This window comes from Thermodesulfobacteriota bacterium (genome assembly GCA_040753795.1).
In the GTDB taxonomy this organism is placed as follows: domain Bacteria; phylum Desulfobacterota; class Desulfobacteria; order Desulfobacterales; family Desulfosudaceae; genus JBFMDX01.
In genome coordinates this window covers 1-57,671 of the sequence record JBFMDX010000019.1, presented here as the reverse complement: position 1 = coordinate 57,671, position 57,671 = coordinate 1, and the positions used below count along the sequence as shown (strand labels likewise).

Genomic DNA, 57,671 nt, shown 5'->3' with positions numbered 1-57,671 from the left:
AATCGTAATGTTGTCAAAGTTGATGTTCCACACCTGGGAACTGGCCACGGTCAGGTTGATGCTCAGCTGGGTCACGTCATTAAAAGCGCTGAAGTTCATGCCCATGGTGGTCAGGGAGGTCGCTGCCGTTAAACTGTAATTTGAGACCGTCTGGCTGACGGGGCCGCCGGCTTTCAGGTTGGCGTTCACGGTAATGGATACGGTATAGCTTCCGCCGTAAGGGCTGATGGTCATGTTGCCCAGGTCAAAGGAAGACAGGTTGGTCCCGTCGGGTTTGATGATCATGCCGTTGACGGTTGAATTGACGCTGTCATTGTAGTACATGCTGGTGCCGTCATTGGTAAAAGTCTCCGAAACCAGAAACCGGTTGCCCTGGGGCTTAAAACCACCGCTGGCCGCGCCGAGGCTGGCAAAATCGTATGTCGCCGCCTGGGCGGGGACGGAGAGGATAACCATTAAAAAGAAAAAGGATACGACCGGCCAACGAAAAAAATGGGTTTTCATGTGATTGACTTCCTTATTTTTTTGCTAAACATCGTGAAAACATCAGTGATGGCCTGGATAACCGTAATGAAATACTGAGTTGATTAAACTTTTATATTATACCTTAAATCGAACTGCTTTGAAAGCAAATAGGGACATCGGACGCCTATGCCATGGATGTCACCCAACGCCTCTTCCCGACGCTCTATCAGAAGATCATCCCGGCGGTTTTGAAATGGCAGACTCGCGGGCGGCGGCTTCCAGGACCGGCAGGAAAATGAAGAACAGGGTCTCTTTGACCCATTCCAGGTATGCCTTGCCGGGACCCCGGAAACCGACCATGAGCGACTCGATGGAGCCGGCCCCGAGATAATGCAGGATCAGGGCGTTGAGGCTGCTCAGGAAGCGACCGACATCGCCTTTGACAAACAGGCCCGGAAAGGTGGCCTCAAAATCCCGGCGGGTGTCGGCCAGCATGGTCGCCAGATGACGGAAGCCCGGCAGGTTGGCCGGATCGTCGTGGGTAAAATTCCTGATGATGATCCGGAACACGTCGGGCTGTTTGCGGAAAAATTCGATAAATCTGTCCAGATAAGTCGACAGCGCCTTTTCCGGCGAAAAGGTGGCGATCTCCAGCAGCCATTGTTTATTGGCCTCATAAAGAGAACGACAGGCGTCTTCCACCACCGCTTCGAATATCCCGGCCTTGCTGGGAAAATGGTAGCGGATAAGGCCGTGGTAAAAGTCACCCCGGGCGGCGATCATGCGGACGCTGGCGGCGTTGTATGAATGAGCCGCAAAGACCTGACGGGCGGCCGCCAGGATCATGCCGCGGGTCTCGGCCCCCCGGTTGACGACGGGTATGTTTGCTGGTTTGCCTCTCTTGCCGGTTGTTGCCTTTTCTTTCATGGGCTGAATCTTCCATTATGGATGGTCGCGTAAAAATTAGACGACTGTGTAATTTTTTGCTTGACATCATCCGGTATTTCTCCGATTCTATTTACACGATCGTGTAAAGTCAACCTTTTATCCAACTGGAGAGGTCACCATCATGAACATGGAAGAAACCATACGCGATTTTCTGACCGCGCGCGGGGCGCTGCGGGTCGGGTTCTGCACCCGGGAAACACTGGCCGGCGGCCCGCCCAGCGCCGACATCACCTATGTCCTGCCCACGGCCCGCTCGGCCGTTAGCTTTGCGTTGCCGCTGGACCGCGACATCATGCGCCAGTGCCTGTCCAAAAAGAGCCAGTTCGCCTTCGAACAGCACAACATCGAGGTCAACCGCCAGGCCGGCCGGTTGGCCAAGGAACTGGCCCTGTGGCTGGAGGAGAAAGGGTACCGGTCGGTGCGGCTCCATGCCAACAACGTCTACCGCAAGGATGTGCCCAACTGGCAGCTGGCCATGCGGCCGGACGTGTCCCACCGCTACCTGGCGGTGCGCTCCGGAGTGGGCTCCTTCGGCTGGTCGGGCAACGTCGGCCTTAAAGGATACGGCAACGCCGTCATCCTGGGCAGCGTGGTGACGGAGGCAGACCTGGCGCCCACGCCGCCCCTGCCGGCCGAAGAGGGATTCTGCGACCGCTGCAAGCTCTGCGTGGCCTCCTGCCCCTCGGGCATGTTCCACGAATCCCGGGAAACATCCATCACCCTGGGCGGTGAGACGTTTTCGCACAGCCAGCGCATCAGCTACCTGCCCTGCCAGCTGGTCTGCGGCGGGTTCACCGGCCTGTCGAAAAACGGAAAATGGTCGACCTGGTCACCGGGCCGGTACGCCATCCCCGCGCCCTCCGACGAAAACGCCCTGCTGGAAACCCTGATGCGGGCCATCGGCAACTATACCAAGTGGCCGCGGCGAAGCGACGGCGAAGGCGGCTTTGAAACCGGTGCCTTCGGCGGGCTGAATCTCCGCCTGACCTGCGGCAACTGCCAGATCATCTGCTGGGGCAACCGCCAAGAGACAAAGGAGAACTACCGCCTTCTGACCACCTCCGGATGCGTCATCCAGCGGGAGGACGGCACTATCGCGGTACTCCCGGCCGACGAGGCGGCCGCGGAGTTCGCGCGCATGGACCCTGAGCACACCAACCTTTACCGATAAAGGAGAAACCATGAACCTGACCGATCTTCACCGGATGGGCAAGGAGTTGTACGAGAAGCTTCATCTTCCCACCTACCCCGTAGCCGTCACCTACATCAAGTCCGAAGACGAAATCCCCGCCGGGACAACGCGGCCCTCGGCCATGGGACAGAAAATGTGCATCTGCCAGACCTTTACCTATGCCAGGGCCTGGGGCGCCCGGGTGGCCATCACGGCCGATGAAAACTTCTGCGTACCGTCATCGGCCGGTCACAAGTGGGTGGACGTCACGGACGAAGAATTCATCCAGAGCCAGGTCACCCAGGGCTGGCACAAGAGCCGGGAAGCGGAAGTCAACCGCATCGCTTTATATAACAGCCTGTTTTCCGGCCCCGGGGGGGAAGCCGTGCTGGAAAAAGCCAGAAGCCGCGTCGGCCTGGTCTGCGCGCCGGTTCACACCGCCGAACTGGAGCCGGACACGATCCTGGTCTTCGGCAACGGCATTCACATCACCCACATCATTCACGCGCTCTGCTACGACTACACCTTTCCGCTTTTCTCCTCCTTTGAGGGGTTCGGCGAATCCTGCATCAAGGGCGGACTGTTACCGTATCTGACGGGAAGGCCCCAGGTGGTCATCCCCGGCATGGGCGACCGGGCCTTTGCCGGCATCGGCCCGGATGAAATCGGCGTCGGCCTGCCCGCGGCCCTGCTGCCGACGGTCATGGACAACCTGTTTAAGACCGGCGGCCCCATGAACATGGGCCTGCCCTTTAAAACCATGGTGCCCACCGGCCTGACCGAATCTGTCACGCCGGGCTTTGCCTGGCTGAAAAGAGTTGTCGATGATAAACGCAAAACAACCGCATAGAAAGCGTATTTCAATGAACGGTCTGGAAGGAAAAATAAAGGCCTTTGTAAGGGACCAAGGCGTTGACGTGGTCGGCCTGGCCGGCCCGGACCGACTGGACGGGCCGCCATCGCTGGATCCAACCTACACCATGCGCGGCGCCCGGTCGATCGTTTCCCTGGCCGTTCCCATGGACGTTCCCGCCATCTATGATTTTCTGTCCAAGAAGTGCCAGACGGGCCACAACGTGGATCAACTGGTCTGGAACCAGAAACTGCACCATATCGGCGCGCGGGTGGCCGGGTATATTGAATCTCTGGGATTTCGGGCCAAGGCCGTACCTTCCAACAACACCTACCGCCGCTCGCCGGATATTTTCGCCACCCACCCCAGCTTTTCCCACCGCTTTGGGGCCATTGCCGCCGGCATCGGCGCCCAGGGATTTTCCGGCAATGTCATGACCAAAGAATACGGGGCCGCCGTTTACCTGGGCACAGTGGTCACCGAGGCCGTGCTCAAGAGCGACCCGGCCCTGCCCCCGCGATATTTTATCGACAACTACTGCGGCAAGTGCCGGGCCTGTTCCAAGGCCTGCGTGGCCCGGATGTTCATCGACGAGGAAGAGGAATACCTTCTGCTCAACGGCGAGCTGCACCCGCGCGGCAAGCGACGGGACATCAATTTCTGCAATGCCTCCTGTTTCGGCCTGCACAATCTTTCCGAAGACCGGCAGTGGTCGAGCTGGGGGCGGCACTGGATCGAAGAGTGGGTGAAAGAACCGCCCGATCCGGAAAAGCGCAGCATCCGCAACGACCTCTTAAAAAAGGGCTCCTCCGTGGGCGACTCCACCGTCCGCTACCGGCTGATCAGATCACTCGGCGCCAGGCTGTATCCGGAAGAAATTCTGGCCCCGGACAAACTGGGACGCCCGGTCAGTGACATGCCGAAAGATGAACTGGAACGGCGGCGGTTCCAGGCGGATCAGATTAAAAAGCATATCGGCATCACCATCGACAACCCGGACGTGCTGACCTGCGGCCAGTGCGCCCTGGTCTGCGGACCGGAAGTGCCCGAATCCATGAAGCGGCTGAAGATGCTGCGGGAAGGCGGCATCGTTGTGTCAGGAGATAACGGCCGCACCGTCATCGCGAGAAGTTATGACGAGGCGTTACGGATTCGGAACCAGTACCCCGTCCGGGTGCCCTGGCACAAAAAAGCCGTTGACGTCACCCTGTCCACGCTCATGTGGATCGGTCTGTACGGCGGATTCGAGCCCCGGTCCGTGTTCGGCAACCTGGCTTACCAGCGCCGCCTGAAAAAAGCCGTGGCCGACCGGATCTCCGGTCACCGGGAGTCCTGACGGCGACCGCCGGATAGAATTGACAGGCCATGCCGGCCTTGCTATATCTTTTCCCGATCAGCGTTTTCCTCGTCAACTGTTCAGGTCAGAAAATTCGTTCAGGGAGATATCCTAATGGGTCAGGGCTATCAGCACAGCATGGGTGTGTTTCTGAATAAAGACAACATCCGTATTTTCTACAGAAGCTGGGCCGCGGAAAATCCTGCGGGGCTGGTCTTTCTATGCCACGGACTGGGAGAGCATTCGGGACGGTACAGCCACCTGATCCAGAAATTACGGGACCGGCGAATATCGTTCTATGCCCTGGATCACAAGGGCCACGGGAAATCAGGCGGCAAAAGGGGGCACACCGAACGCTTTACCGATTACTGCCAGGATATCCATCAATACATCACCACCCTGATCCGGCCCGAAGCACCGGGCCTGCCGCTGATTCTGCTGGGCCATAGCATGGGCGGACTGATCGCGGCCCTTCATGCGCGAATGTTCCCGGAAGATATCGACGGCCTGATTCTTTCCTCCCCGGCCTTTATGCCCTCAACGCCGCTTTCCCCTCTCCAGCGGTCGGGCGCGAAGATTCTGGCCAGGCTGACGCCCCGGCTCTCCCGAAGCAACAAGCTCAGCCCCGAAGATCTGTCCTCCAGCAGGGAGACGGTGGCGGCATACAGCAAAGATCCCCTGGTACACAACCGGATAACGTTTCAGTGGCTCGTCGAATTTCTGGCCGCCACGCGTCAGTGCCTGGACCGGGGACAGGAAACCAGCCTGCCCCTGCTCATATTTCACGGAGGCGCCGACGCGATTGTCTCCGCCGAGGGAAGCCGGTGTTATTATGAACGGGCGAAAGGGCCGGATAAAACCCTGAAAATTTTCGACGGGCTGCGCCACGAAACCATGAACGAAAGCCCGGGAAAAAGAGAGCCGGTACTGAACATCGTCGCCGACTGGATAGTAGCTCACGCAAAAAAGTAGCGGCGCTCCCTATTTTTCAAGCGGCGTCAGCCCTTCCCGTACGGCGAACTTGGTCAGCTCGGCGACGCTGTACAGGTTGAGTTTCTGCATGATGCTGGCGCGGTAGGTCTCGACCGTTTTAACGCTGACATGAAGCTCTTCCGCGATATCCCGGGTCTTGACCCCTTCCGCCATCCGCTGCAGCACCTGCCTTTCCCGTTCGGTCAATTCCTCCGATACCGTCATCGGGGTTTCCTCGATGCTGTCCAGCAGCGCCTTGCGGACGGTGTCCGCTATTTTGGGGCTCAGGTAAGTGCCTCCGCGGTGCACGACGGAAATGGCCTCGGCCAGTTCCTGAAAAGCGCAGTCCTTGATCAGGTATCCGGACACGCCGGCCTTCAGCATGCCCAGGACGTAACGCTTTTCGGCATACATGGATAGGGCGATGATCCTGACCCCGGGAACTTCGGCCCCGATCTGGCGGGCGGCTTCAAAACCGTTTAATTCAGGCATGCTGATATCCATGATGACAACATCCGGCCTCAGCTTTATGGCAAGCTCCAGCGCTTTACGACCGTTCTCGGCCCGCCCCACAACCTTCAGGCCGGAAATGGTTCCCAGCAGGCTGCAAATACCGTCAAGAATGATGGCATGGTCATCGGCGACAAGAACCGTAATCATTTCATTTCCTTTCACCAGATCGTCCGGCCGCGGGCCTGATTGGCGTTAACTTTCGTTCAAAGCCCCTCCGGACGGGGTGTTTCACCGGCGGCCGCCAGGGGGATAATAATGTCGATACGCGTGCCCCTGTTCTCGCCCGTGTCGATTTCCATTTGCCCGCCCACCAGTCGTAACCGCTCATGAATACTGAACAGGCCAAACCCGCCGCCGGTCGTGGACCCGCTTGACGGCTGCCGCGATTGATCGAAACCGATACCGTCATCCTGTATGGTCAGGCGCAACCGGTCTTTCCCCATGCGCAGCGCTACGTTAATGTGACCGGCCCGGGCGTGTTTTACGGCGTTAAACAGCAATTCCCGCAATATCTGGAAGCAGAGCACTTCCGTTTTCTGTTCGATGGCGGCGTCACGGGCCATGTCGGTAAAGGTTATCGCCACACCATGTTTTTGCTGGGTTTCTTCGCATAGCCAGTCCAGGGCCGCGCCCAGGCCCAGGTGATAGAGAATCGGCGGGCTGATTTCAAACGTAAGGGTTCGGGTGTCGGCAATGGATTGTTCGATGGTTTGCAGAATGTCGTTCAACCGCTGGCGGTGGTCGGCGCCGGGTGCCTGGGCCATTGCCTCCAGTCCGATTTTCGTGCCGGCCAGGGCGTGGCCGATACGATCATGAAGCTCGGTGGCAATGCGTCGCCGTTCCCGCTCCTCGGTCAGCATCAGTTCCGAATACAGGTTTCGCAACTTTTCGGACAACTGCTTGAGGTCCTGCTCGTTTTTCATGACATGTTCGTAAAGGGTCGCGTTCTCAAAGGAAATGGCGGCCTGGGAGGCGATCAGCTTGAGCAGTTCCAGCCGGTCTTCGGTGAATATTCCGCCGGTCAGGGTGTTTTCCAGATAAAGAATACCGACCAGCCGTTCGCTGCGGGACATGGGCATGCACACCAGCGATCGGGGAGGATTGATGGCGTCTCCGATCCGCTGAAACGGCGCCGGCGCTTTTTTCATGTCATTGATGACCACCAGCTGCTGCGTCCGTTTGACATAATAAACGACCGAAGCCATCAGCGTTTTTTTCTGATCCAGCAGTGGTTCGGTTTTCAGCAGCGTTCGACCGGCTTCGTCCCCGCGGCCTTCCACTTCCACAAAAAGCTGATTGTTTTTGCTGGAAATAAAAGCGGCACGATTGGCGCCGGTGGCCGCCATGGTGATTTCCATCAGCCGGGTCAGCAGTTTGCGCACCACGATCTCCTGGGAAACGGCCTGCAGCGCTTCGACCACGGCGTTGTAGTCCATTCTTTCCAGGACGGATGGCGTTCGTTCCGGCATGACGGAAAGAACGGCGGCATACTGTTTCTCCATATCCCTGACTTTAGCCGTGGCTCCCCAGGTTTCATAAGTCCTTTTGGCCTCAACCAGGTATGCCCGGGAAGCGATCTTGTCGCCATGGCCCGCCAGGAAAATCCCGGCGGACTCGCAGGCTATGGCGGCCAGATGGGTGAATCCGCCGGCTACGGCCGACGACACGGCCTGCCGGTACAGCCGCAGGACCTTTGAAGGGCGACCGCCCGCCCGGGCTTGCTCGGCTTCCATCAGGCGCAACATGGGCTCGAAGTTATCCGGCCGTAATCGGCGCCACTGCTTCATTTTTTTCATGGAAAGGGCCGCCTGCTGCCGGCATCGCCGGACCTGCTGCCGGTCCGTGCAGGTGGAAACTACCGCCATGGCGCTTAAAAAAGCATAAAAATAATATTCTGTCAGGACCAGGGTGCCGGCCGGCAGGTAGTTCCTGGCCCGGATCCGGTCGGCCACGGCCATGGCTTTATCCCATTGGCGGAAAATCACGAGAAGCTTGAGTTGAAACAGCAGGAAAAAAAACTGCAGCATCAGGTTGCCACCTTCCACGGCCGCCGCGAATTCGACTTCCTCGTCATAGCCGGGTTCACTCAGGCTGAAAGGGGAAGCGGTCTGTCCCTTGAGGCTCCGATAGAACTGCTGGATGGCCATATAAGTGGCCACCACGAACGGGGAACGTGAGTTCTGGACAAAGGCCTGATAACGCTTATGGTCGGCGTAAATGGTGTCCAGGTTGTCTCCCAGAAAGAAATGAACCATGAACATGGAGTTGATGCTGTGGCCGGCATAGCTGATGTCGCCGGATTTCATGGCGTGACGGTAGGCCCGTTTGAAGTAGTTGATGTTCTTCCGCGCGGGCTGGTACCAGTGCCGGTTGAAAAAAGCGGACACGAAATAGGCGATGGCCTGATGGGGACCCGGCGACTGCCTCTCCAGCAGCCGCATACCGATCTTGGCGTAAGAACGTCCCATGCCGATAAAACCGAACATGGACCCCAGAAAAGCCCCCAGCGTGATCAGGCCCAGAGAAGCGTGCTGCAGGGGAACGCCTTTTCCGGGATCACGAATGCCCAGCAGAATTCCGGTGGCGGTAAGCCACAGGCACAGCAACGGGTCAACATAAAAAGCGGGCAGGCCGATGTTGGTCAGCAGCGTTTCCTGAATATTCAGAAGCTCGTCTTTGTTTTCCGGGATATCCATAATCGTGGACAGCCGGCGAAACCCCCAGACGAAGCGCAGCTTGGACAGGAGCAGCAGCACCTTCAGGCGGCTGGGATGGCGGGGCAGCAGGATGCCGAGCATCTCAAGCCCGCGGCGGCCCAGCATCAACGCCTTGTCAATGTTTCCGGCGGCGGTATGGAGTTCGATCATGGCGTTGTAGGCTCTGGCCCGATCCGGCAGGGAGGGGGCTTTCTGCAGCAGCAGACCGAAAAGGCGCTCCGAGGCGTCAAAGGCGCCCAGCACAAATTCACACTTGGCCAGGCTGGCGTGGATCGCGGCGCACAGGTCGTAGTCCGTTTCCCAGGCGGTTGGCGGAAGCAGGTCGCAGGCATGACGGAGGTATGGGGCCGCGGCGCCGAAAGAGACTGATTCCATTGCGTTCCGACCCGCCATGAGGTTAAGACGGGCTATTTCCGTTGTTTCCGGCGGTGACAGGTCCGGGGGCATGCCGAGCCGAAGCTGGTATACGATATCAAAAATTTTATTGCCGGCACCCTCGGTCGGCTCCCTGGCCAGCATCGCTTTTCCGACAGCCCAGTGGAGATCCCGGGCGGCGGCCTCAGGGAGGGTGCGGTAAACGGCCTGCAGAATATGGTCGTGGGCAAACTCCCAGATATGCGCGGCTTCTTTCCCGGACGCCTGCCGGGACGGGGAAGGATCGACATAGACCCGAAGCAGGCCGGCCTTCAGCGCCGTCCGCGCCTGATCGACGATATCGGACAAATCGCGGGACAGGACCCGGGCCAGCAGATCCGGATCGATTCTATTGCCGACGCAGGCGGCGGCCTGAAGCACGGACAGGGTCTCCACGGGAAGCTTGTCAATGGCCGTGGAGAGCAACCGGGCCACATTGTCGGTGATATCGGCGGCGGCAATGCGATCCGCGTCCCAGGACCAGTTGCCCCGGCGCATGTCGTAGCAGATCAACCCGCCGGCGTGCAGCGAACTCATAAACTGCCGGATGAAAAAAGGGTTACCGCCGGTTTTTTTAAAAACGATGCGGGCCAGGGGGGCGACCACCTCATCGGTTTGACAAAGGATATCCGCCACCATGGCCGCCGTCTGGCCTTCGTCCAGGTGCTCCAGTCGAAATATTTCGACCGGTATGCTGGTTCGTTTCAGTTTGCTCAAGTACCGCGTCAGCGGATGGTCCTCGTCGACCTCGTTGTCTCGATAGGTGCCCAGCACCATGCAGTAACGCCGTTGCCGGGCCAGTAAGAAGGCGATGCCGTGGGACAGGCTGCCCTTGTCGGCCCATTGCATATCGTCGAGGAAAAAGACAACCGGGTGGTCTTTTTCCAGAAAGAGGGAGCCGAATTTTTCCATAACCAGCCCCACCCGCATAATGGCCTCCATGGGGGGCAGCTCGCAGACCGGCGGCTGCTTGCCGATCACCAGTTCCATTTCCGGAATGATGTCCACCAGGATTTGCCCGTTGGGCGAAACGGCCGACAGGATTTTTTCACGCCATATCTGGATCTTCTCCGGGCTCTGGCTCAGCAACCACCTGGCCGCGCTGTCCATTGCGGTCTTTGGCGCCCTGATGGGAACGGCCTGCTGATGCTGGTCAAATTTACCGGCCAGAAAAATGCCGCCCGCCTCGCGGACATAAGCCCCCAGCCGGCGGACCACTTCGGTTTTACCGACACCGGTGTCGCCGGCGATCATGACCACGCAGGTATCGCCCGCGCAGATCCGGTCAAAGCATTTTTGCAGACAGGAGAGTGTCTGTTCGCGTCCATAAAGCCGGTCAGGCAGCGTAAAGACCGGGGAAACATCGTTGCGTCCCAGATTGAAATCCGGGACACGGGCCGCGGCGTCAAACCGGCACGCCAGACCGGCCAGATCGGCCAGGAGCCCGGCGGCACTCTGGTAACGATCGTCAGGATGTTTGGCCAGCAGCTTGAGTACCAGGCGCGAAAGCACGACGTCCACTGCCGGGTTCACTTCTGAAGGCGGAATGGGCGTAAGGGCGGTGTGACCATATAATACGCCGGTAGCGTCGCTGGCGGAAAAAGGAGTGACGCCCGTCATCATTTCATAAAACAACACGCCCAGGGAATAGAGATTGGCGCGGAAATCGACGGTATGGCTCATGCGACCGGCCTGTTCCGGCGAGATATAGGGAAGTACCGCCTCGGAAGTTACCGGTGAAAGACCGGCGCTTTCAGGCGCCCGGGCAAGGCCGTCGAGTTTGAGGCTCCGCGTGGCAGGGTCAAACAGGAAACTGTCAGGGGTGACGGCCTGGTGAATCACGCCGGCGCCGTGCAACGCCTGCAGGGCCTCGGCCATCTGGGCCGCGAAAAAACAGAAACCCCGGTTCAGGCGGCCTTCCTCGGCAATCATGGCGCGAAACGACGGCAGCATGGCGCTCAATGGTTCGCCGGCAGGAGCCTCCTGGATCACCAGGAGACCGACGGTGCCGTTGGCGCGCACTTCCTGATGATCAAGTAGTTTGAGAACCCGATCGGAGGAAAGGCGGGCGAGCCGCGCCACGTACTCCGTAAGCGCCTCCCCGATATCCGGGGAATGCCCGTTGATGCCGAACAGCCGCGCCGTAACCGGCCGGCCGGTCCGGCGGTCCACTGCCGCGAAGGTGGCCACCCGCCCGTCTGTCTCCGTTTCCACTATCCGGTCGTGACGATCAGCCAGCCATTGCCGCGCCGCAGCGCTGAGGGAAAGCCCTTGCACCATACGCCGTTATCAGTTTCTTGATTGCGGGTAAGGAAGTGCCGTCAATTTTTCTATACCCGCAGAGATACCATGGCGCACAATCAATGTTCAATCATAAATTAAGCCGCCCTTTCCCCTCGTGATACCAAATGCCTTGAGAAACGGCTCGTTCCCCGCCGGGCCTCCTGCCCTTCCGCCCTTTAATAACGGCCATTCCCGCTCGTTTGTCAGACGATGACGGTAACATCCGGGGGCCTTTTCATATGCCAAATTCAGGGTTTTGGAGGCAATAAATCAGGGTTTCCCCGATTGTTCCGGCCTCGGATGTGGGCTATTTGTTATCACCAATTTCAGACGGGCGGGGGGGCTCGCGATTTTCAGTCCCCTCTCCTGATTGTCCCGCCGGAATAACCTTTTTGCATATGGACGAATATGAAACATGTAAAAGCGGCGATTGAAGATCTTTTTGAGCGCTGGGCCCGCGGCCTTTACCGGCATCCGCGCGCAGCCCTCCTGGTATTGGCGGCAGCAACCGGGTTCTTCCTTTTACAGATGCCCCGTCTGACCTTTGACACATCCTCGGAATCCCTTTTGCACGCAAACGATCCCTACCGCCTGGAATATGACCGCTTCCGGCAGACCTTCGGGCAGGATCGCAATATTATTCTCGGCATTTCCACCCCGGATATATTTACCACCGGGTTTATGACAAAACTCAAGTCGCTGCACCGGGAGATCGAGGCCGCCGTTCCCCACATCAGGCGCGTCAACAGCCTTGTCTCGGCCCGCCGGATCAGCGGGGAAAACGACACCCTTCATGTGGGTGAACTTCTGGAATCATGGCCCGAAGAACCGCTGGATATGGGCCAGCTGCGAGAGCAGGTCCTGAACAACCCCTTTTATCTCAACTACCTGGTTTCAGAAGATGCCACCATGGCGGCCATCGTCATTGAAACCGACGCCGTTATCAACGTGGCTCCGGTATCCGATGCCGAAGCGATAGCCGAATTTTCCGACTCGCCCGGCGACAAGGCCGCTGCCGTCCCGACCGATAATCCGGCTCGTTTTATCTCGGCGGCCGAAATCCGCCAGATCGTCGACGCCATTACGCGCCTGCTGCCCCGCTACCAGGCGCCTGATTTTCGGATCGGGTTTTCCGGCTCCCCGGTGGTGGTCGATATTTTCAACCGGGCCGTGGCCGCGGACATGACGCGTTGTTCGCTGCTTGCCCTGGCTGTGATCGCTCTCTCCATAGGGGCTCTGTTCCGGCGGACATCGGGCGTATGCCTTCCCCTGCTGGTGGTGACGGCCGCGGTGATTTCCGCCCTGGGGCTGATGGCTCTGATGCAGGTGGAGATCAAAATCATGTCGGTAATTCTGCCGATCATCATTCTGTGCGGCGGGGTGGCCGACTCGGTTCATGTGCTGACCATCTTCTTCCGGGAATATCGCCCGGGCACATCCAAAGAGGAAGCCGTCGTCAGGGCGATGAAACAATCCGGCCTGCCCGTTCTTTTAACCAGCCTGACCACCGTGGCCGGCCTGCTCTCCTTTGCCTTTGCCGAGATATCGGCCATCGGAGAAATGGGCGTTTTTTCCGCCCTGGGCGTAACCATGGCCCTGGTGTATACGATCAGCATGCTTCCGCCCCTGCTGGCCCTGTTGCCGATCAGGCCCGGGAGCCCCGTCGATCAGCATTCCCTGGTCATGGACCGGATACTGTCGGGAATTGCCGACTTCTGCGCCGCTCATCCCAGAAGAATTGTCGCCGGAGCAGTCGTCATCCTGATTCTGTCGGCGGGCTTTCTGCCCCGGTTACGGTACGTGGACCACATGCTCAACTATTTCTCCGATCACATGACGGTCAAGCAGGACATGATCCGCATCGATAAAGCGCTGGGAGGAATTATTTCTTTTGAAGCGGTTATCGACACCGGCCGGGAGAACGGCCTGCATGATCCGGCCATGCTCGGCCGGATCGACATCGCTGCCGAACGAGTGAAGGCTGAATCGGCGGGCATGGGACCGTCATATGCCATCACCAAGGTCTATTCCATCACGGACGTGGTCAGGGAGATCAACCAGGCCCTGCATAACGACGATCCCGCTTTCTACACCATCCCCGGAGACGGCGATCTCGTGGCCCAGGAACTCTTCCTTTTTGAAAACAGCGGCAGCGACGAACTGGAGTCGGTAGTTAATACGGACTTTTCCAAAACACGGGTTTCCGTAAAAGTACCGTGGCTCGACTCTTCCGGTCTTTACAGGTTGAGCGAGCTCATCGGCCGGGTATTTAATGAGACCTTTGCCGGTCATGCCCGTGTTACCCTGACCGGCATGTCGCTCATCCTGGCCCGGACCCTTCCGGCCACCCTGTCGAGCATGAACCAGAGCTATCTGCTGGCGGCCGTGATCATCTCCGTTTTGATGATTTTCCTGGCCGGCAACGTGAGAATCGGGTTGCTGGCCATGTTACCCAACCTGCTCCCCATCGTGATGGTCATGGGGGGCCTGGCCGCCATGAAAATCCCCCTGGACATGACGGCCCTCATGATCGGCAGCATCGCCATCGGCCTGGTAGTGGACGACACCACCCACTTCATGCATCACTTCCGCCACCATTTCGACCTTACCGGCGACCCGCGGGAAGCGGTCCGCCGCACGCTCCTGGGCACCGGACGCGCCATGCTGATCACAACACTGGTGCTGTCCGGCGGTTTTCTGGCCTTGACCGCCGCGGCCATGCCCCATCTGTCGCGGTTCGGGATTCTGCTGGCCCTGGCACTGATGCTGGCCCTGCTGGCCGATTTTATCGTGACGCCGGTCCTGATGATCCTGGTGGCCGGGCCGTCGTCGGCCCTTTACCGAAAAGCCGAGGCCCCCCTGGGGCACGGCGGAATGATGTCGCCGGAGTTAAAGACGGGAACCGACGGTTAATGCTTCGTGGGCCTGGCCGTTTTCAGGCTGTGGAATAACCCCTTCAACAAAAGGAGATTAAACATGCTGTTCAAACCCGGAAAAATCAAATCAGCGTTTGTGCCGGTCAGGGATATCCCCGAGGAAACGGTTCGGGAGATGCACAGCCTCTTTCTTGATTATTATGAAAACGCCGATTATGAAACCTTCAAACAGGACCTGAACGCCAAAACCGGTTCCTTCCTGTGGCGGGAACGGAAGACCGGACAGCTTATCGCCTTTGCCAATATCAGAATCATGAAACTGCCGTATCAGAAACGGAAGGCGCATGTTTTTTTCTGCGGCGACACGGTCTGTCATCGTGATTACTGGCAGCGCAACTCATCGGGAAACAGCCCCATGGCCGGGACGGTTTTCGCGTTTCTCGTCCGCTTCTTCCTGCGCCACCCTTTCAGCACTTACTGGTTCATGATTTCCATGAGCTATCGTACCTACCTGGTGATCGCCAACAACCTGGTCCATCACTATCCCCACTATCAGCGGCATGACGCCAAAACCGACAAGCTCAGGGGAATATGCCGACTGGTAGCGGAACACATGTTCGGCGACAAGTATAACCCGGTAACCGGGCTGGTGGATTTCGGCCGGGCGGAGGAGAACCAGACCATCAAAAGCGACGTGGCGCCGGTCACCCCGGAGATGCTGAACAGATACCCCAAGATCCGGTTTTACGAGGAGCTGAACCCGGACAGCCGGAAGGGCATTGAACTGGCCTGTATCGGCGCGGTGGATCTGGCCTCCATCACGGCTTATTTTAAGAAGTTCACCGGCCGCACCTTCAACAGTCTGTTCAAGGGTAACAAAGTGACGATCCTGCCGACCACGCCTTCCGCGGGCGAACGTAAACATATCGCCAAAAAGAAAGCCGCCTGACAAAGGAGACCGGCGCAATGGAGCTTTTCACAACGTCAGCGCACCGGGCGGCCATGGTTGTTTCGCGGAAGGGATACCGGGCATACCTGGCGGGACTGGCCGATATCCGGCCCCATCAGCAGCGCAACCTCGGTTCGATTCTCAAAACCGTCCGGGGCGCGATGTCGGGCCGTAACTATGGACTGACCGGGGATGAGTCCGTCGACAGGTTTCGTGCGAAAGTGCCCCTGACCGAGTACAGCCACTGGGAAAAAATGATTGAGCAGCAGCGGCGGACCGGTGAACCAATCCTCAGCACCAGCGCCTGCGACCGGTACCAGCCCACCAGCGGGTCCACCTCAAAAATAAAATGGATCCCCTATACACGGCAGTTTCTCGCCCAGGTGGACGCCTTCATTTCCCCGATGATCTACCGCATGTACCGGCAATACCCCGGCATTCGGAAAGGTGTCCATTACTGGTCGCTTTCCTGGATTCCAACGGAACTGCGCGGCAATATCAGCCCGAATATCAATGACGACCTGAAGCTGCTGCCCTGGTGGAAGCGGATGTTCATGTCGCAAACCATGGCCGTTCCCGATGATGTGGCTCACGCGCCCACTTCGGATGCGTCCATGTTCGCCACCGCCTGCTACCTGTGCGCCGCCCGGGACCTTTCCCTGGTCTCCGTGTGGAGCCCGACCTTTTTATTGAACCTGCTCGACCTGATCCACAGCCACCGGGAAGAGATCGCCCTGGTGCTGGCTTCGGGGAAATGGGGGGAGTCCAGACAATCCCTGGCCTACCTGCCGTGCCCGCGGTCGCGCCAGGGGGCCGACACGCTCGCCGGCTGGGAAACGACGCTGTCGCCGGAAAATCTTTCCCGTCTGTGGCCGGGCTTAAGCGTGATCAGCGCCTGGGACACCTGGACCTCGGCGACCTGGGCCAGAGAGATAAAACGCCTGTTCCCTTTTGCCGCGCTGGACGGCAAAGGACTGCTGGCCACCGAGGGCATTGTTTCCATGCCTTTTGACAACCGGTACCCGTTGACCTATCAGTGCCATTTCTATGAATTCGCGGACTGGCATTCCAGCGACATTTTGAGCGCCTGGGAACTGAAAAAAGGGCAGGTGGTTCAGCCGGTGCTGACAACGGGCTCCGGCCTGCTGCGGTACCTTTTGCATGACAAACTGGAGGTAACCGGTTTTCTCGGAAGCTGCCCCTGCTTTCTGTTCCTGGGGCGTTCCGATGGCGTCGACCTGGTCGGAGAAAAACTGAGTCCGGAAGCCGCCCAGCACTTGCTGGGCCTGCTGGCGGAAAACCACGGGATCAAACCGGTCAGCCTGCTGGCCGTGCCCAGGGTCTATTCCGGCACCACTGACGGTTATGTGCTGTTGTGCGAAGGCAGCGACCCGGCCCTGGCCGGGAAAATTGCCGAGCGGGCTGAAAAGGAACTGCGCAAGATTTATCATTACAACCTGGCCCGGGATCTCAGACAACTGACGTCTGTAAAATGCGTCATGTCGCCAACGGCAACAGCGATCTACCAGTCACGGGCCGCCTCCCGCGGGATGGTGGCGGGAAACCTGAAAATCGAACCGGTGGTCCTGTGGAACTGTGAACTTCCCGAACCGTTACGATCCGCATTTGCCGAAGCGCCGTCGACCGCGGATCGTAGCGGCATATATGAACGGCCATAAGACGGAATAAGGAGGCTTGCCCCGATGAAGCTCAACGATTTTGCCGCAAAATTTGATTCCATCGTCATGACACCGGAAGACAACCCCGAAATTCAAACACTCTATAACCGTATCGCCATGACCAGCGAAAATTTCAGCGTCCATACAAAAAAATCCCCCGATTACTTCCGGTTCCTGACCTACGCCGCGGAAAACCACCATGTCTTCGGGTTCCCCAACCCCCGGGGAGAACTCGAAGGCCTGGCGGCGCTGATTATCCGGCCCTGTTACATCGACGGCCGGCCTGACCGGGTGGGCCACTTCCTCGACCTTCGATTTAAAAGAAGACGGGATCGCACCGGAACCGGCGACTGGAAAAGTATGGCCCTGGGCTTTACCCGCGTCGGCCGGGAGATAGACGAGCTGGAGCGGTGTCGTGTCTTCCACGGCTCCTACATCACCACCAACATCTATGCCACCGCGGCCATCGGCAAGGAGAAGAAGGGCGCCCTGCCGAAAACCGAGCCGCGCCCGGAAACGGCAAAAAGCGTCGACGCCAAACCCGCGGAGGCCTTTCTGGTCAGCAATCTGGCCAGCTATCAGTCGGTCAACATTTATGCCCGCAAACCGCAGAAAGCCATCGGACTCGGCGCCTTTAAAAATTCGGGCAAAAAATTCACCGTCGCCGCCGGTGAAGAAAAAGACCGGGACGAATTGAAAAATTTTCTGGACGCGCAGAACCGGATCAAAACCTTTGGCTATATCTATTCGGGAGAAAATGGAGAACTGGAACGCCGATTTAAATACTGGGACGGGTTTTCCATGGCCTCGTTTTTTATCGCCCGGGACAGTGCCGGAACCATCATCGGGGCCTTCGGCGCGTTCGACCCCGGGAAAGGCCGTCAGATCTACATTGACGCCCTTCCTCCAGACAAGGAACTCATCGCGAAACTGGGAGCCCTGGTCGGTCTCAAGGTTCCCCGGCCCAATGAAAATATTGACATCCTCTACCTGACATCACTCGAACTGGCCCACGGACTCTCCGCCGCTGAACGGTTGGATGTGTTTGACGGGCTGCTGACCGCGCTCTACAAAAGCGGTCTGCCCAAGGCATATCACATCGTCTCGTTCTGTGATTACAATAAACAGAGCCTGCTGGAGGTCGTCGCCCGCGGCTACATGTACGACGCCACACCGGTTCTGCTCTATCAGCTTCACGCACCCGAAGCGGTTGAAATCTATCGTGAATCAGGCATGGCCCATCCGCCCGGCCATGAAATGGTGCTGATGTGAAAGCCGGGCGGAAAATCACCAACGGCCCCCGCGTCTATATGGCCGGCGACACGGTGAATGAGGCGTTCCGGCATCCGGTAATCATTGAAGTGGTAGTCGAAGGGGTCGGCGCCATCGATGTCGACGCCTTGAGACAGGCTGTGGCCGCGGCTTCCCGGGCCAACCCCGGCACCCGGTTGATCGCCAGGGGAAATCTTCACGCCACGCGGCTGGTGGATACGGGAATCACCCCGCCGATTCGACAAATCGACGGTTCCCGCTGGTCGGGTAAAAGCGCGGAAGGGCTTTCGTTCTATCGATTCCCGCTGCCCATACGCAGCGGTCCGACCTGCGACGTGATTCTGATGACCGGCCCCGTAACGCGAATCATGTTCCGGGGTCACCATACGGTCATTGACGGCCAGGGTTTGATGATGTGGATCGAGGACGTCTTTCGCGTCCTTCGCGGCGAGACGCCGGCCGGATCAACCTGGACCGAATCGATCGATCAGTTTCGCCGCGTCACACCCGTCAATGAGCCCAAATGGACCGGCGGCCAGTGCGTGGCGCCCACCGGCATGCCCCGGGGGGAAACCAACCGGGCAGCCTTTTCCCGGCTGGAACTGCCCGGTCCGGTGTCGAATCTGATGCCCCGGCTGATGATGCTGACGGCTCAGGCGGCCCGGCAGCACCACCCTGATGGCCGCGTCGTCTTCGGTATCCCGATTTCCCTGCGGCACCGGCAGGCGGCTGTTCGCTCATCGTCCAATCTCTCCCGGGCGATTTACGTGGACGTTGCCCCGGACACGACCGTCGCCGACATTGACCAGTCGATTCATCACCACCGGCAAACGGACGGCCGGCTGTCATTCAGCGAAACCCTCATCCCCTTTCTACCCCTGTGGGTTATTCGCAAATTCCTTGAAACCGATTGTCGCAAAGGAATACATACCGGGCGCTACTGGGTATCGGGCTTTATCTCCAACCTCGGCCGTTTTGAAACCAAACAGTTCTCAACGCGCGAATTTGCCGCGCGATCCGTCTTCCTTCTACCCCCTTGCTCCTGTTCGATCCCGGTCTTCTTCATTCTGCTGGGGGTCGACCGGACCATTTCCATCAATGTCTCCATGCCGGAAAATCTGGCTGACGGAAACCGTCTTGACGATTTTATGGCTTATCTCCGCCGGGGTTTGAGCCCGTGTCCGGTTCAACCGGACGCATCCCATCTGAAATATGCGGTCGAAAATCACCTGACGCCGCACCTGTCTCCGGAAGGCAAAAGTTTACCTTCCGCCGGCCCGGAAATAGACTGCAACCTTCGATGACTCCAACCAGAAAGAATATTATGAATATAAGCGACATGATTTCCGGCCGGATGCTGCTGATTTGCGGCCTGTTATTCATTATCCCCCTGACTGTTCAGGCCGACACCGCTGCCGAAACCGCCAATCCGCCGCCGACGGCGGCGGCGCTGACTTCGGAGATACAGAGCGTCCTTTCCGGATTTGAAGAAACCGGTGATACCCCTGTTTATCAGGCGGCATCCGGTGCCGAACCATCCGAACGGGCCTGGGATCTTTCCGGTGAGATCACCCTGGCGGCCGTCTGCAACATCAGCCATGAAGCCCCGGACGCCGGTCAGACCGACTACCGGGGCCTCTCCCGTCTGCGACCCGAACTGGTTTTAAATCTTGATGTCGACCTCTCCGATGAATGGCGCTGCAGGGCGGGGGGACGGGGGTTCCGGGATTTTGCCTATGCCATTCAGGGAAGGGACGAATTTCCCCACCAGGTCCTGGACGAATATGAGAGTGAGGTCGAGTTGACGGAAGCCTATATCGAGGGGCCGATCCTGCCCGCGCTTGACCTGAAGGCAGGACGTCAGATCGTTGTCTGGGGAAATACCGAAAATTTCCGGGTGACCGACATGTTAAACCCCATCGACAACCGGGACCCCGCCATGGTGGATATCGAAGACCTCCGGCTGCCCGTCGGCATGGCCAAACTCAGCTATTATCCCGGAGACTACGCCCTTTCGGTGATGGCGATCCCGGAAATACGGTTTGACAAGCAGCCGGTACTGGGCAACGATTTTTATCCCTTTGACCGGACGCTGCCGCCCGAGGACGAACCGGACTCCGGTTTTGAAAACACCGAGGTGGCCCTGTCCCTCAAGGGGATCTTCCGCGGCTGGGATCTTTCGCTGTATGGCGCCTACCTGTTCAACGATGAAAGCCACTTTGAAACCACGGGCTCGCGGGACATGGTGGTGGGCCAGGCGCCCCTGCCCGACGGCGGCCTGGCGCCGATCATTGTCCAAGTGCCGGTTTTCCAGCGGCGGCACGCCCGGCTGGCCATGACCGGATGTTCGCTCAACGTGGCTCGCGGCAGCTGGCTGTATAAAACCGAAATTGCCTATACCGACGGCCTTCAATTCAATACCACCCCCGATGAAAAAAGCCGGATCAGGGGACTGGCGGGCATTGAGTATTCCGGATTGACCAACACGCTGATCGTTATTGAACTGGTGCAGACCCACCTGTTTGACTATGAGAAGCCGATGGGGGAATCACCCGACGATACCGAAGAGAACCGGTTTGAAACCGCTTTTCGCGTCTCACGCGACCTGTTTCATGACCGCCTGGAATTGATGCTGCTGATCATGGCCACCGGCGGCAGGGCCCAGGACGGCGCCTTTGAGCGCCTGACCGCCGAGTACGAGATCACCGATGACCTCGCTTTCACCGCGGGCTGCATCTTCTATCATGACGGCGACAGCGTCATGTACGGCAATATTCATGATAACAACCGGGTGTATATGAACCTGAAGTACAACTTTTAACGACCGGACGCAGGCGGGCCGACCAGTTCCGCCTTCAGTATCCGGGTGGTATCCGGTGTGATCTTTACCGGATCGGCCATGCGGAAACCCGCCAGCCAGGCGATCTTTCCGCCGGAGACAACCACCGGGCAGCACCGACGCAGATGCCGGGGAACCTTACGGTTGATGAAAAAATCCTTGACCTTCTGATGACCCGTCATGCCCAGGGGGACAAACCGGTCGCCGGGCCGGGCGTTTCTGATGGTCAGGGGAAAGGAAAGCCTCTCCAGATCGAACAGGGCGACGCCCTCCCCGCCGACGGTCACATCATGAATATCCGCCCGGCTGATGACGGTAAAATCGACCCTTGCGCCGGTTTCCGGAATCATCAGAGAAAAATCCGCCGCCCCGTCAGGGAAAAGGGTATAAGAAAAAACCGGCGCGGCGGCGGCCTTTTTCCGGCGCCGTCCCGGCGTCAGGCGGAAAACAAGCCGGTCGCCTGATTTCGTCACCGTAACCCCGTCCGGCAAATCCAGGACAGCCGACTGATTTCTATCCATCAATTCAATGACTTCATCCGTCTGGACAAAGGTGATCCGCCGCAGGTCGCCCTTGATCATGGCCAGGGCTTTCCGGACCAGACGCCGCCCAACCGCCCGCGGCTGATCCTTCAATAATATTAAGGAAAGAGCGATTTCATCATTCTCCGGCGGCAACACAACGGCGGAGAAGATCCTGGAAACCACCGGCTCCAGCCACTCCTCCTCCTGCCGTAGGATATCGGACAGATGATTCAGATTCTCCGTAATGTGGGGGTTAAAGGTTTGCCGCAAACGGGGAATAAGCTCATGGCGAACCCGGTTCCTCAAAAAATTCAAATCGTTGTTGGTCGCGTCCGTAATGAATTCCAGCCGCTCCCGGCCGGCCGCGGCCTCAATCTCCGCTCTGGTCACATTAATAAAAGGACGGATGATCCTCCCCTCCCGTACGGGCGGGATGCCGGACAGGCCCGCTGGTCCGCTGCCGCGAAGCAGCGCCATCAGGACCTGTTCGGCATTGTCGTCGGCATGATGGGCGGTGGCGATTCTGTCATACCCATGGGCTGCGGCTGTTTTGTAAAAAAAATCATACCGCAGCCGTCGGGCGGCCTCTTCCAGGGAAAGCCGATGCTTTTCCGCGAACCGGGCCGAATCGACGACCGCCGTGTGACAGGGCAGGCCGTATCCGTCCGCCAGCCGCTGGACAAAATCCATGTCATTATCCGCGTCCCGCCCCCGCAGACCGTGATTCAAATGCGCCACACCGATCCGCGAGACGACAAGCCTGTCGGCCAGTTTCACCAGACACCACAGCAGGGTCACGGAATCCACCCCGCCGGACACGCCGACCAGAATGGATTCGCCCCGGCCGACCATGTCATGATCGGCCATTGCCCGGGCAACGGTTGTCACCATATCCGCCCTGATACCGGTTGCCACCCTTGTCTTCCCTTCTGCTTAACTTTCCACGCCATCGGCGCCTTGAGCCCTTGCCCTTTTACAATAGCGATTCTGAATACCACTGGCAAATATTTACTTGAAACATAGCCACCGAATGGTATAATCCGCCCACCTGGTTGTACTAGGCGGGGAGATAGCGGTGCCCTATACCTGAAATCCGCTTTATGCAGGGCTGAGTTCCCCCTGAAGGCTAACGCCCCGAAATGTCGTCCGTTCTGGCCGGCCGCCGTGCAACCGACGGCCGGGAACCTCGTCAGGTCCGGAAGGAAGCAGCGATAACCGGTGCGGTCGGTGTCATGGATCGATCCCGGTCATGTTACGGTCGTTGTCTCGGCGCATGTCGACAGGGGGTGTACAACCAGGTTCTTTTATTTTTTCCCTCCCTTTCTTGACAATACCTTATTTAACCTTATCTTTTTTGTTAATCAAAACGTTCTGAAACTGCTTGGAAAAATTCGTTTTGCGGGCTGGCTGGCCCGGCGAAACGGTAAACGGATACAGGTGACTGTGGTGAAAAAGGACAAAACCGGAAAAGATCATGCGGAGGAGACCAGCCAGACGGATGGCAAACTTCCGGTAGAAGAAGGTGGACAGGCTGAAAAAAGGGACCGGGTTGGTGTCCGGATCGAAGTAAAAACGGACAAACCGGGGGAAAAAGCGGAGGAAAGCGCCCCGGAGAAAGAAATGGATCCGATCGCTCAACTGCAGGAAGCGCTGGAAACCGTAAAAAAGGAAAAAGAGGAGCTCAACGACCGTTTCTTAAGATCGGCGGCTGAGTTTGATAATTACAAAAAGCGTTTGGACAGGCAATGGGCTGATTTTAAAAAATACGCCAACGAATCCCTTGTCCGGGAACTGCTGGGCGTGGTGGACAATCTGGAACGGGCCATTGTCGCTTCGGCTGAAAACGCCGCCATCAACGCCTGTATCATCGATGGCGTGAAAATGACCCTGGACGAAATTTTAAAAGTGCTCGACCGGTTCGGCGTAAAGCCGATCAAAGCCGCTGGTGAAAAGTTCGATCCCAACTTTCATCAGGCGGTTTCAACGCGGAAAGCGGACGATGTGGAAGGCAATGTCGTCCTGGAGGAATATCAGAAAGGCTATTTGATCCATGACCGGCTGCTGCGGCCGGCCATGGTGGTTGTTTCCGCCTCGGAATAAGGAAACCGGGTCGGTCGACTGAAGAAACAGACAATGAGAACATCTTAATATACAGGCTCGGAAGGAGAAACCAATGGCTAAAACAATCGGAATCGATCTTGGCACCACCAACTCTTGCGTGGCGCTGATGGAAGGCGGGGACGTTAAAGTCATCACCAACCCCGAAGGGGGACGGACCACACCTTCCGTTGTGGCAATTAACGACGACGGCGAAAGACTGGTCGGGCAGGTCGCCAAACGGCAGGCCATCACCAACCCGGAGCATACCGTCTTCGGCGTCAAACGGCTGATCGGGAGAAAATACGATTCAGCCGAGGTGCAGTACGATATCAAGATGCTGCCCTATAAAATCGAAAAAGCAGGCAACGGCGACGTGCGCATCAATATACAGGGCAAGCAGCACAGCCCGGCGGAAATATCCTCCTTTATTCTGGCGGATATCAAGCACACGGCCGAAGAATACCTGGGAGAAAAAGTAACCGATGCCGTCATCACGGTGCCGGCATATTTTAACGACAGCCAGCGTCAGGCCACCAAGGACGCCGGAAAGATAGCGGGCTTAAACGTCCTGCGCATCATCAACGAGCCCACGGCCGCGGCCCTGGCCTACGGCCTGGACAAGAAGAAAGACGAGAAGATCGCCGTCTTCGACCTGGGCGGCGGCACCTTTGATATTTCCATCCTGGAACTGGGCGATGGGGTATTTGAGGTCAAGTCCACCAACGGTGACACCCACCTGGGCGGCGAGGATTTCGACCTGCGGGTGGTGGATTACCTGGCCAACGAGTTCAAGAAAGATCAGGGCATCGACCTGCGCAAGGACAAGATGGCCCTGCAGCGGCTCAAGGAAGCGTCCGAGAAAGCCAAAATGGAGTTATCCACGGCCCTGCAGACGGACATCAACCTGCCCTTTATCACCGCTGATGCCAGCGGGCCCAAGCATCTCAATATCAAACTGACCCGGGCCAAGCTGGAAGAGCTGGTGGCCGATCTGCTGGACAAGATGACCGGCCCCTGCCAGACGGCCCTGAAGGACTCGGGTTTCTCCACCGGCCAGATCGACGAGGTCATCCTGGTCGGCGGAATGTCCCGCATGCCGGCGGTCCAGGAGCGGGTCAAGAAAATCTTCGGCAAGGAGCCCAACAAAAGCGTCAACCCGGACGAAGTGGTGGCCATGGGCGCGGCCATTCAGGCCGGCGTACTGCAGGGGGATGTCAATGATGTTCTGCTGCTGGATGTGACTCCGCTTTCCCTGGGAATTGAAACCCTGGGCGGCGTCATGACCCGGTTGATCGAGAAGAACACCACCATACCGACCAAGAAGAGCCAGGTGTTCTCCACGGCCGCGGACAACCAGCCGGCGGTGTCCATCCACGTGCTCCAGGGCGAACGGCAGATGGCCGAAGGCAACAAGACCCTGGGCCGATTCGAACTGACCGACATTCCGCCGGCCCCGAGGGGCGTGCCCCAGATCGAAGTCACTTTCGATATCGACGCCAACGGTATCGTCAACGTGTCCGCCAAGGACCTGGGCACCGGCAAACAGCAGTCCATTAAGATCACCGCCTCCAGCGGCCTCTCCAAGGAGGAGATCGACCGGCTGGTGAAGGACGCCGAGGCCCATGCCGAAGACGACAAAAGGAAAAAGGAGCTGGTGGAGGCTCAGAATACCGCCGACGCCATGATCTACCAGACGGAAAAATCCCTGAAGGATTTCGGCGCGGACAAGCTTGACGCCGGCACCAAGGCCGATATCGAGAGCAAGGTCGAAGCCCTGAAGAAGATCAAGGACGGCAACGACCTGGAAGGCATCAAGCGGGCCACCGAGGAACTGTCCCAGGCTTCCCACAAACTGGCCGAGGCCATGTACAAGCAGGCTTCCCAGGAAGGCGCCCAGCAGAACGCGGGCGGACCGGGACCGGACAGCGGAGCCGGTGGCGGTCAGCAGCAGGCCGGTCGCAAGGACGATGATGACGTGATCGACGCGGACTACGAGTCGGCCGACAAATAATATCAACACTACCCTGAAAAAAGAGAAAGTCCGCGGGGGATCATCCTCCCGCGGACTTTTTTATTAATCAAACCGGCTGTCGGCCATAATTCTTCGGACCGCCGATTGTCCGGTAGTCCGGCAACAACATCGCTCTAAAGCGGTTATTTCTTAAAAACGGAAAACAGCTTACCGAGGACGTTCTCGCCCAGATCGGTAACGGCCGCCAGCTCGCCCTTGTCAAGCCAGATGCCTTCGCAATCCGAGCAGCGGTCGATTTTAATGCCGCGATAATCGATTTCCACCAGCTGCATGCCGCATTTCGGGCACTGCATATGGTGTAGCTTCTTTAAGCGTTCTTTCTCGGCGGCTGCCATTTTGTGCTGTTTTTCCTGTTCCACCTTTTTCAGGCGTTCGAATTCGCGAAGCGCGAAATATTCTTCTTCTTTTTCTGTCGGTTGCACGGGCATCTTGCTTCTCCTTTTGTTGGTCAGATAAATTAAAAAATTATGTTTATGACAATATATTTACTGATGACGTCCCAGTGTGTCAATAAAAAACGGGGGCTTGCTTATATAGACCGGCCGGGCGGGAGTCATTCTGCCGTTTCCGCGCCGGACGCTTTTTAAAACCTAAAGGCAGGCACATTGCCTCACTCGCCGGCAGATATAAAATATATTGACTTTACGGAAGAAAAACAGAAAATTATTAAACGTAAAGATTTGAATGGAATCTTTGCGATGGCTGGAGGAGCCGACCGTGAACAATTTTTTCAAGTGCTTGAGTTGCGTTCTGCTGATTTTCCTTCTTGCCGGGGACATCGTCATCCGTGCCGACGATGCGATCCCGTCACCGGGCACCGAAACGCCGTCGCTGAACACTACCACGGCCGGCGCCATTACCGTGGCGCTCAACATCGCCCCCCGGCAGGACAAAGGCAAACTCTATTTTGACGTGGAGACCAACCTGCCGGACGGCATGCGCTTCATGGCCTCTATCCGGGATGAGTACGGTTTTGTCTGCAAAGCCGGCAGCACCATGGAACGGATCGACGTCGATGTTGAAAACGGAAAAATGGAAGTGGGCCCGTTCCCCTTTCACGGCAAGGTCTTTCCCGCCGGAGAGTATAAATTTTACATCAACAGCTATCCGGCGGAAAATCAGCCGGAAAAAGTGGCAGCCGTCATCGGGGGCAACGGTGCCCGGTTAACCGGCCCGGTAGTGGCCGATGGGATCGTGGCGTTCGGGAAAGAGTTCATGATCTCCGGCCAGTAATCATCATCCTTATCCCACCTTGAAGCTCTCCTCAACCCCGGCATACTTCTTCCGCAGTTTTGGCTTTTCAATCTTCCCGGTGGGATTGCGGGGAATGGTATCGAAAAAGAACTTTCGCGGCCGTTTGTACCGGGGCAGTTGCGAGCAGAACGCCGTCAACTCCTCGACGGTAATGGCCTGCCCCTCCTTGGGCTGAATGATGGCCGTAGCGATCTCACCCAGCCGCAGACTGGGCAGGCCGATCACGGCGGCGTCATGAATCTTCGGGTGGGTAAACAGAAAGCTTTCGATATCCACCGGGTACACATTTTCTCCACCGGTAATAATGACGTCTTTCTTCCGGTCAACCAGCCAGATAAACCCGTCTTCATCTTCCCGGGCCATGTCTCCGGTCAGGAGCCAGCCGCTTTTAAGCACCTGGTCCGTGGCTTCGGGATTGTTATAGTAGGCTTTCATGACGCCGGGACCGCGTACCATAAGCTCGCCGATGGTTCCCCTGGCCACGGGGTTCAGGGACTCGTCAACGATGCGGGTCTCCCAGTCGAAGCCGGCCCGGCCGATGGCGCCCACCTTGTGCATGTTCTCCACTCCCAGATGGACGCAGCCGGGGCCGGTGGTTTCCGTAAGACCGTAGTTGGTGTCGTACTGGTGATGGGGAAATATTTTCTTCCATTCCCGGATCAGGCTGGCGGGCACGGGCTGAGCCCCGATATGCATCAGGCGCCATTGATCCAGCCGGTAATCGGACAGAAGAATGTCCTTGTTTTCAATGGCGAACAGGATATCCAGCGCCCAGGGAACCAGCAGCCAGACCACCGTGATCTTTTCCTCGGATATGGCTTCGATGACCCATCGGGGCTCCACCCCCTTCATGATGACGGCCCTGGCACCGACGATAAAATTGCCGAACCAGTGCATCTTGGCACCGGTGTGATAGAGGGGAGGGATGCACAGGAAATTGTCCTCATGGGTCTGGCCGTGATGGTGGTTCTCAACATAGCAGGAGAATTCCAGGTTGCGGTGGGTCAGAAGCGTGGCCTTGGGATCACCGGTGGTCCCGGAAGTAAAATACAGGGCGGCGTCATCTTCGGCGGCAAGCACCACCTCCGGCGCGACGGGCGGAAACTCCCGCAAGAGATCGGCATAGGAGCGACAATAGCCAGGGCGGATCGATTCGTCGCCGGTAAAAATATAAGTCTCCACGCTCCGGTCAAGGGCGTCCTTGACGGCATTGACCCGGTCGATGAACTCCTCGCCGAAAATCATCACCCGGGCCCCGGCGGTTTTCACGCACTTTTCAATGGTCTCGGCCATAAACCGGAAGTTGAGGGGCACGGCCAGGGCGCCGGTGCGCAGAATCCCGAAATAGATGGGCAGCCAGTCCAGGCAGTTGGTCATCAGCTGTACCACCCGGTCGCCCTTTTTGACACCGGCGGCTATCAGCGCCTGAGCGACGCGGTTGCTGCGGGCGTCAAACTCCTCCCAGTTGATTTCCGTACGCCGGCCCTCAGCCGGGCTGCGCTCGATCAGGGCCACCTCCGCGCCATACACGCGCGCGTTCCTGGCCAGAATTTCCGTAATCAGCATAATTCCTTACTCGTTCAGATGTTTGGCCAGATGCCCGGCTTCCGGGAAAATCAGGTTGCGGCAGATGAGCTTGCAGGCGTTAAGACTGCCGGGGATGCAGCAGACCACGGCCTTGCCGACGATGCCGGCCGTGGCCCGGGAGAGGATGGCGGCAGAATCGATCTCTTCGAAACTGAGCTGCGCCACCACCGGCCCGAAGGCGGTCAGCTCCTTGCGGAACAGGGGCCGCACCGCTTCGATGGTGACATCTTTTCCCGCCAGACCGGTGCCGCCGGTCATGATGACCAGTTGCGGTCCATGCTGGTTGATGGTTTCGCAAAGCGCGGCCCGGATGGCCCGGACGTCGTCAATGATCACCCGGTGACAGACCACCGTGTGATGCTCCTTTTCCGCCTCCTTCCGGATCCACTGCCCGCCGTCGTCATTTTCCAGTGTTCGCGTGCTGGAAATGGAAAGAACGCCGACCTTCAGCCGGGACGGCGCGTGCTGTTTGTGTTCCTTGCTGCCCATGCGTCCGCCTTATCCTCTGACCACCACCAGGTCGCTCTCGTCGCATTCGGCCAGCATCACGTTGACCGTCTGCACCCGGCTGGTTTCTATGGATTTACCCACGTAATCGGCCCGGATGGGCAACTCTCTCAAGCCCCGGTCGACCAGCACCGCCAGCTCCACCCGGGACGGCCGGCCGAAATCGGTCAGGGCGTCCAGGGCGGCCCGGGTCGTGCGCCCGGTAAACAGAACGTCATCCACCAGGACCACGCGCCGGTCATCGACCGAGAAAGCGATGTCCGTGGACTGCACCACCGGCTGATAACTGATCCGGGTCCAGTCATCCCGGTAAAGCGTAATATCAACGGTACCGGTCCGCACGTTTTCACCCGTCATCCCGGCGATCACGGCGCCGATCCGCCGGGCCAGGAACACCCCCCGGGTATGGATACCGATGAGGGCCAGATCCTTGACCGTGCCCTCCCCTCTGTCAACGATCTCCCGGGCGATTCTTTCCAGTGCCTTCCTGATTTCGTCGGCATTCAACAAAACGGTTGTATCACCTGCCTGCATGGTGGCCTCCAGTCGCTCAAAAAATTTCAGGATCCCGGCTTTTCCCCCGGATATGGGCACAAACCCGGTCAAGGAACGCTTCCATGGTCACGCCCTGCCGGACCTTGCCTTCCAGCGTTCTCACCGACAGGGTACCGGATTCTTTTTCACGGTCGCCCAGGGTGATGACCAGGGGAATCTTGTTGAGCTGGGCTTCCCGCACCTTCTTGTTCAGGCTCTCGGTGCGGCTGTCGACTTCCGTCCGGATGCCTGAATTTTCGAGTCTTTCCCGGATCTCTCCGGCAAAAGAGATCAGGGCGTCGTTCATCGGCAGCAGCACCGCCTGAACCGGGGCCAGCCATAACGGAAATTTGCCGGCGAAATGTTCGATCAGAATGCCGAAAAACCGTTCGATGGAACCGTAGACGACGCGGTGGATCATCACCGGCCGCTGCTTGCTGTTGTTATGATCGATATAGCTCAAGTCAAACCGCTCCGGCAGGGACATATCCAGCTGAATGGTGCCGCACTGCCAGGTCCGGCCGATGGCGTCCTTGATATGGATGTCGATCTTGGGGCCGTAAAAGGCGCCGTCTCCCTCGTTGACCTGGTATCCTTTTCCGTACGTTTCCAGCGCACCCTTCAATCCCCGGGTGGCCTTTTCCCACTGTTCGTCGGTGCCGATGGATTTTTTCGGCCGGGTGGACAGCTCCAGGTGAAAGCCCAGACCGAAGGTGCCGTAAATCCGCTCCACCAGCCGGAGCACCCCCAGGATCTCCGGTTCGATCTGATCGGGCATCATGAATATATGGGCGTCGTCCTGGTGAAAGGCCCGGACCCGGAACAGGCCGGACAGCACCCCGCTCAACTCGTGGCGGTGCACCAGCCCGATTTCCGCGGCCCGCAGAGGAAGCTCCCGGTAGGAATAAATTTTTTCATTATAGAGCAGCATGCCGCCGGGACAGTTCATGGGTTTGATGGCATACTGGCTGCCCTCAATTTCCGAGATATACATGTTCTCCCGGTAGTTTTCCCAGTGGCCGCTTCGCTCCCAGAGCTTCCGGTCCAGCATGACCGGCGTCTTGACTTCCACGTATCCGGCCGCCTTGTGCTCCTGCCGCCAGTAATCCAGCAGGATATTCCACATGACCATGCCCCGGGGATGGAAAAAGGGCATGCCGGCCGCTTCCTGATGAAAGCTGAACAGATCGAGCTGGGCGCCGATTTTACGATGGTCCCGTTTTTTCGCCTCTTCGATCAGCTCCAGGTAGGCGTTCAATTCCTTCTTCGTGAAAAACGCGGTGCCGTAAAGCCGCTGAAGCTGTTCCCGCTGCTGATCCGCCCGCCAGTAAGCACCGGACACCTTCATCAGCTTGATGGCGCCGATAAACCCGGTATGGGGCACGTGCGGTCCCCGGCACAGGTCGGAAAAATCACCGTTGGTGTAAATGGAAATGGTTTCGCCCTCAAGGCCCTCGATGATTTCCGTCTTGTATTTCTGGCCCTGGTAAAGGCGAAGGGCCTCTTCCCGGGATACTTCCCGGCGGACAAAGGGCGTTTTGTTTTTGATGATGGCCTGGATTTCCGCCTCGATTTTGGGAAACACCTCCTCGGAAACCGGCTCCATGTCGATATCGTAATAGAAGCCGTCGGCCACCACCGGCCCGATGGTCAATTCCGCTTTTTCAAACAGGTGCTGAACGGCCTCGGCCATGATGTGGGCGGCACTGTGCCGCATGATCTCCAGGGCCTCCTTGTCCCGGGTGGTGATCAACCGGACCGCGGCGTCCCTGTCCACCCGGGAAGACAGGTCGCACAGGACGCCATCGAGCTCCATGGCCACGCTGCTGCGCCAGAGCCCATCGGAAATCGACCGGGCGATATCATCGCCGGTCGGCGGGGAATCAAATTGTCGGACACTTTTATCAGGAAGTGTAATGGTAATCATTTGAATCAGCTCCAGAAAAACCGCGCTTATGAATTCATTGACATTCCGCCATGAGGTGAATAACATATTGAAAAAATGACAATCCGGTCAAGGAAAAAAAACAGGACGGCACTTTTTGCCGCCTGGCGACCCTGTTGAAACGATCTTATGGAATAGAAAAGAACGGCTGTTGAATCTCCCGACCGAACCCGGCCCGCCATACCGACTGGTTACTTCCAGCCAGGAACTGGCCCAGATCGTGCCCTCCCTCATGAAAGAAAAAGTCATCGCGGTGGATGTGGAGGCCGATTCCATGTTTCATTTTACCGAAAAGGTCTGTCTGCTCCAGATCGCCACCGTCAGCCAGTGCCTGATCATCGACCCCCTGGCCGCCGTCGACCTTTTTCTTCTGAAACCCTTGTTCCTGGCACCGGAAATCACCAAGATTTTTCATGGCGCCAGTTACGATGTCCGCTGCCTGGGCATGTGCTGTGACATTACCATCAACAACCTGTTTGATACGGAAATCGCCTGCCGCTTTCTGGGAATCGGAGAAAGCGGCCTGAACGCGGTGGTGCAGCAGACTTTTCAGGTCGCCCTGGACAAGAAATACCAGAAAAAAGACTGGTCCCGGAGGCCCCTTCCCGCCGAGATGCTGGAATACGCGGCCCGGGATGTACATTACCTGATCCCCCTGCGGGCCATCCTGGCAGAACGCCTGGCGCAGATGCGCCGGGCATCCTGGGTGGAAGAGGAGTGCCGCATGATCAGCATCGTTCGCTGCCTGCCGGAAAATGGCCAGCCGCTGTTTCTCAAGGTCAAGGGTGCCGGACGACTTGACCGGCACGGCCTGGCGATCCTGGAAAATCTCCTGCAAAAACGGATGGACATCGCCAGAAAAAAGGACCTGCCGCCTTTCAAAATAATCGGCAACACCGCCCTGATCCGGCTGGCCGAAGAGAAGCCGGCCAGCCGCAACGCGCTGAAACAATCGCGCATCCTGTCGGACAAACAGGTGTCCATGTATGCGGAGCCGATATGTCTGGCCATCCGGGAAGCGCTGGAGAAAAAAGAGGATGACCTTCCGGTTTACCCGCGGGAAAAGCATAAGCCCCTCTCCCGCAAGGCGACCCTCCGGGTTGACGCCCTGAAGCAGTGGCGCGAGGCCACCGCCGCCAGGCTCGCCATGGATCCCGGGCTGATCCTTCCCAACGCCCTGGCCATCGGCATCGCCCGGGAAAACCCCCGAAGCCTGGAACAACTGGACAGGGTCGGGGAAATGAAGGAGTGGCGAAAGAAGGAGTTCGGGGAGGAGATCGTACGGGTCCTCAGCGAAATTAAATGACGGGGGAATGAGGTTCGAGGTTCAGGGTACAAGGTTCAAGGTACAGGAGGCAGGGTACAGGGTGCAGGTTTTAAGGGGGCAAGGGAGAGGAAATCGTCGATGGAAGAGGCCGTTTTTTTCAAGTGCGGCGATATACGGTTATCCGGCCTGATGCACCGGGGAAACAGGGACAGGGCGGCCGTGATCACCCACCCGCATCCCCTTTACGGCGGGGACATGCACAACTTCGTCGTGGAGACCGTCTCCCGGGCCTGCTGGTCGGCGGGGTACTCCACCCTGCGTTTTAACTTCCGGGGCACGGGCCAAAGCCAGGGGGAATACAGCGGCGGGGTAGAGGAGCAGGACGACGTGGCCGCGGCTGTTTCATACCTTACGGAAACAGGCTGTAGTCAAATCGACCTGGCTGGTTATTCGTTCGGCGCCTGGGTATGCGCCCTGGGCGCTCATAAATACGGAAAAATCAATCGAATGGTCCTGGTCTCCCCACCGGTCGCCTTTGTGGATTTTAAAGGCATCGCCTCACTACCGTCCCTGGCGGCGGTCGTCACCGGCAGCGATGACGAGTTCGCGCCCCCGGACATCATCCGCGCCATGATACCCGCCTGGAATCCCGGTGCCCGGTTTCATGTCATCGACGGAGCGGATCATTTTTACTTTGGATATGACCGGGAACTGGAGAAGATAATCAAAGAGGCGCTTAGATAACATCCGGACTCTCCCGGCAGGGACTCAAGCTTCTTGCCGAAAGGGGTTGAGGGATCGAGGGGTCGAAAGGATGAACGCCAGAAGGTTCTCCAATGTCATCGGTTTTGATGATGCGCCCTTTGACCGCCGCCAAACCGGTCCGGTACCTGTTGTCGGTGCGGTGTTTGCCGGTTTGAGACTGGACGGCGTTCTGACCGGGACCATAGAGAAAGACGGCACCGACGCCGCCGAATCCCTGGCCGGGCTCATCCTGAATTCGAAATTCGCGGGCCATATCCGACTGGTCATGCTCCAGGGAATTTCCCTGGGCGGTTTCAACGTGGTGGATGCGCCGTTCCTGCGGGATATAACCGGCCTGCCGGTACTGGTAATCGCCCGGACCAGGCCCGACATGGCCGCGATCCACGATGCTTTACTGAAAGACATCCCCGGCGGCCGGCAAAAATGGTCGATTATCGAGGGGCTGGGAGAAATGGAGCCGGTCAACGGCGTTTACATGCAGCGCGTCGGCCTCAACCGGGAGGAAGCCGATGCCGTCATTCGCCGTTTCAGCGTCAACAGCAACATTCCCGAACCGATCCGTGTTGCCCACCTGATCGCCGGCGCCCTGGCGACCGGCCAGAGCCGGGGTGCTCCCTGATCCGGAGGCCACCGGCATAAAAACGGGAGATCGTTGCATCCCACCGTTTTTTTTTATAATATCAGGACCTGATTATTTTAACCGGAGACATTGATGAACAAAGCCCGGCAGGAACATGACATCTGCACCTGGTGGCACGCTTATTTCTTCGATAACCCCCTGCGCCGACTGCTGCACGCTCCACGCCGGCTGTTCGCCGATTATCTTTTCACCGGCATGACCGCGATGGATATCGGCTGCGGCATGGGCTATTTTTCCATTGCCATGGCGAAAATCGTTGGCGCTGAGGGCAAGGTTCTGGCCGTGGATGTGCAGCCGCAGATGCTCAAAATTCTGCGAAGGCGGGCGGCCCGTGCCGGGGCGGGGCATATCATCCTTACCCATCTTTGCGACGGAAGCGGGATCGGACTGGATAAGACAGTTGATTTCGCGCTCCTTTTCTGGGCCATGCACGAGATTCCCGATAACGCGGGCCTGGCCAGGGAAATCACGGCCATGCTCAAACCGGGAGGCATCTGTTTTGTGGCCGAACCGGCCTTTCATGTTCAGGCCGGCACCTTTGCGGCCCAGGTAAGTGCGTTCGCGCAAACCGGCCTGAGAGAAATCGCCCGCCCGAAAGTCGCCCTGAGCCGGGCGGCGGTGTTTAAAAAAGAGGGGCCAAGGGGGTAGACGCCTCCGGGACAAGCTTCTGGCCCCTATATACCGACTGAATTGAAAAAGAATAACCAGAACATAATATAAGGAGGAAGAATGGACCTGGACAAAAAATTTATCGGCCGGAAATACGGTCCGGTCACCTATGAAATAGGCCGGGAGAAAATCGCCGAATACGCCATGGCGATCAAAAATCCGGACCCCCATTATGTGGACGAGGCGTTCGCGCGGAAAACCCCTTACGGGGATATCATCGCGCCCCCGACCTTCGCGGTCGTCTATGCCGGCAAGCTGATCGTTCCGTTTTTCTTTGACAGCGAACTGAACCTGAACCTGGCCATGCTGGTGCACGGCGAACAGGAGTTTGAATTTCATGAAATCGTCCGGCCCCGGGACGTGATCACCACCATGGGCGAAATCACCGGCATCGTCAACAAGGAGAAACTCGACGTGGTGACCATCTGCGGGGAGAGCCGCAATCAGGACAACGTTCTGGTCTGCACGGCCAAGTTTACGTTTGTCATCAGAAAATGATGAGCAAAGGGATCCAGAGGCCAAATAAAAAGAAATATGATTCCATTTATTCCCTTGAGCCCTTGGCCCCTCGAACCCTCGAACCCTTTATGCTTATAATCAGGAGAGGACATTATGAATACAAATGAAATTCATAAGGGCGATACCTTTACGGCCAGTGAAATAGTTGACAAATACCGGGCCATATACTATGCCGGGGCTTCCGGTGACTTTAATCCCATTCACATTGACCCGGAATTCGGACAGATGGTGGGCCTGGGCGGCGTCATCCTTCACGGGTTGTGTACCCTGGGCTTTGTCACCAAGGCGGTAACGGACTGGGCCGGCGACCCGGGCAAGCTTAAACGCCTCAAATGCCGGTTTGCCTCCCCGGTTCACCTGGGCGATACGGTCACCACCCGGGCCGAGGTTGTGGATGTCACCGGCGACCGGGCCAGGATCAAACTCAGCGTCACCACCCAGGAAAACACCGAGGTGCTGACCATGACGGAAGCGGAAGTCGCACTGTAAACCAACAATCGCGGCTTGGTTATTAGTTTGTTAAACGACAAATGGAGATCAAACCATGTTTACCAGCGGCAAAGCCATAAGAATGGAACGCCTCATGAACCGGAACACCGGTAAAACCGTCATTGTTCCCATGGATCACGGCGTCACCGTCGGCCCCATTACAGGACTCGTCAACATGTCCGAAGCGGTCAATGCCGTGGCCGAAGGCGGCGCCAACGCCGTGATCGGCCATCTGGGTCTGCCCAAATTCGGTCACCGGAGCTACGGCCGGGACGTGGGACTGATCCTGCACCTGTCCGCGGCCAGCAACCTTTCCCCCCGGCCCAACCGGAAAGTCCTGGTCAATACCGTGGAAAACGCACTGCGCGTGGGCGCCGACGGTGTTTCCATCCATATCAACGTGGGCGACGAATACGAAGCGGAAATGCTCAAGGACTTCGGCAAGGTAGTAGTGGACTGCATCCACTGGGGCATGCCCCTGATCGCCATGATGTATCCCCGGGGACCTAAAATCGACGACGAGAAAAACGTGGAACACGTCAAGCTGGCGGCCCGTATCGGAGCCGAGCTGGGTGCGGACTTCGTCAAGACCAACTACACCGGCGATCCGGAATCCTTTGCCAAGGTGGTGGAGGGATGCCCCGCGCCCGTTCTGATCGCCGGCGGCACCAAGGCCGGCGACCAGGAAATGTTCAACATCATCGAAGGCGCCATGAAAGCCGGAGCCAAGGGGCTGTCCATCGGCCGCAACGCTTTTCAGCACAAGAACCCGACCCTGTTTGTCAAGGCGGCCTGCGCCATCGTCCACGACGGCAAGAGCGCCGCGGAAGCCATGGAGATCCTGCAAAGCGGCCAGAGCTGATCCGGGCTAAAACTCATACGCCAGCTGGGCGGTAAGGTTCTGGCCGATGTCTCTGGTATCGTATTCCTGATGCATATACTCCAGGCCCACAAAGGTCTGCTCAAACGGGTACCAGAAGATAATGGCGCCAAAACCCGTTTCCGGGAGGAAATCACCACAATCGTCCGTTCCTTCATACTTTAATCCGGCTCCGATTCGTGAACCGGTCACATAAGCGGCTTCAAAATTCCAGGCCGACGGCTTTGCCTTGCCGTCAACGAAAGCCAGTTCTCCCGGTTCAAATTCGTCCAGGGCGCCGACATACCCTGCCTTGAAAAACGCCCTGTCTTCAAAGCCGATGGTCACATAACCGGCCATGCCGCCGACATCATCTTTAAGCCCGCCGGTCCCCTCCTCACCATCCCGACCGGCAATCTCCCCGGACAAGCCGTCCGTATCGGCAATGCTGGAAATATAGGAAATGCCGGCGGTCAGGCTGACGGGCCCGGCCCAGTCATCGGGAAGGGTGAACGACGCACCGGCGAAAGCATTCTCCACGTGATCGTCTTCATCTGTTTGATTGATATCACCGTTAAACGCTCCGGCGTTGATATCAAAAAGCGCGCCGTGGTACCCGCACATGACGGCACTTTCATTAGCCTCTCCCAGTTCAAGGGTAAACGGATCGCTGATGAAATGCGTCTCGTAGTTTCCAAAAGGCAGATAATATTTTCCGGCGGTCACATACACCGGTCGTTGCTCCCCGCCGCTGATGGTAACAAATCCTTCGTCCAGATCCACCGGTTCGGTATCATCCTGCTCCCATAAAAAAAGGACATGCCCGCTGACATGTTCGTTTAATGTGGCATCCACCCCCAGCTGCATGGTGGCCAATGTGACATCACTGGATTTATCCGTCGGTTCTCCGGCGGCCTCCGGGTTTAATTTTTCATAACCGGCTTCTGCTTCCAGCAGTCCGCTGAAACTGAACACCTCCATCCAGCGGGAAGACGCCTGTTTGTCTGCCGCGGTTTTTTCCAGCGCTTCAATACGGGCGGACAGGGCCTCGATCCGGTCTTCCGCGTCTTTTTCATGCATGGCCCGCGCCGGCAGGACGCCAATCATTCCGACCATCAGGAAACACCAGACACATACAGACAATTTTTTCATGATTGCCTCCCTCTTAAAAACAAAAAACCACGAGAGTAGCCCGTGTCTTCGTGACACGATTTACCTTCGTGGTTTGATTTTTTAATTAAACTATAAAAGCTTTATTTTAACCAGGCTTCTGCCTGAATTCTTACCAAGCAATAAGCCGCCTGAGTCCCCCTGTCAATAAAAAAACAAAGGATCGTCATCTCCTTATTCATTCCTCCAGTTCGGCGGCCTCGCGGTCCAGGGCCTTTTCCTTTTCGGACAGCTTCCGGCCGCAGTCATCCATGTCCTTGTAAAGGCGTTCGATCTCGGACTGGAGGTCGTTGTATTCCCGGGAGAGGCGGGCGATGCGCTTGCCGTCGCCGGCTTCAGAGGCCTGGACCATGTCCATGTTCAGGCGCTCGCAGGACTCCTCCCGCTTGATGATGGCCGCCTCCAGCTCGGACAGGCGTTTTTTCAACGGCGTCAGTTCCCGGGACCGGCGGGCGATGATGTCGGCCCGGCGCTTGCGCAGGGCTTTCTTGTTGACCCCGCCTCCGCCCGGACCGGGGGCCTGGGAAGAAGACGGTTTCCGGGTGACGTCGCCCTCGTCTTCCCAGCCCACCCGCTCCAGGAAATCGGCGTAACCGCCTTCGAACAGGCTGACCCCGTCGCTCTGGAACACCAGCAGCCGGTTGGCCAGGGCGTGCAGGAACATCTCGTTGTGAGTGACCAGGATGACGGTGCCCTCAAACTGGGAGATCGCGTCCAGAAACGCCTCGCAGGCATCCATGTCCAGATGGTTGGTCGGCTCGTCGAGCATGAGCAGGTTGGACGGGGTGGCGATGATCTTGCCCAGCAGCACCCGGCTCTTTTCGCCGCCGGACAGAACGCCGATCTTCTTTAACGCGTTGTCCTTTTCGAACATCATGGTGCCGCAGATATCCCGGGCCCGCTGGCGCTGGCACCCGGCGTTCATGACCTCCTCCTCGACCGTCAGGGCGTCGTTTAAATGAATGGTGTTGGTCTGGGCGTAATAAGCGATCCGCACGCCCGGATGAAGAGAGCGCTGACCCCTGTCGGGCGCAAGGTCCCCGGCCAGGATCCGCAGCAGGGTGGTCTTGCCGCTGCCGTTCTTGCCGATGACGCCGATCCGGTCCCCGGCGTTGACGGCCAGGTTCAAATTCCTGATCAGGGGCCGGTCCGGCTCATATCCGAAGGTGATCGATTCCACCTGGAGCGGGTGTTTGGCGGTCAGGGGCGCATAGGAAAAGGAAAAATCCAGGGTCCGGGCCTCGGCCAGCCGTTCGCCCGGGGTCTGCTTTTCCAGGGCCTTGATGCGGGACTGGACCAGGCCGGCCAGCCGGGCCTTGGCCCGGAAGCGCTGAATAAACAGCTCGGTCTCCTTCCGTTTTTTCTCCTCGTTGACGCGGGTCTTTTCGTAGACCTCTTCCTCACTCTGGATCTGGCCGTAATATTTTTCCGTGTTGCCGGGAATCTTGCGGATCTTTTTGCGATGGATGCCGAGGGTATGGGTGATGACCTGATCCATGAAGGAGCGGTCATGGGTGATGAGCAGCAGCTCCCGGGGCCATTGCTTTAAATACGCCGCCAGCCAGCGGATGGAGACCACGTCCAGGTAGTTGGTCGGTTCGTCCAGGAGCAGCAGATTGGGCTCGGCCAGAATGGCCTTGGCCAGGTTCAGCCGGACCTGGAATCCCCCGGAAAATTCGGCCGGCGCGCGATCCATGTCGTTCTTGGAAAACCCCAGACCGGCCAGGACCTTTTCCACCCGCCAGGTGTCATGGCGGTGATACTCGGGCAGGCCCAGGCAGCCTTCGTCCAGCACCCGCTCCCGGGTAAATTTCAGATGCTGGGACACGTAACCGACCCGGTATCCCCTGGGAATGGAAATCGTGCCCTGGTCATAGGTCTCCTCGCCGATGATCATGCGCAGCAGGGTGGTCTTGCCGTGGCCGTTGCGGCCGACCAGGCCGATCCGCTCGCCTGAATTGATGTCGAAACTGATGTCATCCAGCAGGCAGTCCGAGCCGAATGATTTTGTCAGGTTAATGGCTTTAATCATGTCTTATTTTAAAACACCTCTTCCACTTATTCGCCGCCGTTCAGTCCTTTTCACCATCGGCGGGTTCGCCGCCGGCGGCCGCTTCCACCAACCCGCGGAAGGCAGCGCCGGCCGGGGATTCCGTGCGGCCTTTCCGCCGGATGGAATAGAACTGCCGGGTCAGGGTCAGACCGCTGACGGCCAGGGACTTTAACATGCCGGCGGCCTCCGCCTCCCGGACCGCCAGCAGCGACACAATGGAAATGCCGATATGGTGCCGGACCCCCTGAATGACCGCCTCGGTGCTGCTCAGTTCCGCCACGATGTTCAGGCCCCGGCTGCTTAAGCCGGATTCGGCCAGTTTGGCCTCGATGGCCATCAGGGTTCCGGACCCCCGTTCCCGGATGATAAACGGCTCCCGGACCAGTTCATCCATATTAATCCGCCGGCGACCGGCCCATTGGTGGTCGCTGGCAATGATCACCCGCAGTTCATCGTCCATGATTTTCCGCTGGATCAGCCGTTTATCCGGGCTCCTGGCGCCGACGACCCCCAGTTCCAGGCTCCCCGAAAGGATGTCGCCGATAATCTGCGCGGTGTCTCCGGTTTTGAGGCAGACCCGGACATCCGGGTACTGCCGGATAAAACGGCCGATCACTTCCGGCAGCAGGTATCCGGCCGGTATGGTGCTGCCGCCGACGGCCAGCTCTCCCCGGACTACGCCCTGGGAGGCCGCCAGCGCCGCCTCGGCCTCATCGTGCATGGCCAGGAGCCGGCCGGCATACTGATACAGCACTTCTCCGGCCCGGGTGGGCGCCACCTTCTTCTCAAACCGGTCCAGGAGCCGGCAGCCATAATGGGTTTCCATGTCCTTGATATGGCTGCTGACCGTGGGCTGGGAAAGATGAATGGACCGGGCCGCTTTGGAAAAGCTGCCCTGCTCCACCACCGCCCGGAACACTTTCAATCGCCATAAATCCATGCTGAACCCTCGTCTATATTACGATATCCATTAACCATACCAGAATCCGATTAAATCGAAAATATCTTCTTCCCGGCCGTTTTCCCGGCGAGGCCGATTATCGCCCTGTCGTAATTGTAATAACCCGATGAAAAATTTGACAGTTTTGCCATAGAAATTCTGAATACGCCCCTTTCATATTATAGAAATTAACTATTTTACTTATCAAATTACTAAATATACAAGATATACAAGAACAATTTCCTGGATTCACGGGAAGAGCACTCCCGCTTCGCCCATGGTGGCGAATGCGCGACAACGAAAACATGTGTTGAAAGGGGATCAGTATATGAAAAATATTTTCGCGACAAGATCGGGAATCATCGGCGTCGGCGCCTTTATCGGCGTCATGGCCGCGCTGCTGCAGTTCTGGGGAAATCCCGGCAACATGGGCATATGCGTGGCCTGCTTCGTCAGGGATATCACCGGCGCTCTTGGCCTGCATCGGGCCAGCGTGGTGCAGTACGTGCGGCCGGAAATCATAGGGTTGGTGATCGGCTCCCTGGCGGCGGCCCTGGTTTTCAAGGAGTTTCGCCCCCGGGGCGGTTCCGCTCCCATTGTCCGGTTTGTGCTGGGCGCCTTTGCCATGATCGGCGCACTGGTCTTTCTGGGTTGTCCCTGGCGGGCCATGCTGCGTCTGGCCGGCGGTGACGGGAACGCCATATTCGGTTTGCTCGGCCTGGTGGCCGGCATATGGATCGGCACGCGCTTTTTAAAGGCCGGCTACAACCTTGGCCGCACCCGAGTGTATTCCACGACCGCCGGATGGGTTATGCCCGCTTTGGCCGCCGGGTTGTTCCTGCTGCTGCTGATTTTCCCCCGGACCGAAGGCCAGGAGCAGAGCGGTGTTCTTTTTTACAGCCTGAAAGGGCCCGGCGCCATGAACGCGCCGATTGCCGTTTCGTTGATCATCGGCCTGATTATCGGGTTTCTGGCCCAGCGCAGCCGTTTCTGCACCATGGGCGCTTTCCGTGATTTAATCCTGTTCAAACAGGTCCATCTATTTTCAGGCGTGGTGGCACTGATCGTTTTTGCTTTTACAACCAACCTCATCGTCAAGCAGTTTCATCCCGGATTCGCGGGTCAGCCAGTGGCTCATGTCCTGCATCTCTGGAACGCCCTGGGGATGGTGCTGGCCGGTCTGGCCTTTGCCCTGGCCGGCGGTTGCCCGGGACGGCAGCTGTTTCTGTCCGGGGAGGGGGATACGGACGCCGGAATTTTCGTGGTCGGCATGGTGGCCGGCGCGGCCTTTGCCCATAATTTCGGCTTGGCCAGTTCGCCAGCGGGGATCGGTCCCCATGGCATGGCCGCGGTGGTTATCGGCCTGATCGTCTGCGGGGCAATCGGTTTTACGATGAAACAGAAATGATGGGGCTGAAAAATCCCCATGGGTTATTTCACGGAACCATTTTCAGAACCACATAATCAAGAAAGGGAAAAACAAATGGAAACAGTAGATGCCCGGGGACTCTCCTGTCCGCAGCCGGTTTTAATGACTGTGGATGCCTTAAAAAAGACATCCGCCGACAGGATGCTGGTGCTGGTGGACACGGCGGCGTCCAAGGAAAATGTCAGCCGGGCCGTTTCGAGCAATGGCTGGACGGTGGCCGATATCACCCCTGAAGGCGAAACGTATCGCATCGAGATTCATAAGGGCTGAAACGTGGGCTGGCTCAATTTTTTGAAAAGAAAAGCCGCGCCGCCAAAGCCGGAAACCAAGGACCGCGGTTTTCTGGTCTTTGAAAACACCAGCGAAGTCATCAAGGCTGAAAACTGTCTTTTAAAGAGCGGCTGGAAAATCCGGGTCATGGGACCGCCGCCGGAAATCCGGACCGGGTGCGACCTGGTCATCGAATTTCCGCTCATTGAACAGCTTGAAATCTTGAGACTCCTCACATCGGAACATCTGGTGCCGCTCAAAGTGGTTCCGGTCTCCGGCCCCCTGCTGGAGCCGGTCAATATCTTTTTTACCCGGGACTACGGCGCTTTCCTGATGGTCCGGGCTGCCAACATGAAAATCACGATCGAAAAACAATCCATGAAAATCGTTAACATATCCGGCGGCGGCTGTCCGGATGTGCCGTATCTGGCCGCCGAGATGGTGGGCCGGCGGCTGGATGAGGCGCCCGCCCCCCGGACTATCGGCCATACCTTATGCGGTTATGCCCTGCAACTGGCTTATGAGGAGATCAGACGCCAATGTTCGCGGTAGTCGGAACGGTGCCCGCACAGGATTTCCCCCTGACCGGCGGCCCGGTCTCTTTTTCCGGGCAATCTTTGATGATCGACGGCCATTCCGTACCCGTCAATCGAGGAACTCCGGCCCTGTTGGCCTCGGCATTAAAAATTTGCGGCTTTTTCGGCGCGCCGCCGCCCTTTGCCTATCTGGCCGGCGATATCGGCACCGGCGCCGGCAGCCGAAAACTCTACGCGCACCTGGAAACGGATCTGCCGTCCCGTCGGTTTGACGGCCTGACCTTTCATTATATCCAGCCGGACGTGGACTGGCATAACCGCGTGATGTTGGCCATCGAAAAAATGGTCTCCCGGCCCATCCTCATCGCCGATGCCGGATTCATGTACGCCGCCAAGATGAGCGGATACGCGGATTTTTACGACGTGTTTACCCCGGATGCCGGGGAGCTGGCTTTTCTGGCCGATGAATCCGCGCCCCATCCGTTTTATACCCGGGGATTTATCTTCCATGAATCAAACCGCGTGCCGGAGCTAATCGCCAGGGCTTACCGGCACGGCAACGCCGCCCGCTATCTGCTGGTCAAGGGGGAAGCGGACGTGCTGGCCGACGCCGGCGGCATCCGGCAAACCATCGCCGAGCCCCTGGTGCCGGCCCTGGAGCCTATCGGCGGCACGGGAGATATCCTGACAGGTCTGCTGACGGCCCTGATCGGCATGGGCCACGACATACCGGCGGCCTGCTGTTATGCCGCCAGAATCAGCCGCATGGCCGGCGAGTTGGCCCAACCCGACCCCGGCACCCAGGTAATTGACATTATCGCGCGCATTCCGGAAAGCGCCGCCTTGATTTTTGCTTCTGAAAAACAATAACCACATTAAAAAGGAGAGTTACCGATGAAACTGCAAAAACTGTTGGTGCTGGTCGGAATCATGTTATTGCCGTCCCTGGCTTTTTCCGTGGAAGTCTATAAAAACGGCGATGTGTCTCTGGACGCGGGGTTTTGGGCCCAGGCCTGGTATCAGTATGTGGACGATTATGACCGGGACGGCGACGGTAAATGGGATGACAAGATCAATGACTTCATGATGCGGCGGGCTTATTTCAACCTTAACGGCACGGTGACGCCGAAAATCAGTTTTTTTCTCCACTACGCCGGAGACCGCATCGGCCAGGAAGGCCTGGATAACGCCGGCCAGGGACTCGGCAGCGGATTGGCCACGCGGGACGCCTGGGTTACCTATAAGCTGATCAAGGACGATGTGATGGTTCAAGTCGGCCGGATGTATGTGCCGTTTACCCGGGATTACGGCACCACTTCAACCAAAGCGTTGCTGACGACTGAACTGAACTGGGGACAGGGCGGACTGCGCAGCGGTATTTTCTATCCCAGCAAAGTGGGGCGGGATGACGGCGTCACCCTGTGGGGAAACGTGCTGGAAGACAAGCTCCAGTACCGGCTGATGGTCGGCGAAGGCGAGGAAAGCAGTTCAACCAATGCTGATGACAACCTCCGGTTTGCCGGCCGCCTGAGCCTGAATCTGTTTGATCCGGAAACCGCCTGGTTCAACTCCGGCACTTACCTGGGGAAAAAGAAGATTATGGCGGTCGGCGCCGGGTTTGATCATCAACGCGATCTGATGCTGGCCGGCACTGAAAAAAACTACGAGGCCTATACCGTTGATGCCCATCTGGACCTGCCCCTGGATTCCTGCGCCGTTACCTGCGAACTGGCCTATCTCTGGATCGAAAATATCGTCAACACCGTTACCTGGTCGGCCCTGACGACCGGTAGGGACGGGGACATGGTTGCCGCCAAAGCCGGCGTTCTGTTGAAAGAAAAAATTCAGCCGTTCGCGCATTATGAAGTCGTCATGCCGGAGCCTTCGGGCGCCGACGATACGGTGGTCTACGGGCTGGGTTGCAATTACTACCTGAAGGGTCCGGCCAATAAACTGACGCTGGAATGGTCCAAGGCGGATGATGATACCCACACAGTCGATATCATCACCTGCCAATTCGCTTTTGGGCTGTAGCAATCACATCCGGTTATGGTTTAGGTCATCTCTGGAAATAACTATCTCCAGAGATGACCTTTAACTTTTTGAAAATACAATATTTATCACTTCGCTCGCAAGAACATGCGACCGACCTGCCCGTTTAACCCGCCTCTTTTTTTTCAAAACCGAAAAAATTTCCTTGACATTTATTACATTGTGATACATTTTGCATACAACGTATCACGAAGAAGGAGGATCTCATGACCGAAGACAAGAAAAAAGAAAAGGTGCTTCACACCCGCATCAGCCATGACCTGGAAAAACAGATCCGGGAGGAAGCCGGTTCCCTGGGCGTTTCCGTATCCAACCTGGTACGCAACATTCTCGGCAACACCTTTGACCTGGTCGAGAACATCGTTACGGACAGCGCCGCCATCACCCGCTCCGCCCGCCGCCGGTCCGGGCTGGCATCCGCCGGAAAACATGCCAGCGCCCCTGAACCCGCCGACACGACTTACCGGGTGATAGGATGGCAGGAAGCCGTCCTGAACCTGAACGCGGTCTGCAGCCAATGCAATGAAATCCTCAAAAAGGGAAGCCGCGCCGCTATCGCCATTATCGAAGGCAGCGGCCCGCGGCCGTCCATCTGCTTAAACTGCCTCAAGGAGGTTTCCCATGAAAACGACAACGACGCTGATGACAATGAATAAGCCTCAAATGGTGTTCCCTATGTTTCCACTTTCCCGGTTTTCCATCATGCCCCGCACCGACCAGGCGCCCTATCACCTGCGCGTCATGGAATGGCGGGAAATCGTCCTGGACCTGAACGCGGTCTGCGCCCATTGCAACGACATTCTTAAAAAAGGACGCCGCGCCGCCGTCGCCGCCGTTGAAGAGAACGGCCTGAAACCCGCCATCTGCTTAAACTGCCTCAAGGAGATCAACCATGAAAACCGCCGCCATTCAGATAAAAGATGACCCCCGCCTGCTGCTGCCGGTGTCCCCGGTTTCCCGGGATTTCCGGCGAACCCGTACCGGCCGGAAATCCCGCCGCTCCCGCGGCCTGGTATTTAACATCCTGACCAACACGGAAAAACTGGTCGGCGACATCATCCGGGATTCTTTTATCATCGCCGGTGAGGCGGAAACGTTTTACGCCCTGGCCTGGGACCGGGCCGCCACGGTGAATAAGGCCATCCGCTCCACACCCCGATTCACCCGCATCTTCGGCGAACTGATCCGGATCGTGGCCACCTATCGCCTGCACACCCTCAAAGCCCGGTTTCTGTCCCCGGAAGAAGCGGAACGGTCTTTAGAAAAGCTGCACCGGAAAAACGCGGAACGGGTCTATGATCTGTGCGTGGAGATGCGCGGCGGCCTGATCAAGATCGGCCAGTTTGCCTCCACCTACATGAACGTCCTGCCGCCGGTTTACGTGGAATACCTGTCCCGGCTTCAGGACCGGGTCCCGCCCATGCCCTACGAGGCCATTGCCCGGCGCATCGAATCCGAATTCAACCGTCCGGTGGAGCAGGTCTTCGCCCGGATCGACCGTGAGCCCCTGGCGGCCGCCTCCCTGGCCCAGGTCCACGGTGCCGAACTTTTCGACGGCACCCGGGTGGTGGTCAAGGTCCAGATGCCGGCCATTGAGCGCACGGTGGAAGCCGACCTGACGGCCTTCACCATTGCCGCCGACTTCATGAACGACCTGTTCCCGCCCCTGGGCCTGTCCGAGGTCAGCCGGGCCCTGGCCGATTCCGTACGCCGGGAACTGGACTATACCCGGGAACTGGACAACATTCGTGAATTCAGCAAACAGATCGTATCCGACCCGCGCGTGGCCGCACCGGGCATCTATCCCGACGTCTCCACCCGGCGGGTGCTGACCATGGAAAGGTTTGAAGGAGAACGGCTGATCCCCTTTCTGGACAACGCTTCCGCCGAACGGCGGAACCGGCTGCTGGCCCTGATTGCCGAAAGCTTCTGCAGCCAGATCATGACCCACGGGTTTTTCCACGCCGACCCCCATCCAGGTAACATCATGGTGCTTTCGGGCGACCGGCTGGGGCTGATCGATTTTGGCTGCGTGGAACGTTTTTCTCCGGAAACCTTCGCGCTTTACGCGGAAATGATCATGGCCATCCTGACCCGGGACCTGGACGGCATGGTGAGGCTGTTTTCAGGCATGGGATTTGTAAGCCAGGAAGGAACCGATGAAACGCTCCGGGAAATGGCGGCGGACTTCATCGACCTGCTCATGCTCTCCCCGGATCAAAACCTGGCGGACGCCGACCTTACCGAAAAAATTTCCCGGGGCATGGAGCTGATCCAAAAATATCCTTCCGTCCGGGTCCCCCGGCATTTTGTCCTGCTGGGACGGGTATTTCTGACCCTGGGCGGTATCATGATGCGCTACAACCCGGACATTAACATTTTCATGCTGATGGCCGGCCAGATGAACGGCAACAACCAATAAACTCAACCGCTCACATGGAATGACGGGCGCTTTTGATGTGGGCCACCTCTCCCATGACCACCAGCACCATTCCCGGTTCCAGGGTGGCCGTCGGGGAAGGATTGAACTGCAGATGGCCGGCCTGGTCTTCCAGGCCCAGGACCAGGAGCCCGTAATTGTCCTTCAGGCCGGACTGGGCGATGGTCTTGCCGCTGACGCCGGATTTTTCGGTAATCGGTATTTCATGAATACGCAGGGAGCGTTCTTCCGACCGCAGCATGCGGTCCAGAAAGTCCACCGCCACCGGCCGAATCATGACCGAGGCCATCCGCAGGGCGCCGATAAAATTGGGCGACACCACCCCATCGGCGCCGGCCTTGACGAACTTGGGCTCCAGCATGGGGTTGGCGACGCGGGTAATAATGCGCAGTTTGGGGTTGAGCATGCGGGCCGTCATGGTGACATACAGGGCGTCCTTGTCGGAAGGCAGAACGATCAGGATGCCCCGGGCCTTGTCAATTCCGGCGGCCATGAGGTTTTCATCCTCGGTGGCGTCTCCCCTGATATACAGAAGATTCGGTATGCTTTTGCATATCTCGATCTTGGCTTCATCCTGTTCGATCAGGACGATGGCCTCACCGTTTTTGTCCAGCTCCATCAGAACGGGAAACCCGGTCTCCCCTCCGCCGCAGACGATATAATGATCGGTCAGTTTCTGAATGCTCTTTTTCATCTTGCTCACCCTCAACAGTCCGGAGACTTCTCCTTCGATAAACAGCGCCGTTAACGCGCCGATGCCGTAAAGAATGATCCCCATGCCCACGGTAATCAGCAGCATGGTGAATACCTGGGCCGGCACATTGCCGGTGACCGGAACGATCTCGCCGTACCCCACGCTGGTCAGGGAGATAACGGTCATGAACAGGCAGTCGATAAAGGCGTGGGTGCCGCCAAAAAGCAGGTAATAACCGATGCTGCCGATCAGCACCACCAGAAAGATGCTGATGATAAGAAAATATAATCGCCGTTTTAAATCCATAAGGCGCGTGAAGTATCTTTTTGAAAAATAGCCGGAAAATGGCTCCGGATTATTGCGACAATATATCAAGCCGTTATGGCTGTAAAGGCTTTTAATAAGCCCTGATGGTGAAAGCGATTGACATGGATGCGGTGATTTGCTTTATAAGATTAAGGAAGGAGAAAAGACATGGCCATGAAAAAACAACCCGTGAAGATGGCGGCGTGCCTGATGACGGCCCTGCTGATCTGGATGATGTGGCCGGAATGGCTGTCCGCCCAGGAAGAGGTCCAGATGTCCGCCGGGCAGACCGTTTACGTGCCGGCCTACTCGCACATCTACATCGGCAGCAACGAGCAGCCTTTCCTGCTGACAGTGACATTGAGCGTCCGGAATATTGATCCTTCCAGCCCGATTACCGTCGACGCGGTCGAATACTATGACACCAAAGGGACGTTGCTGAAAAAACACATCACCGCTCCGGTAACCCTCGGCCCGATGGAATCGGTCCGTTACGTCGTTCCGGAAAAAGATACCAGCGGCGGATCAGGGGCTAATTTTATCGTCAAATGGAACGCGGAAAAGCCGGTGAACTCGCCGATTATCGAATCCATCATGATCGGCGCCAAAGTGCAGCAGGGCATTTCCTTCACCTCCCGCGGACGACCGGTTCTTCCACCTGCTCAATAACGTTTCTGGAGTTTGAACACCGGCATGCGCCTGGTTTCTTTCGACGCCCTGCAGACCCTGGACATTTCCGGGGTCAGGACCATCAAACCGGAAAACTGGCTTAATGAAAAAGAAACGATTCGGTCGGCGGACTGGATCCTTTTCCCCGAATACTGGCAGATCAACGCCCTGGTATACGGGTTGAAGAAAAGAATATTTCCCAGCGTCAGCACTTACCACATCGGCCACGACAAAGTGGAAATCGCCCGGGCCATGGAAACCGTTTTTCCCGCTAACGTTCCGGCCACCCGGATCCTGCCGCGCACGGAACACGCCATTGAACAGATCCTGGATGAATTCGCCTTTCCCTTTGTGGCCAAGAAGGTCCGAAGTTCCATGGGAGAAGGGGTCTTCCTGATCAACAACCGGTCGGACCTCCTGCGTTACACTGGAGAAAACGAGGTTCTGTTCATCCAGGAATACCTGCCCATATCGCGTGACCTGCGGGTGGTGGTGATCGGGGAAACCGTGGTAACGGCCTACTGGCGTCAGGCCCGGGAGGGATGTTTTCATAACAACGTCTCCCGTGGCGGAGATGTCAGCTTCGACAACATTCCCGATACCGCCCTGGGCCTGGTGGCGGACGTTGCCGCGGCCTTCGGCATCAACCACGCCGGATTTGACGTGGCCGAGGTTGACGGCCACTGCTTTCTGCTGGAATTCAACCCGAAGTTCGGAACCCAGGCGCTCAACGAAAGGGGCATCCGGCCGGGAAAAATGATTCTGGGCTATCTTTCCGGTCAATCGGTTCCCCCCGGACCAGGGCCGGACAAAAGCGTTATCGCTTGACAGGCCGGGACAAAACCGGTATACCTGAAACCGTTTATGTCTGCTGTCTAAAACCCCATAATAATTATGGAGTCACTCAATGAAACAATCCACCCCCTTATCCCTCGCCCTGGCAATAATTATTATCGTGTGGGCCGCTTATCCCGCTTCCGCGGAAATTTATCAGTACAAGGATGACAGTGGAAACACTCACTATACCAATGATCCGGTGGGGATACCCAAACAATACCAGAAAAACGTCAACATTCAGGGAGAAACCGTTATCTACCCGGAGGGTTCGGCCGAAGCGCCCTTACCAGAAAGCGTCACTAACCAGGAAGCGGCCGGTGACCAGGAAGAGGCCGGTGACCAGGAAGCCGAAACCGGCGGCGATCAGGGGAGACCCGCTACGGGACAGGTTCGGCAGCCGCAGGGGAATCTCAACGAAGTCGATTCCCTGAGGGCCAGGGAAACGGCTTTTAATGATGAGTTCAAGGCCCTTCAGGAAGAGCGGCGCCTCCTGGACGAGGCCATGAAAAAGGCGAAAACAAAAGAGGACCTGGAGAAAGTCAACGAGGCCACCGTTCAGTTCAATCTGAAGTTCAAAGACTTTCATCAGAGACGGCAGACGTTCAAGGAAGAAGTTGCCAAATACAATGACCAGGTCAAACAGGACATGGAGCAGAAACTGGAACAATATCAAGCGGACCAGGCCGCCCGGTCACAGGGCGGCGCGTCTCCGGAATCGGAATAACCACCCGCCGCAAAGCCGTTTATGATAATTACTACCCATATTGTATATAATCAGTAGGGAGGTAGGCGCCATGCATTATCATTCATATCCTGAAAATTTCAATAAAGCGCTGGAAGTCGGCCGGCCGCCCAACATTGTCTCCCTGTTTCCCAATTCAAAAGCGCTGATCGTCAGCGGCAAGTTCATCAACCGGGCGGTGGCTTCCAAAAAGGGCGCCGTCACCATGGCCGCCAACGGCCGAAACTCCTTTATCATCCAGGGGGCCCTGCGGGCCGCCCAGCGGGCCAACGCCGCCCTGATTATCGAAATCGCCAAGTCCGAAGGCGGCCGGAACGCCTACTGCGCCGTTAATTACTGGAACATGGCCCGACAGGTGGACGCCTTCTGCAACCAGATGGGCATCACCATCCCGGTGGCCATTCACGCCGACCATTACGGCATCAAAAAGCAGGCGGATATCGATGAGGCCCGGATCGAAATTCCCAGCATGTTCGAAGCCGGCATCACCTCCATCGCCATCGACGCCTCTCACCTGCCCGACGACCAGAACCTGCTGGCCAATCTGGCCTTAAACCCTTACATTCCTCGCTGGGCCGGCCTGGAAACGGAAGTCGGTGAAATCAAGGGCAAGGAGGGGTTGTCGACGCCGGAGGAAGCCCTGTTCCTGATTCAGGGGTTGAACGCCCACGACATCTTCCCGGACTGGATCGCGCTTAACAACGGCACCACCCACGGCATCGAAGCCAGCGACGCCGGCATCCAGGTGGAGCTGACCGCCCGGATCCACAAGGCCATCGAGCCTTACAAAGTCAACGGCGCCCAGCATGGCACCTCCGGCAACAGCTCGGACAGGCTGCGCCGGATCGCCGCGGAAACCAACACCACCAAGGCCAACGTGGCCACGGCTCTGCAGATGATCTCCTGGGGCCTGCAGGTCAACGATTACGGCAACGCCTTCCTGGATGCCTCCGGCAACTTCGTCAAGGAAAAGGACAAGGGCGTGTCCGACGAGACCTGGGACAAGATGCGGCAGTACGCCGAGTCTAAAAGCCTGAAAGCCGGCGACTACAAAAAACTGAACCTGCCCTTTGAAAACATCCTTCACGCCCAGCCCGCCAGGATTCGGGAACGGATGGTGAGTGACGTGGAGCAGTTCGTCTACAACATGCTGACCAAGGTCTTCAACGCCACCGGCACGGCCGACCTGGCCATCGAGGCCATCCTTAAAGCCGGCGCGTACGATCCCGGTGACATTGCCGAAAGGATCGAACGGCCCGAAGAGTGGACCCGGGAAAAGATCATGCAGCGCGCCGCCGCCCTGCATGGCGACAAAGGGCCGAAAGGCAATTTTGACGACTAATCATCCGGCGCGGCAGAAGCGCTTCTGTCATTTCTGCGGCGGCCGCCTGGTCCAGAAGAAATGGGAAGGCCGGGTCCGGCCTTTCTGCCGCATGTGTGAACAGCCCATCTACGAAAATCCGGTGCCGGCGTCGGCCGTTGTGGTGGCTGACCCGGCCTCCCGCCTGCTGCTGACCAGAAGAAACGTGGAACCGAAAAAGGGGATGTGGTGCCTTCCCGGCGGGTTCATGGAGTTGTCGGAAGAACCGGAGGAATCGGCCCTGCGGGAGTTGCGCGAGGAGACCGGCATCTCCGGCGTCATCCGGTCCCTGCTGGGTGTCCGCTCCAACCACAGCGACCGGTACGGCACCGTGCTTATCGTGGGCTACCTGGTCACCGACTATTCCGGTGACCTGGCCCCCGGCGACGACGCCGAAGAGGTAGGCTTTTTTGCTCCGGACGGCCTGCCTCAAATCGCCTTCGCAAGTCACGAATTCTTTATTGAAGCCGCCCTGAAAATACTGGCAGCGTCTTGAGACAAAAGATTTGATAAATAAAGATGAGGTCTTCTGATGAACGTCCTGGCCATTCTGGTTGTTTCCATTGTGTTATTCGGAATCGGGTACCGGTTTTACGCGCGGTATATTGAAAACGTGTTTGATGTCGACGGATCCCATGTCGCGCCTTCGGTGGAAGTCAACGACGGGGTGGATTATGTACCGACCCGCCGGTTTGTCATCTTCGGTCATCATTTCGCTTCCATCGCCGGTGGCGGACCCATCATCGGTCCGACGGTGGCCCTGATTTTCGGTTATATTCCGGTCTGGCTCTGGATCATTCTCGGGACGATATTTCTGGGGGCGGTGCATGACTATACGGCGCTGCTGGCCTCCATGCGGGAAAAGGGGCGGTCCATGGCGGAGATCGCCGAAAAATCCTTCGGCCGGGCCGGCTTCCTGCTGTTCATCGGATTTACCATTATCATGCTGCTGATGGTCACTTCCGTCTTTTTGACGCTGACCACCACCGCCCTGTCGTCCAAATATCCTCTGTCCTATTTCGGCGTCGACCATACGGCCCTGCGGACGATCATGGAAAACGGGGTCACCCACGTAGTCATCGGCGGCATTGCCTCCACCTCCGTTATCATCATCACCCTGTGCGCCCCCCTGCTGGGGTATCTCCTCTATAAAAGGAAAACCAACACCGCCCTGGTGTCCCTCCTCGCCGTGGGGATATGCGCCGTATCCATCAAAGTCGGCCTGCATTTTCCGATTTCCATCGATTCTTTTGTCTGGATGGTGATCATCTCGATCTACACCCTGTTTGCCGCCGGCGTGCCGGTATGGCTCGTCCTGCAACCCCGGGATTTCACCAACTCCTTTCTGCTGTATGGCGGCATCCTGGCCCTGTTCGGCGGCGCGGCCGTCATGGGCATCCGGGGGGATGTCATGCTCGCCCCGACCTTCAATATCGCGGAGGGAGGGTCGCTCCTGGGTTATGTCTGGCCGATCCTGTTTATCACGGTCGCCTGCGGCGCCATCAGCGGATTTCATTCCCTGGTGGCCGGCGGGACCAGTTCCAAACAGGTGGAAAAGGAAAAACCCGACGCCAAGACCGTGGCCTTCGGCGGGATGCTTCTGGAAGCGGTTCTGGCCATCGGCGTCATGATCGCCGTGGGCGCGGGGATCGGCTTCGATCAGCTCCGAAGCATTGTCTTTCCGACAGTGGCCGGAGTGAAATCCAATCCCATCCTGGCATTCGCCCTGGGCCTGGGCGGCCTGCTGAACAAATCCTTTTCCCTGCCCATTATCTACGGGTCCGTGTTCGGCATTCTCATGGTCGAAGGGTTTGTGGTGACCACCCTGGACACCGCCGTCCGGCTCAACCGTTATCTGTTCGAAGAGCTCTGGCGGATGCTGTTTAAAAAGGTCCCGAAAGTTTTAAACACCTATGTGTTCAACTCCCTGCTGTGCGTTGTGCTGATGTTTCTCCTGGCCTATTTTAATGCCTTCAAGCAGCTCTGGCAGCTTTTCGGATCGGCCAACCAGCTACTGGCGGCCCTGACCCTGCTGACGGTTTCCATGTGGCTGCTGAACAGGGGGAAGGCCTATCTCTTCGCGCTCATCCCCGGAATATTCATGTTTGTCACCACCGTGGCGGCCCTTTTCGTGATTCTCTTCAAGGATTACCTGCCCAAAAAGAACTACATGCTGGCTTCGGGAGACATCATCTTAATCCTGCTGGCCTTCGGGGTTTTATCCCTGGTGATCAAAATCATGCGCCAGGCCAAGGGCAAACGGGCCTGACCCGGACCATTGGTCCGGTTTCATAAGAAGCCGTTTTGTTCGCTCCCCGATTGCAGATATTCCTTAATCCCGGGGATGGTATGGGTGCCGTAGTGGACCATGGAGGCAATGACCGGGCGCGCCGGATAAATTTATATTAGATACTCTTCTTGACAACGGCAAATTATCCGGATATATTTTCCTCATTATGAAAATTATCCAAAGAGCCATTGACCTGCGATTACCGAGAGGTAAATCCGCTTTTCTCTGGGGGCCGCGTAAAGTCGGCAAGAGCTACTGGATCGGACATTCATTCCCCGGCGCTGAAATCATCGATTTTCTGAAAACCGATACGCTGGCCGAATATATTTCCCGGCCAGCGCTTTTAAGAGAACGCTACCATCATCATCAAGGGTTGCTGATTATCGATGAGGTCCAGAAGGTTCCGGCGGTTTTAGATGAAGTACACTGGCTTATGGAAAACAAAGGCATTTCCTTCATGCTGACGGGATCCAGTGCCCGCAAACTCAGGCGGGGGCATGCCAACCTTCTGGGAGGAAGGGCATGGCGGAGAACCATGGCGCCGCTCTCCCTTGTTGAGGTTGAGCATTTTGATATTGAAAAAATAATGGTTTCCGGACTGCTGCCGCCCCATTACCTTTCGCCGGAACCCACGGAAGATTTGCGCGCCTATGTCGCCGATTATCTAAAGGAAGAAATAATAGCGGAAGCCCTCACTCAGAACATCCCGGCCTTCAGTGAATTTTTACGGGTAGCGGCCCTCACCTCGAGCGAGCTGATCAACTACATGAACATTGCCAGGGAGACCGGAGTGTCACACAAAGTGATTCGCACCTATTTCGACATTCTGGAGGATACTTATCTCGGCTTTCGAATCCAGCCCTGGAAAAAATCAAAGAACCGGCGCATGATCCTGACGGAAAAATTTTACCTGTTTGACGTGGGCGTGGCCAACTATCTCGCCAGACGCCGGCCCGTGATGGGAAGTTCCGACTTCGGCAAGGCGTTCGAGCACTATATATTAATGGAACTGAAGGCCTATCAGGCCTACCGCGACCCGGACCTGCCCATCACCTTCTGGAGGACATCCACCGGCAGGGAAGTCGATTTCATTGTAGGAGACAAGCAGCTCGCCATCGAGGTCAAAGGCTCATCCCGTGTTCATGAGGGCGACATCAAATCTCTCCAGGCGCTGCAGGAAGACGGCCCGGTAAAAAAATGCCTGATCGTCTGCCTGGAAAAACAGCCCCGCCTGCTGGCGAAAAACATCGAAGCCGTGCCATGGGAAATGTTTATCCGCCAATTATGGGCCGGCGCCTTTACATAAGCTCTCTATGACGGGCGGCATGGGCAACTCGTGCCCGCGCCCAAAGAGCAGGATGTCTACCGGGCTGCCCACGATGTTTTGTGGGCGGTAACAAATATCCTCTTGTGCTTCGCACCCCGGCAACCAGTTGCCGGGGTCACCCGTCGCGCAGCGAATCGCCAGTAAGCACGGCCCTCTTGTTCGCAATCGTTTCAGAAATGCCAGACTACGGACAATTCCAATCCGGCTTCATAATCGTCACGGGAAATTGGACTATCTCCAATATCGCCGCTGTAGAGTTCCGCCTCGGCCGCCGCGATCACGTGTACATGGTCGGTGACATATCGCCGGTGAATCAGGTTAATGCCTGCAGATCGATATCCTCCGTCAAGCTCCGTCGCGGCCAGGCTTGACGCTTCGGAATCCTCTGCCGAAATTCCGAAGTCCTTGTTGATGAAATCGTCTGTCCCAAATGTCGAGAAGATAAACACCTCGGTCCCGCTACCATCAAGTTGGTCGCCAAACCGGTGCCCGGCAGCCAGAATGCCAAGCCATCCGAACCCGCTTTCTCCTCCCATGATACGGCCGGCGATCCAGTGTCTCCATTCTTCGCCGAGGCTGCGGCGCGCTTCCAGGAATCCGACCATATGCGAATCGCGCTCTTCAATTCCATCGAGCGCACCGTCTTCCGAGTCGTCAGGCTCAAGACCGTCCTCGTATCGCGCTCCTGCCTGAACGAGCCAGACATCGGCGAGTCGACTACGCCAACCGAGTTCCATCCCCTCCCAAAACAGCAGATGGTTGCCGGTTCGCCACTGTATGGCACCAGCAGGATCCAGTTCGACCTCGTATTCGTCTGAACCATCGTATGCGGCCTCGTATTCGATGCCCGCGCCGAGAGCAACGCCCCACCCGCCGCCACGTGTGAAATCCAACACCGAAGGCAGCGGGACCAGGGCTTCGGGATTCAGGCCCTGCCCTTTTGCCGTAACGCTAAACATTATTCCGAAGATCGTTACGGCGGCGATGCTCATGACACGGTTATGCTTCATCTCGCTTCTCCCTTCTGCTTTGCAAACGGCACCGTGGGGGCCCAAGAGGAAAGGGCCGCCGCAGAATGCTCGTTTATAAATACAATTGGTAAGAGTCAAAACTCGACGCCCCTTATCGGTCTCCTACCAACGAGCTGTTATAGCTTTTGTCTTTTTGACGAAGGCCAATATAATAGCACCCATATAAACAAATATGGTGATAGTGAAAGAGTTGTAAAAAGCGCCCCCCTAAAAGAAGTTAAATATTCAATAATATATTCCATGGGAGCCATTCTGATCGACCACGTTGAAAAACCTTTTGTAGCAAGAAATGTGATATAGAAATATGTGTCTAATATACCAAATATTACCGACAGTATAATAAGCACACCAATAGCTATTGGGAAAAATGAAACCTTTTTTTTTATCTCGTCTCGATTCATAAAAAGCTATAACTATATAGTTGAACGAAGCCGCTTCGCGGCGGAATAATTAAAAGCGTATACTCCTGCCCGTGCTCAATTATGGGCGCCCCTACGAAAGGAGTATACCATGGAAAACGCTGAAGTAAACCGTTTCAACCGGCTTT

Annotated in this window: 50 protein-coding genes and 1 other RNA gene (1 of these 51 running past the window's edge); 36 read left to right on the top strand and 15 right to left on the bottom strand. The window is 57.5% G+C overall.

Annotation, left to right across the window (positions count from 1 at the left end; all coding sequences use genetic code 11):
• Together AB1724_17275 and AB1724_17270 are read right to left on the bottom strand one after the other, a co-directional pair.
• Positions 1–504: the beginning of an InlB B-repeat-containing protein gene (locus tag AB1724_17275; protein ID MEW6079561.1), read on the bottom strand. The gene continues 5,925 nt to the left of window position 1, outside the view; 504 of the gene's 6,429 nt are visible here — the first part of the coding sequence; the start codon lies at positions 502–504; the stop codon falls past the left edge of the window.
• A gap of 195 nt (positions 505–699) precedes the next feature.
• Complete coding sequence (locus AB1724_17270) at positions 700–1,392, bottom strand: TetR/AcrR family transcriptional regulator (GenBank protein MEW6079560.1); 693 nt, start codon at positions 1,390–1,392, stop codon at positions 700–702.
• Positions 1,393–1,534: 142 nt separating this feature from the next.
• Between AB1724_17270 and AB1724_17265 the strand changes: the two genes are divergently transcribed.
• From AB1724_17265 to AB1724_17250, 4 genes are all read left to right on the top strand, one after another.
• Complete coding sequence (locus tag AB1724_17265) at positions 1,535–2,584, top strand: epoxyqueuosine reductase (protein MEW6079559.1); 1,050 nt, start codon at positions 1,535–1,537, stop codon at positions 2,582–2,584.
• Between the two features lie 10 nt (positions 2,585–2,594).
• Positions 2,595–3,434, top strand: a complete 840-nt coding sequence (locus tag AB1724_17260) for a DUF169 domain-containing protein (GenBank protein MEW6079558.1) — start codon at positions 2,595–2,597, stop codon at positions 3,432–3,434.
• 13 nt (positions 3,435–3,447) lie between these two features.
• On the top strand, positions 3,448–4,773 hold the full coding sequence (locus AB1724_17255; protein MEW6079557.1) for a hypothetical protein: 1,326 nt from the start codon (positions 3,448–3,450) through the stop codon (positions 4,771–4,773).
• A 114-nt stretch (positions 4,774–4,887) separates the two neighbouring features.
• A complete protein-coding gene (locus AB1724_17250; GenBank protein MEW6079556.1) occupies positions 4,888–5,745 on the top strand; it encodes a lysophospholipase in 858 nt (285 codons plus the stop codon).
• Positions 5,746–5,754: 9 nt separating this feature from the next.
• On the opposite strand, the gene AB1724_17245 is transcribed toward AB1724_17250, so the two are convergent.
• Together AB1724_17245 and AB1724_17240 are read right to left on the bottom strand one after the other, a co-directional pair.
• A complete protein-coding gene (locus AB1724_17245) occupies positions 5,755–6,405 on the bottom strand; it encodes a response regulator transcription factor (GenBank protein ID MEW6079555.1) in 651 nt (216 codons plus the stop codon).
• A gap of 56 nt (positions 6,406–6,461) precedes the next feature.
• The gene (locus AB1724_17240; GenBank protein ID MEW6079554.1) at positions 6,462–11,669 is read right to left on the bottom strand and encodes an AAA family ATPase; all 5,208 of its coding nucleotides are present in this window, start codon (positions 11,667–11,669) and stop codon (positions 6,462–6,464) included.
• A gap of 411 nt (positions 11,670–12,080) precedes the next feature.
• On the opposite strand from AB1724_17240, the gene AB1724_17235 reads away from it, so the two are divergent.
• The 6 genes from AB1724_17235 to AB1724_17210 all read left to right on the top strand — a co-directional run bounded on the left by AB1724_17235 (position 12,081) and on the right by AB1724_17210 (position 21,269).
• The gene (locus AB1724_17235; GenBank protein ID MEW6079553.1) at positions 12,081–14,585 is read left to right on the top strand and encodes an MMPL family transporter; all 2,505 of its coding nucleotides are present in this window, start codon (positions 12,081–12,083) and stop codon (positions 14,583–14,585) included.
• Positions 14,586–14,648: 63 nt separating this feature from the next.
• Positions 14,649–15,497 carry a hypothetical protein gene (locus AB1724_17230; protein ID MEW6079552.1) on the top strand — a complete coding sequence of 283 codons (849 nt, stop codon included), beginning with the start codon at positions 14,649–14,651 and terminating at the stop codon, positions 15,495–15,497.
• 17 nt (positions 15,498–15,514) lie between these two features.
• Positions 15,515–17,176, top strand: coding sequence for a GH3 auxin-responsive promoter family protein (locus AB1724_17225; GenBank protein MEW6079551.1), 1,662 nt, complete (start codon positions 15,515–15,517; stop codon positions 17,174–17,176).
• A gap of 24 nt (positions 17,177–17,200) precedes the next feature.
• Positions 17,201–18,448 (top strand): hypothetical protein, encoded by a 1,248-nt coding sequence (locus AB1724_17220; GenBank protein ID MEW6079550.1) that lies wholly within the window; start codon positions 17,201–17,203, stop codon positions 18,446–18,448.
• The gene (locus AB1724_17215; GenBank protein MEW6079549.1) at positions 18,445–19,752 is read left to right on the top strand and encodes a hypothetical protein; all 1,308 of its coding nucleotides are present in this window, start codon (positions 18,445–18,447) and stop codon (positions 19,750–19,752) included. Before AB1724_17220 ends, AB1724_17215 begins: the two co-directional genes overlap by 4 nt.
• A gap of 20 nt (positions 19,753–19,772) precedes the next feature.
• The gene (locus AB1724_17210) at positions 19,773–21,269 is read left to right on the top strand and encodes a DUF1302 family protein (protein ID MEW6079548.1); all 1,497 of its coding nucleotides are present in this window, start codon (positions 19,773–19,775) and stop codon (positions 21,267–21,269) included.
• Here the strand turns inward: AB1724_17210 and tilS are convergent.
• Entirely contained in the window at positions 21,266–22,726 is a 1,461-nt protein-coding gene (gene tilS, locus AB1724_17205; GenBank protein MEW6079547.1) for a tRNA lysidine(34) synthetase TilS, read from the bottom strand. The genes AB1724_17210 and tilS overlap by 4 nt on opposite strands.
• Before the next feature lie 137 nt (positions 22,727–22,863).
• Between tilS and ffs the strand changes: the two genes are divergently transcribed.
• From ffs to dnaK, 3 genes are all read left to right on the top strand, one after another.
• Positions 22,864–23,105, top strand: an RNA gene (gene ffs / locus AB1724_17200) — signal recognition particle sRNA large type.
• A gap of 152 nt (positions 23,106–23,257) precedes the next feature.
• Positions 23,258–23,911, top strand: a complete 654-nt coding sequence (gene grpE / locus AB1724_17195; GenBank protein MEW6079546.1) for a nucleotide exchange factor GrpE — start codon at positions 23,258–23,260, stop codon at positions 23,909–23,911.
• Between the two features lie 73 nt (positions 23,912–23,984).
• Positions 23,985–25,922 (top strand): molecular chaperone DnaK, encoded by a 1,938-nt coding sequence (gene dnaK / locus AB1724_17190; GenBank protein ID MEW6079545.1) that lies wholly within the window; start codon positions 23,985–23,987, stop codon positions 25,920–25,922.
• Positions 25,923–26,065: 143 nt separating this feature from the next.
• Here the strand turns inward: dnaK and AB1724_17185 are convergent, their stop codons facing one another.
• Positions 26,066–26,371, bottom strand: a complete 306-nt coding sequence (locus AB1724_17185; protein ID MEW6079544.1) for a zf-TFIIB domain-containing protein — start codon at positions 26,369–26,371, stop codon at positions 26,066–26,068.
• A 289-nt stretch (positions 26,372–26,660) separates the two neighbouring features.
• On the opposite strand from AB1724_17185, the gene AB1724_17180 reads away from it, so the two are divergent.
• Entirely contained in the window at positions 26,661–27,176 is a 516-nt protein-coding gene (locus AB1724_17180) for a hypothetical protein (GenBank protein MEW6079543.1), read from the top strand.
• Between the two features lie 9 nt (positions 27,177–27,185).
• On the opposite strand, the gene AB1724_17175 is transcribed toward AB1724_17180, so the two are convergent.
• The 4 genes from AB1724_17175 to thrS are packed head-to-tail and all read right to left on the bottom strand — an operon-like array spanning position 27,186 to position 31,752.
• On the bottom strand, positions 27,186–28,763 hold the full coding sequence (locus AB1724_17175) for an AMP-binding protein (protein MEW6079542.1): 1,578 nt from the start codon (positions 28,761–28,763) through the stop codon (positions 27,186–27,188).
• A gap of 6 nt (positions 28,764–28,769) precedes the next feature.
• Positions 28,770–29,273, bottom strand: coding sequence for a MogA/MoaB family molybdenum cofactor biosynthesis protein (locus AB1724_17170; GenBank protein ID MEW6079541.1), 504 nt, complete (start codon positions 29,271–29,273; stop codon positions 28,770–28,772).
• Between the two features lie 9 nt (positions 29,274–29,282).
• Positions 29,283–29,825 carry a bifunctional pyr operon transcriptional regulator/uracil phosphoribosyltransferase PyrR gene (gene pyrR / locus AB1724_17165; GenBank protein ID MEW6079540.1) on the bottom strand — a complete coding sequence of 181 codons (543 nt, stop codon included), beginning with the start codon at positions 29,823–29,825 and terminating at the stop codon, positions 29,283–29,285.
• A 16-nt stretch (positions 29,826–29,841) separates the two neighbouring features.
• Positions 29,842–31,752: a threonine--tRNA ligase gene (gene thrS / locus AB1724_17160; protein MEW6079539.1), complete on the bottom strand. Its 1,911-nt coding sequence runs from the start codon at positions 31,750–31,752 to the stop codon at positions 29,842–29,844.
• Positions 31,753–31,921: 169 nt separating this feature from the next.
• Here thrS and AB1724_17155 point away from each other — a divergent pair, with 169 nt between their 5' ends.
• The 7 genes from AB1724_17155 (at position 31,922) to AB1724_17125 (ending at position 36,981) form a co-directional block, all read left to right on the top strand.
• Positions 31,922–33,076, top strand: a complete 1,155-nt coding sequence (locus AB1724_17155) for an HRDC domain-containing protein (protein ID MEW6079538.1) — start codon at positions 31,922–31,924, stop codon at positions 33,074–33,076.
• A 99-nt stretch (positions 33,077–33,175) separates the two neighbouring features.
• Entirely contained in the window at positions 33,176–33,781 is a 606-nt protein-coding gene (locus tag AB1724_17150) for an alpha/beta fold hydrolase (GenBank protein ID MEW6079537.1), read from the top strand.
• Positions 33,782–33,851: 70 nt separating this feature from the next.
• Positions 33,852–34,421, top strand: a complete 570-nt coding sequence (locus tag AB1724_17145) for a DUF99 family protein (protein ID MEW6079536.1) — start codon at positions 33,852–33,854, stop codon at positions 34,419–34,421.
• 93 nt (positions 34,422–34,514) lie between these two features.
• On the top strand, positions 34,515–35,090 hold the full coding sequence (locus tag AB1724_17140) for a methyltransferase domain-containing protein (GenBank protein MEW6079535.1): 576 nt from the start codon (positions 34,515–34,517) through the stop codon (positions 35,088–35,090).
• An 81-nt stretch (positions 35,091–35,171) separates the two neighbouring features.
• Positions 35,172–35,609 carry a MaoC family dehydratase N-terminal domain-containing protein gene (locus AB1724_17135; protein ID MEW6079534.1) on the top strand — a complete coding sequence of 146 codons (438 nt, stop codon included), beginning with the start codon at positions 35,172–35,174 and terminating at the stop codon, positions 35,607–35,609.
• Positions 35,610–35,723: 114 nt separating this feature from the next.
• Positions 35,724–36,119, top strand: coding sequence for a MaoC/PaaZ C-terminal domain-containing protein (locus tag AB1724_17130; GenBank protein ID MEW6079533.1), 396 nt, complete (start codon positions 35,724–35,726; stop codon positions 36,117–36,119).
• A 55-nt stretch (positions 36,120–36,174) separates the two neighbouring features.
• Positions 36,175–36,981 carry a 2-amino-3,7-dideoxy-D-threo-hept-6-ulosonate synthase gene (locus AB1724_17125; protein ID MEW6079532.1) on the top strand — a complete coding sequence of 269 codons (807 nt, stop codon included), beginning with the start codon at positions 36,175–36,177 and terminating at the stop codon, positions 36,979–36,981.
• A 6-nt stretch (positions 36,982–36,987) separates the two neighbouring features.
• Here the strand turns inward: AB1724_17125 and AB1724_17120 are convergent, their stop codons facing one another.
• From AB1724_17120 to AB1724_17110, 3 genes are all read right to left on the bottom strand, one after another.
• Positions 36,988–38,130, bottom strand: a complete 1,143-nt coding sequence (locus AB1724_17120; protein MEW6079531.1) for an LbtU family siderophore porin — start codon at positions 38,128–38,130, stop codon at positions 36,988–36,990.
• Between the two features lie 196 nt (positions 38,131–38,326).
• Entirely contained in the window at positions 38,327–40,180 is a 1,854-nt protein-coding gene (locus tag AB1724_17115; GenBank protein ID MEW6079530.1) for an ATP-binding cassette domain-containing protein, read from the bottom strand.
• Between the two features lie 40 nt (positions 40,181–40,220).
• Positions 40,221–41,141 carry a selenium metabolism-associated LysR family transcriptional regulator gene (locus AB1724_17110; GenBank protein MEW6079529.1) on the bottom strand — a complete coding sequence of 307 codons (921 nt, stop codon included), beginning with the start codon at positions 41,139–41,141 and terminating at the stop codon, positions 40,221–40,223.
• A 328-nt stretch (positions 41,142–41,469) separates the two neighbouring features.
• Here AB1724_17110 and yedE point away from each other — a divergent pair, with 328 nt between their 5' ends.
• From yedE to AB1724_17070, 8 genes are all read left to right on the top strand, one after another.
• Entirely contained in the window at positions 41,470–42,549 is a 1,080-nt protein-coding gene (gene yedE / locus AB1724_17105) for a YedE family putative selenium transporter (protein ID MEW6079528.1), read from the top strand.
• A 75-nt stretch (positions 42,550–42,624) separates the two neighbouring features.
• Positions 42,625–42,840, top strand: coding sequence for a sulfurtransferase TusA family protein (locus AB1724_17100; protein ID MEW6079527.1), 216 nt, complete (start codon positions 42,625–42,627; stop codon positions 42,838–42,840).
• 21 nt (positions 42,841–42,861) lie between these two features.
• Positions 42,862–43,392: a DUF3343 domain-containing protein gene (locus AB1724_17095; GenBank protein ID MEW6079526.1), complete on the top strand. Its 531-nt coding sequence runs from the start codon at positions 42,862–42,864 to the stop codon at positions 43,390–43,392.
• Positions 43,380–44,246 carry an NAD(P)H-hydrate dehydratase gene (locus tag AB1724_17090; GenBank protein MEW6079525.1) on the top strand — a complete coding sequence of 289 codons (867 nt, stop codon included), beginning with the start codon at positions 43,380–43,382 and terminating at the stop codon, positions 44,244–44,246. Before AB1724_17095 ends, AB1724_17090 begins: the two co-directional genes overlap by 13 nt.
• 24 nt (positions 44,247–44,270) lie before the next feature.
• The gene (locus AB1724_17085) at positions 44,271–45,410 is read left to right on the top strand and encodes a porin (GenBank protein MEW6079524.1); all 1,140 of its coding nucleotides are present in this window, start codon (positions 44,271–44,273) and stop codon (positions 45,408–45,410) included.
• A gap of 224 nt (positions 45,411–45,634) precedes the next feature.
• Positions 45,635–46,084 carry a hypothetical protein gene (locus AB1724_17080; GenBank protein MEW6079523.1) on the top strand — a complete coding sequence of 150 codons (450 nt, stop codon included), beginning with the start codon at positions 45,635–45,637 and terminating at the stop codon, positions 46,082–46,084.
• Positions 46,050–46,352 (top strand): hypothetical protein, encoded by a 303-nt coding sequence (locus tag AB1724_17075; protein MEW6079522.1) that lies wholly within the window; start codon positions 46,050–46,052, stop codon positions 46,350–46,352. The genes AB1724_17080 and AB1724_17075 overlap by 35 nt, the downstream gene beginning before the upstream one ends.
• A complete protein-coding gene (locus AB1724_17070) occupies positions 46,321–47,850 on the top strand; it encodes an AarF/UbiB family protein (protein MEW6079521.1) in 1,530 nt (509 codons plus the stop codon). Before AB1724_17075 ends, AB1724_17070 begins: the two co-directional genes overlap by 32 nt.
• A gap of 10 nt (positions 47,851–47,860) precedes the next feature.
• On the opposite strand, the gene AB1724_17065 is transcribed toward AB1724_17070, so the two are convergent.
• On the bottom strand, positions 47,861–48,868 hold the full coding sequence (locus AB1724_17065) for a potassium channel protein (protein MEW6079520.1): 1,008 nt from the start codon (positions 48,866–48,868) through the stop codon (positions 47,861–47,863).
• 168 nt (positions 48,869–49,036) lie between these two features.
• Between AB1724_17065 and AB1724_17060 the strand changes: the two genes are divergently transcribed.
• The 7 genes from AB1724_17060 (at position 49,037) to AB1724_17030 (ending at position 56,072) form a co-directional block, all read left to right on the top strand.
• Positions 49,037–49,537: a DUF3124 domain-containing protein gene (locus AB1724_17060; protein MEW6079519.1), complete on the top strand. Its 501-nt coding sequence runs from the start codon at positions 49,037–49,039 to the stop codon at positions 49,535–49,537.
• Between the two features lie 24 nt (positions 49,538–49,561).
• Positions 49,562–50,365, top strand: a complete 804-nt coding sequence (locus tag AB1724_17055) for an ATP-grasp domain-containing protein (GenBank protein ID MEW6079518.1) — start codon at positions 49,562–49,564, stop codon at positions 50,363–50,365.
• Positions 50,366–50,444: 79 nt separating this feature from the next.
• Complete coding sequence (locus AB1724_17050) at positions 50,445–51,098, top strand: DUF4124 domain-containing protein (protein ID MEW6079517.1); 654 nt, start codon at positions 50,445–50,447, stop codon at positions 51,096–51,098.
• 70 nt (positions 51,099–51,168) lie between these two features.
• The gene (locus AB1724_17045) at positions 51,169–52,458 is read left to right on the top strand and encodes a class II fructose-bisphosphate aldolase (GenBank protein ID MEW6079516.1); all 1,290 of its coding nucleotides are present in this window, start codon (positions 51,169–51,171) and stop codon (positions 52,456–52,458) included.
• Positions 52,448–52,972 carry an NUDIX domain-containing protein gene (locus tag AB1724_17040; GenBank protein ID MEW6079515.1) on the top strand — a complete coding sequence of 175 codons (525 nt, stop codon included), beginning with the start codon at positions 52,448–52,450 and terminating at the stop codon, positions 52,970–52,972. The genes AB1724_17045 and AB1724_17040 overlap by 11 nt, the downstream gene beginning before the upstream one ends.
• Positions 52,973–53,008: 36 nt before the next feature.
• Positions 53,009–54,745, top strand: coding sequence for a carbon starvation CstA family protein (locus AB1724_17035; GenBank protein ID MEW6079514.1), 1,737 nt, complete (start codon positions 53,009–53,011; stop codon positions 54,743–54,745).
• A gap of 187 nt (positions 54,746–54,932) precedes the next feature.
• Positions 54,933–56,072, top strand: a complete 1,140-nt coding sequence (locus tag AB1724_17030; protein ID MEW6079513.1) for a DUF4143 domain-containing protein — start codon at positions 54,933–54,935, stop codon at positions 56,070–56,072.
• A gap of 191 nt (positions 56,073–56,263) precedes the next feature.
• Here AB1724_17030 and AB1724_17025 read toward each other — a convergent pair whose 3' ends face one another.
• Positions 56,264–57,103, bottom strand: coding sequence for a MipA/OmpV family protein (locus AB1724_17025; GenBank protein ID MEW6079512.1), 840 nt, complete (start codon positions 57,101–57,103; stop codon positions 56,264–56,266).
• Between the last annotated feature and the right edge of the window lie 568 nt (positions 57,104–57,671).

Coding starts and splice junctions, on each gene's coding strand:
- AB1724_17090 (MEW6079525.1), top strand. CDS start 43,380: ATGTTCGCGGTAGTCGGAACGGTGCCCGCACAGGATTTCCCCCTGACC.
- dnaK (MEW6079545.1), top strand. CDS start 23,985: ATGGCTAAAACAATCGGAATCGATCTTGGCACCACCAACTCTTGCGTG.
- AB1724_17220 (MEW6079550.1), top strand. CDS start 17,201: ATGAAGCTCAACGATTTTGCCGCAAAATTTGATTCCATCGTCATGACA.
- AB1724_17125 (MEW6079532.1), top strand. CDS start 36,175: ATGTTTACCAGCGGCAAAGCCATAAGAATGGAACGCCTCATGAACCGG.
- AB1724_17135 (MEW6079534.1), top strand. CDS start 35,172: ATGGACCTGGACAAAAAATTTATCGGCCGGAAATACGGTCCGGTCACC.
- yedE (MEW6079528.1), top strand. CDS start 41,470: ATGAAAAATATTTTCGCGACAAGATCGGGAATCATCGGCGTCGGCGCC.
- AB1724_17130 (MEW6079533.1), top strand. CDS start 35,724: ATGAATACAAATGAAATTCATAAGGGCGATACCTTTACGGCCAGTGAA.
- AB1724_17185 (MEW6079544.1), bottom strand. CDS start 26,371: ATGCCCGTGCAACCGACAGAAAAAGAAGAAGAATATTTCGCGCTTCGC.
- AB1724_17050 (MEW6079517.1), top strand. CDS start 50,445: ATGAAACAATCCACCCCCTTATCCCTCGCCCTGGCAATAATTATTATC.
- AB1724_17265 (MEW6079559.1), top strand. CDS start 1,535: ATGAACATGGAAGAAACCATACGCGATTTTCTGACCGCGCGCGGGGCG.
- AB1724_17045 (MEW6079516.1), top strand. CDS start 51,169: ATGCATTATCATTCATATCCTGAAAATTTCAATAAAGCGCTGGAAGTC.
- thrS (MEW6079539.1), bottom strand. CDS start 31,752: ATGATTACCATTACACTTCCTGATAAAAGTGTCCGACAATTTGATTCC.
- AB1724_17030 (MEW6079513.1), top strand. CDS start 54,933: ATGAAAATTATCCAAAGAGCCATTGACCTGCGATTACCGAGAGGTAAA.
- pyrR (MEW6079540.1), bottom strand. CDS start 29,825: ATGCAGGCAGGTGATACAACCGTTTTGTTGAATGCCGACGAAATCAGG.
- AB1724_17035 (MEW6079514.1), top strand. CDS start 53,009: ATGAACGTCCTGGCCATTCTGGTTGTTTCCATTGTGTTATTCGGAATC.
- AB1724_17255 (MEW6079557.1), top strand. CDS start 3,448: ATGAACGGTCTGGAAGGAAAAATAAAGGCCTTTGTAAGGGACCAAGGC.
- AB1724_17175 (MEW6079542.1), bottom strand. CDS start 28,763: ATGCTGATTACGGAAATTCTGGCCAGGAACGCGCGCGTGTATGGCGCG.
- AB1724_17120 (MEW6079531.1), bottom strand. CDS start 38,130: ATGAAAAAATTGTCTGTATGTGTCTGGTGTTTCCTGATGGTCGGAATG.
- AB1724_17110 (MEW6079529.1), bottom strand. CDS start 41,141: ATGGATTTATGGCGATTGAAAGTGTTCCGGGCGGTGGTGGAGCAGGGC.
- AB1724_17210 (MEW6079548.1), top strand. CDS start 19,773: ATGAATATAAGCGACATGATTTCCGGCCGGATGCTGCTGATTTGCGGC.
- AB1724_17230 (MEW6079552.1), top strand. CDS start 14,649: ATGCTGTTCAAACCCGGAAAAATCAAATCAGCGTTTGTGCCGGTCAGG.
- AB1724_17060 (MEW6079519.1), top strand. CDS start 49,037: ATGGCCATGAAAAAACAACCCGTGAAGATGGCGGCGTGCCTGATGACG.
- AB1724_17115 (MEW6079530.1), bottom strand. CDS start 40,180: ATGATTAAAGCCATTAACCTGACAAAATCATTCGGCTCGGACTGCCTG.
- AB1724_17270 (MEW6079560.1), bottom strand. CDS start 1,392: ATGAAAGAAAAGGCAACAACCGGCAAGAGAGGCAAACCAGCAAACATA.
- AB1724_17225 (MEW6079551.1), top strand. CDS start 15,515: ATGGAGCTTTTCACAACGTCAGCGCACCGGGCGGCCATGGTTGTTTCG.
- AB1724_17140 (MEW6079535.1), top strand. CDS start 34,515: ATGAACAAAGCCCGGCAGGAACATGACATCTGCACCTGGTGGCACGCT.
- AB1724_17025 (MEW6079512.1), bottom strand. CDS start 57,103: ATGAAGCATAACCGTGTCATGAGCATCGCCGCCGTAACGATCTTCGGA.
- AB1724_17085 (MEW6079524.1), top strand. CDS start 44,271: ATGAAACTGCAAAAACTGTTGGTGCTGGTCGGAATCATGTTATTGCCG.
- AB1724_17250 (MEW6079556.1), top strand. CDS start 4,888: ATGGGTCAGGGCTATCAGCACAGCATGGGTGTGTTTCTGAATAAAGAC.
- AB1724_17235 (MEW6079553.1), top strand. CDS start 12,081: ATGAAACATGTAAAAGCGGCGATTGAAGATCTTTTTGAGCGCTGGGCC.
- AB1724_17150 (MEW6079537.1), top strand. CDS start 33,176: ATGGAAGAGGCCGTTTTTTTCAAGTGCGGCGATATACGGTTATCCGGC.
- AB1724_17245 (MEW6079555.1), bottom strand. CDS start 6,405: ATGATTACGGTTCTTGTCGCCGATGACCATGCCATCATTCTTGACGGT.
- AB1724_17145 (MEW6079536.1), top strand. CDS start 33,852: ATGAACGCCAGAAGGTTCTCCAATGTCATCGGTTTTGATGATGCGCCC.
- AB1724_17065 (MEW6079520.1), bottom strand. CDS start 48,868: ATGGATTTAAAACGGCGATTATATTTTCTTATCATCAGCATCTTTCTG.
- AB1724_17080 (MEW6079523.1), top strand. CDS start 45,635: ATGACCGAAGACAAGAAAAAAGAAAAGGTGCTTCACACCCGCATCAGC.
- AB1724_17100 (MEW6079527.1), top strand. CDS start 42,625: ATGGAAACAGTAGATGCCCGGGGACTCTCCTGTCCGCAGCCGGTTTTA.
- AB1724_17070 (MEW6079521.1), top strand. CDS start 46,321: ATGAAAACCGCCGCCATTCAGATAAAAGATGACCCCCGCCTGCTGCTG.
- AB1724_17260 (MEW6079558.1), top strand. CDS start 2,595: ATGAACCTGACCGATCTTCACCGGATGGGCAAGGAGTTGTACGAGAAG.
- AB1724_17240 (MEW6079554.1), bottom strand. CDS start 11,669: ATGGTGCAAGGGCTTTCCCTCAGCGCTGCGGCGCGGCAATGGCTGGCT.
- AB1724_17075 (MEW6079522.1), top strand. CDS start 46,050: ATGAAAACGACAACGACGCTGATGACAATGAATAAGCCTCAAATGGTG.
- AB1724_17170 (MEW6079541.1), bottom strand. CDS start 29,273: ATGGGCAGCAAGGAACACAAACAGCACGCGCCGTCCCGGCTGAAGGTC.
- AB1724_17055 (MEW6079518.1), top strand. CDS start 49,562: ATGCGCCTGGTTTCTTTCGACGCCCTGCAGACCCTGGACATTTCCGGG.